The sequence below is a fragment of the Clostridium celatum genome (assembly GCF_021412605.1).
GTDB lineage: Bacteria > Bacillota > Clostridia > Clostridiales > Clostridiaceae > Clostridium > Clostridium celatum.
Genome location: NZ_JAJKGM010000032.1, coordinates 1 through 40,740, shown reverse-complemented (window position 1 = coordinate 40,740; position 40,740 = coordinate 1). Strand labels below are relative to the sequence as shown.

General features: G+C 28.8%; 29 protein-coding genes. All 29 read right to left on the bottom strand.

The window, feature by feature from the left end; genetic code table 11:
* Positions 1 to 473 precede the first annotated feature (473 nt).
* Positions 474 to 1,844, bottom strand: a complete 1,371-nt coding sequence (gene rlmD, locus LPC13_RS12515; protein WP_040419056.1) for a 23S rRNA (uracil(1939)-C(5))-methyltransferase RlmD — start codon at positions 1,842 to 1,844, stop codon at positions 474 to 476.
* A gap of 514 nt (positions 1,845 to 2,358) precedes the next feature.
* Positions 2,359 to 3,771, bottom strand: a complete 1,413-nt coding sequence (gene pyk, locus LPC13_RS12510) for a pyruvate kinase (RefSeq protein ID WP_005212148.1) — start codon at positions 3,769 to 3,771, stop codon at positions 2,359 to 2,361.
* 87 nt (positions 3,772 to 3,858) lie between these two features.
* The gene (gene pfkA / locus LPC13_RS12505; protein ID WP_005212150.1) at positions 3,859 to 4,818 is read right to left on the bottom strand and encodes a 6-phosphofructokinase; all 960 of its coding nucleotides are present in this window, start codon (positions 4,816 to 4,818) and stop codon (positions 3,859 to 3,861) included.
* 505 nt (positions 4,819 to 5,323) lie between these two features.
* A complete protein-coding gene (locus LPC13_RS12500; RefSeq protein WP_040419059.1) occupies positions 5,324 to 8,878 on the bottom strand; it encodes a DNA polymerase III subunit alpha in 3,555 nt (1,184 codons plus the stop codon).
* A 91-nt stretch (positions 8,879 to 8,969) separates the two neighbouring features.
* Positions 8,970 to 9,920: a DNA-binding protein WhiA gene (gene whiA, locus LPC13_RS12495; RefSeq protein WP_195244582.1), complete on the bottom strand. Its 951-nt coding sequence runs from the start codon at positions 9,918 to 9,920 to the stop codon at positions 8,970 to 8,972.
* 425 nt (positions 9,921 to 10,345) lie between these two features.
* Positions 10,346 to 11,674 carry a uridine diphosphate-N-acetylglucosamine-binding protein YvcK gene (yvcK, locus tag LPC13_RS12490; protein ID WP_040419061.1) on the bottom strand — a complete coding sequence of 443 codons (1,329 nt, stop codon included), beginning with the start codon at positions 11,672 to 11,674 and terminating at the stop codon, positions 10,346 to 10,348.
* The gene (gene rapZ / locus LPC13_RS12485) at positions 11,668 to 12,552 is read right to left on the bottom strand and encodes an RNase adapter RapZ (protein WP_005212178.1); all 885 of its coding nucleotides are present in this window, start codon (positions 12,550 to 12,552) and stop codon (positions 11,668 to 11,670) included. The genes yvcK and rapZ overlap by 7 nt, the downstream gene beginning before the upstream one ends.
* Before the next feature lie 170 nt (positions 12,553 to 12,722).
* Positions 12,723 to 13,637 (bottom strand): UDP-N-acetylmuramate dehydrogenase, encoded by a 915-nt coding sequence (gene murB / locus LPC13_RS12480; RefSeq protein WP_005212180.1) that lies wholly within the window; start codon positions 13,635 to 13,637, stop codon positions 12,723 to 12,725.
* An 80-nt stretch (positions 13,638 to 13,717) separates the two neighbouring features.
* Entirely contained in the window at positions 13,718 to 15,583 is a 1,866-nt protein-coding gene (uvrC, locus tag LPC13_RS12475; RefSeq protein ID WP_195244601.1) for an excinuclease ABC subunit UvrC, read from the bottom strand.
* A 168-nt stretch (positions 15,584 to 15,751) separates the two neighbouring features.
* A complete protein-coding gene (locus LPC13_RS12470; protein WP_195244581.1) occupies positions 15,752 to 17,305 on the bottom strand; it encodes a peptidoglycan D,D-transpeptidase FtsI family protein in 1,554 nt (517 codons plus the stop codon).
* A gap of 3 nt (positions 17,306 to 17,308) precedes the next feature.
* Positions 17,309 to 18,529: an FtsW/RodA/SpoVE family cell cycle protein gene (locus tag LPC13_RS12465; protein ID WP_195244580.1), complete on the bottom strand. Its 1,221-nt coding sequence runs from the start codon at positions 18,527 to 18,529 to the stop codon at positions 17,309 to 17,311.
* A gap of 85 nt (positions 18,530 to 18,614) precedes the next feature.
* Positions 18,615 to 19,064: an FHA domain-containing protein gene (locus tag LPC13_RS12460; RefSeq protein WP_005212192.1), complete on the bottom strand. Its 450-nt coding sequence runs from the start codon at positions 19,062 to 19,064 to the stop codon at positions 18,615 to 18,617.
* Positions 19,065 to 19,141: 77 nt separating this feature from the next.
* On the bottom strand, positions 19,142 to 21,967 hold the full coding sequence (gene uvrA, locus LPC13_RS12455; protein WP_234088839.1) for an excinuclease ABC subunit UvrA: 2,826 nt from the start codon (positions 21,965 to 21,967) through the stop codon (positions 19,142 to 19,144).
* A gap of 391 nt (positions 21,968 to 22,358) precedes the next feature.
* Complete coding sequence (locus LPC13_RS12450; RefSeq protein WP_005212195.1) at positions 22,359 to 24,128, bottom strand: glycoside hydrolase family 3 protein; 1,770 nt, start codon at positions 24,126 to 24,128, stop codon at positions 22,359 to 22,361.
* Between the two features lie 63 nt (positions 24,129 to 24,191).
* On the bottom strand, positions 24,192 to 25,580 hold the full coding sequence (locus LPC13_RS12445; protein ID WP_005212198.1) for an MFS transporter: 1,389 nt from the start codon (positions 25,578 to 25,580) through the stop codon (positions 24,192 to 24,194).
* Between the two features lie 119 nt (positions 25,581 to 25,699).
* Positions 25,700 to 27,100, bottom strand: a complete 1,401-nt coding sequence (gene uxaC / locus LPC13_RS12440; protein ID WP_005212199.1) for a glucuronate isomerase — start codon at positions 27,098 to 27,100, stop codon at positions 25,700 to 25,702.
* Between the two features lie 23 nt (positions 27,101 to 27,123).
* Positions 27,124 to 28,176, bottom strand: coding sequence for a mannonate dehydratase (gene uxuA / locus LPC13_RS12435; protein WP_005212200.1), 1,053 nt, complete (start codon positions 28,174 to 28,176; stop codon positions 27,124 to 27,126).
* A 92-nt stretch (positions 28,177 to 28,268) separates the two neighbouring features.
* On the bottom strand, positions 28,269 to 28,877 hold the full coding sequence (eda, locus tag LPC13_RS12430) for a bifunctional 4-hydroxy-2-oxoglutarate aldolase/2-dehydro-3-deoxy-phosphogluconate aldolase (RefSeq protein WP_234088838.1): 609 nt from the start codon (positions 28,875 to 28,877) through the stop codon (positions 28,269 to 28,271).
* A gap of 14 nt (positions 28,878 to 28,891) precedes the next feature.
* A complete protein-coding gene (locus tag LPC13_RS12425) occupies positions 28,892 to 29,743 on the bottom strand; it encodes an SDR family oxidoreductase (protein ID WP_040419064.1) in 852 nt (283 codons plus the stop codon).
* Between the two features lie 223 nt (positions 29,744 to 29,966).
* Positions 29,967 to 30,653 (bottom strand): GntR family transcriptional regulator, encoded by a 687-nt coding sequence (locus LPC13_RS12420; protein WP_005212203.1) that lies wholly within the window; start codon positions 30,651 to 30,653, stop codon positions 29,967 to 29,969.
* A 145-nt stretch (positions 30,654 to 30,798) separates the two neighbouring features.
* Positions 30,799 to 32,598, bottom strand: a complete 1,800-nt coding sequence (uidA, locus tag LPC13_RS12415; RefSeq protein WP_005212204.1) for a beta-glucuronidase — start codon at positions 32,596 to 32,598, stop codon at positions 30,799 to 30,801.
* Between the two features lie 52 nt (positions 32,599 to 32,650).
* Positions 32,651 to 33,676: a sugar kinase gene (locus LPC13_RS12410; protein WP_005212205.1), complete on the bottom strand. Its 1,026-nt coding sequence runs from the start codon at positions 33,674 to 33,676 to the stop codon at positions 32,651 to 32,653.
* A 33-nt stretch (positions 33,677 to 33,709) separates the two neighbouring features.
* Positions 33,710 to 34,555 carry an HAD family hydrolase gene (locus tag LPC13_RS12405; protein ID WP_195244578.1) on the bottom strand — a complete coding sequence of 282 codons (846 nt, stop codon included), beginning with the start codon at positions 34,553 to 34,555 and terminating at the stop codon, positions 33,710 to 33,712.
* A gap of 336 nt (positions 34,556 to 34,891) precedes the next feature.
* Entirely contained in the window at positions 34,892 to 35,776 is an 885-nt protein-coding gene (locus LPC13_RS12400) for a sensor histidine kinase (RefSeq protein ID WP_005212221.1), read from the bottom strand.
* A gap of 236 nt (positions 35,777 to 36,012) precedes the next feature.
* Positions 36,013 to 37,617 carry an ABC transporter permease gene (locus LPC13_RS12395; protein ID WP_005212223.1) on the bottom strand — a complete coding sequence of 535 codons (1,605 nt, stop codon included), beginning with the start codon at positions 37,615 to 37,617 and terminating at the stop codon, positions 36,013 to 36,015.
* Positions 37,610 to 38,323 carry an ABC transporter ATP-binding protein gene (locus LPC13_RS12390; RefSeq protein ID WP_040419066.1) on the bottom strand — a complete coding sequence of 238 codons (714 nt, stop codon included), beginning with the start codon at positions 38,321 to 38,323 and terminating at the stop codon, positions 37,610 to 37,612. Before LPC13_RS12390 ends, LPC13_RS12395 begins: the two co-directional genes overlap by 8 nt.
* 39 nt (positions 38,324 to 38,362) lie before the next feature.
* Positions 38,363 to 38,656: an SdpI family protein gene (locus LPC13_RS12385; protein ID WP_005212226.1), complete on the bottom strand. Its 294-nt coding sequence runs from the start codon at positions 38,654 to 38,656 to the stop codon at positions 38,363 to 38,365.
* A gap of 46 nt (positions 38,657 to 38,702) precedes the next feature.
* Positions 38,703 to 39,584 carry an ABC transporter permease subunit gene (locus LPC13_RS12380; protein ID WP_005212228.1) on the bottom strand — a complete coding sequence of 294 codons (882 nt, stop codon included), beginning with the start codon at positions 39,582 to 39,584 and terminating at the stop codon, positions 38,703 to 38,705.
* The gene (locus tag LPC13_RS12375) at positions 39,577 to 40,500 is read right to left on the bottom strand and encodes an ABC transporter ATP-binding protein (protein ID WP_005212230.1); all 924 of its coding nucleotides are present in this window, start codon (positions 40,498 to 40,500) and stop codon (positions 39,577 to 39,579) included. The genes LPC13_RS12380 and LPC13_RS12375 overlap by 8 nt, the downstream gene beginning before the upstream one ends.
* Positions 40,501 to 40,740 lie beyond the last annotated feature (240 nt).

Sequence of the window (40,740 nt, the reverse complement as noted above, 5' to 3'; positions counted from 1 at the left end):
TAATATTAAATTTTATCCACAACTAATAATAGAAAAACCCTCTGTTTTTAAACAGGGGGTTTTTCAACAAACTGAAAATACACATAATATTATTATGTGTATTTTAAAATATTTTTATTCTCTATTGGTTACTTAAAAAATTTACTAAATACTTACTATTGTTTAATGTACACATTTCTCCGCTTACTCTACGAAATGAGGACTTAAATTCTAAGCTCAATCTATGATTTCACTAAAAATTTAATGTCTCCTTGATAAGTAAAGCTACGTTCTCAGCAGTAGGATGTATCAACTCACTCACTTTGTTCGCTCTTTGACATCCCTTGCATGGAACGTGCTAAATACTTATCTTCGTCGCTCTCTCTCCCTGATAAGTAAAGCTACGTTCTCAGCAGTAGAATGTATCAACTCACTCACTTTGTTCGCTCTTTGACATCCCTTGTATGGAACGTGCTAAATACTTATCTTCGTCGCTATCTCTCCTTGATAAGTAAAGCTACGTTCTCAATATGAGCGGTATGTGGGAACATGTCTACTGGCTGAACTTCTATTGTTTTGTATCCATTTTCCTCTAATATAGCTAAATCTCTAGCTAATGTGCTTGGATCACAGCTCACATATACTATTCTTTCTGCATCTATATTAGTTATTGCATTTAATAATTTAATATCACAGCCCTTTCTAGGTGGATCTACAACTACTACATCAGCTTTTACTCCGCTATTTATTAAATCTGGAATAACAACTTCTGATTCACCAACAAAGAACTCTACATTATCTACATTGTTTTCTCTAGCATTTATATTTGCATTTTCAATAGCTTGTGGAATAATTTCTACTCCATAAACCTTTTTAGCCTTTTGTGATAAGAATAATGTAATAGTTCCAGTACCACAATATGCATCAAATACAGTTTCATCTCCAGTAAGTCCTGCATACTCTAAAGCCTTGCCATATAAAACTTCAGTTTGAATAGGATTTACTTGGAAGAATGATAATGGTGAAATATTGAATCTAAATTTATCTATATAATCACTTATAGTTGGCTCACCCCATAGTGTTATACACTTCTCACCTAATATAACATTAGTAGGCTTAGAATTAACATTTTGAATTACACTTTTAATTCCTGGTATATTATCTACTATTAAATTTATAAATTCCTGTTTATAAGGTAGATTTTCACCATTTGTCACTAATACTACCATAACTTCATTACTAGTAAAGCCACGTCTTATCATTATATGTCTAACAATTCCTGTTTCATCATAATTTCCATCTATATTGTATGGTTTTATATTATATTTTTTTATCCATTCTCTTGTTAATTCAACTACCTTATCTGCTATTTCATCTTGAATTAGACATGTTTCCATATCAATTATTTCATGACTTCTTGGCGCAAAGAAACCTATCTTTAACTCTCCATTAACTAATCCTATAGGTAATTGAACTTTATTTCTGTATCTCCATGGTTCTTCCATACCTAATGGAAATTTAACTAAGCTTGAATCTAATTTTCCTATTTTACTTATACAATCCTTAACTCTCTCAAATTTAAAGTTTAATTGTTCATTATATTTTGAATGCTGTAATTTACATCCACCACATCTATTATGTATTTTACAACTAGTTTCACATCTTTCAACTGAAGGTTCTATTATATTAATAAGCTTTCCATAAGCAAAATTCTTCTTAACTTTTACTATTCTAACATTTACTTTTTCGCCTTTTAATGCTCCTTCTATAAATATAGGATAACTATCATTTATTTTAGCTATACCTTCTCCTTCATATCCTTGAGAAACTATATCTACTATGTACTCTTTATTCTTTTCTACCAAATCTATCACCTATCACTTAATTAAATTTGTTCTGTTTATCCTTAAGTATATTAAATTATAACATAATAAAAGTAAATTAAGAAATAATTTAGTTTATCTTCAAATTTAGAAGATTTATATTAATCACTTATAGCTAAATTCATCTCATAATATCTACTCTAGTATGTTTATTATTCAAAAAAAAAGACACCTTTCGGTGCCAAGTAATGAATCAGTTGCCTTTACCATTTTAATTCTTTCGAACTTCTATGATATTATCAATTATACCCTAAAATTGCAATAGCAATTGTTAACTTTTTGTTAACTTTTTATGAAAATAGCCATTTTTGCTAGTCTTTCTTGCATTTTTCTTTGTATTTTATAAATATCATGAATTTTTTTATTCATTTTCTTGTGTAAAACTCACTATATAACTATATAACTTTAATTTTTAGAAAGTTAAAATTCTATTTTTTTAGTATTCATAATATAAAAAAATAAGAAGTGTAAAATTACACTTCTTATTTTATGTTAATTATTCAACTACGCTTACTTTTAAAAGGTTTGTTGATCCAACTTTGTCTAATCCAGCGGCTATTACAACTGTGTCTCCAGCCTTAGCAAATCCATTTTCAACAGCTAATTTAGTAGCGTTAGCCATCATAGCATCTGTTGAATTTTGATCTTCAGCAACAACTGGATATACTCCAAAGCTAAATGCTAAGCTCTTAGCAACTTTTTCACATGGAGTTACAGCTACGATTGGACAATCTGGTCTGCATTGAGAAATTCTCTTAGCAGTTGATCCACTCTTAGTTGAAGAAACTATTGCAGCAGCTTTTAATTCGTTAGCGGCATTGCAAGCAGCTCTTGATATAACTCCTGATATAGCTGGAGTGTGAGATTTAGCTTTAGAAACAGCAGTTTCGTAGCTTAATTTCTTTTCAGTTTCAACAGCTATCTTAGCCATAGTTTGAACTGATTCTACTGGCCAATCTCCGTTAGCTGATTCACCAGATAACATGATTGCATCTGTTCCATCTAATATAGCGTTAGCAACGTCAGAAACTTCTGCTCTTGTTGGTCTTGGGTTTCTCATCATTGAATCTAACATTTGAGTTGCAGTAACAACTGGCTTTCCAGCAGCATTACATTTTTCGATCATCATCTTTTGAACAGCTGGTAACTTTTCGAATGGAATTTCAACTCCTAAATCTCCTCTAGCAACCATTAAACCGTCTGAAGCTTCTAATATAGCATCTATATTATCAACACCTTCTTGGTTTTCTATCTTAGAAATGATCATGATGTGTTCTCCACCATTTTCATTTAATATTTGTCTTATAGTTTCAACGTCTGAAGCTTTTCTTATGAATGATGCAGCAACAGCGTTAACTCCGATTTCACAACCGAATTTTAAGTCAGCTATATCTTTTTCAGTTAAAGCTGGTAATTTGATTGAAACTCCTGGAACGTTAACTCCTTTGTGAGTTGCAACAAATCCTGTGTTTTGAACTGTACAGTGAATCTTGTTTCCTTCTATAGATTCAACTGTTAATCCTACTAAACCGTCATCGATAAGGATAGTATCTCCTGGTTTAACATCATTAGCTAATCCAGCATAAGTTACTGAACACTCTTCAGTGTTACCAACAACATCTCCACCTGCATGAACAGTGAATTTAGCTCCTGCTTGTAATTCAACCTTCTTAGGTTCAAATTTACCAGTTCTGATTTCTGGTCCTTTTGTATCTAACATAACAGCTATTTCTTTGTTGTGCTTCTTAGCTAATTCTTTAACTAAGTTTATTCTTGCTGCATGTTCTTCATGATCTCCGTGAGAGAAGTTGTGTCTTGAAACATTCATTCCTGCTTCTATTATTTGTGATAATATTTCTGGGTTTTCACTAGCTGGACCGATAGTGCAAATGATCTTTGTCTTTCTCATTTAAAACTCTCCTTTAATCTCTAAAATCATAATGTATTTAAAATAAAATTATTAGTATATTAATCTAATTTACAAATTAGAATTTAATTATTTAGAAATTTCTTCTGAAATTTCATATAATTTTTCATCAAATTTTCTATCTAATGCTAAAGCTTCATCTATGTCTTGGTCAAATATTTCGTTGTCTTTAATTCCAACAACTCTTGAAGTCTTACCTTCCATTAATAGTTCAATTGCTTTTGAACCCATTCTTGAAGCTAAAACTCTATCAAAAGCACTTGGGCTTCCACCTCTTTGGATGTGACCTAAAACAGTTGCTCTAGTTTCAATTCCTGTTTGAGCTTCTACGTATTTAGCTAATTCTGAAGCGCCACCAACACCTTCAGCAAGTAAAACTAGGTTATGCATTTTTCCTGATTTCTTACCTTCTAGGATAACTTTACATAATTCATCTTTGTCATATCCTTTTTCAGGTGTAATTATGTATTCAGCTCCACATGCAACACCTGTGTGAAGAGCGATATCTCCACAGTTTCTACCCATAACTTCTACAATAGATACTCTTTCGTGAGAAGTTGATGTATCTCTAATTTTATCTATAGCATCAACTACAGTATTTAATGCTGTGTCAAATCCTATTGTATAATCAGTGTAAGTTAAATCATTATCTATAGTACCAGGTAAACCTATTGTTTTAACTCCTAGTTTTGATAATAATTTAGCACCAGTGAAAGATCCATCTCCACCGATAACTACTAAAGCATCTACACCATTATCTGCAAGTATTTGTGCAGCTTCTTTTCTTACTTCTTCTTGTTTAAATTCTAAACATCTAGCAGTTCTTAAAATTGTACCGCCTCTTTGAATTATATCTGAAACTGATGATCTATTCATTGGGAATAACTCACCATTAATTAATCCAGCATATCCTCTTTGTACTCCCATAACTTCAATACCGTTATGTATTGCAGTTCTTACTACTGCTCTTATTGCAGCATTCATTCCTGGAGCATCTCCACCACTTGTTAAAACAGCTATTTTTTTCATAAAATATTCCTCCTCGATACTACTAAGGACTCTGCATGTCCACACACTTTGAAATATTCCTTATTATTCTTACATTGTTTATTATTAAACTTTTTACCACCTTATTTATTTTACTTGTAAACTGAAAGTAATGCAACTAAAATAAACATCAAATTGTCTAAATTTATCGATTATTTAAATTATTATGTGTATATTATACCCTATATTTATTGAAAATATATATTATATACGCTTGCCAAATTCTTTTATAGACTGTTTTCATTTATACATAATATCAAATTTATAGCTTTTAAGTAAAATTAACTAAAATTCACTTGAAATAATAAATATTTTTCTATTTTTTATTAAAAAATCTTTCCTCTTTTATTTTATAAAATTTATAATATATTTTATATTGTAATTTTTCACAAAATTAAAAAAATAAAGTTCTTAGCAAAGTTTATTGCTAAGAACTTTATAAATATTTTTTCTAATTTTCATATTTATTAAAATTATGCATTATTATCTATTCCACAATTTTAACATTCTCTTCTCCAAAGCTTTTTATTAATTCAATAACTACATCACTATTTAAATCAACCCACATTTCTTTTGGCATACGATAATTCTTTCTATCTTTTGCTGTAAATACATATATAGGTGTATTTCCTCTATATTCATTCACTATCTGCACTAACTGCGGTTTAATTTCTTTAGCTTTTTCTAAGCTTTCTACTCTTAAATAAAGTTTTTCACTATTTACTTTTTCTAGAGGCTCAATACTTTCACATATAAGCTTTGGCTCTTCATCTTCCTTAATACTAACTCTACCTTTTATTATTACCATAGAGTCTAAAGTTATTAAATTTCTAACTTTATCTAGTGTCTTAGGAAACACAACAACCTCAATAACACCACTTAAATCTTCTAACTTTAAAAATGCCATCATAGAATTATTTCTAGTTACTTTTTGATTTACTTCAGCCAGTATTCCACCTAAAACAACTCTTTGATTATCTTGAATTAAATATTCATCATCACCTAATCCATCCATTATAGCTTCATAGGAATTAAAAATAGTTTCTACTGTTGTTGATGTCATTACCTTTAAGCTCTTTTCATATTCATCTAAAGGATGACCAGTTATATAAAGCCCAGTCATTTCTTTTTCCATTGATAATAAATTATTTTTAGCAAACTCTTTAATATCTGGATATTTTACTTCCGGTGCTTTAATACTTTCCTCAGCCATTCCAAAAAGACTAATTTGTCCATCTATATTTCTTTTCTTTTCATTTGATATACTATCCATAAGCTTTTCATAGACAGCTAAAAGCTTAGATCTAAACACTTTAAATTCATCAAAAGCTCCTGCTTTAATTAAGCTTTCTACTGCTCTCTTATTTATAGTTGATAAATCTATTTTGTTTATAAAATCAACTAATGATTCAAAATTACCTTTTTCTTTTCTAGCTGCTACAATTCCTTCAACAACATTTACACCAACATTTTTTATTGCTGCAAGACCAAATCTAATACTATCATCTTTAACTGTGAACTTTGAGTAACTTTCATTTATATCTGGTGGTAACACTTGTATTCCTAAGCTTTCTGCAAATTTTATATAATGTGCTACCTTCTCATTTATACCCATAACAGAATTAACCATTGCTGCTATAGTTTCAACTGGATAGTAATGCATTAAATATGCTGTTTGATATCCTATTACTGCATATGCTGCAGCATGACTCTTATTAAATGCATATGAAGCAAAGTCCATCATTTGGTCGAAAATTTCATTAGCCGCTTTTTCACTTATACCATTTCTCAAGCAACCTGGAACTTCTACATTGCCATTTTCATCAACTATTCCATAAATAAAATTCTTTCTTTCTTGCTCCATAACGCTGTGCTTTTTCTTTGACATGGCTCTTCTAACCATATCACTTCTACCTAGTGAGTATCCTCCTAGATCTCTAACTATTTGCATTACCTGCTCTTGATATACCATTACTCCATATGTAACATCTAGTATACTTTCCAGTTCTGGTGTCTCATAATGCACACTGTCTTTATTTCTTTTACCTTCTATATATCTTGGAATTTCTGACATTGGACCTGGTCTATATAGAGATATACCGGCTATAATATCTTCTAAGCAGTCAGGTTTTAATTCTTTCATGAATGATGTCATTCCTGGAGATTCTAATTGGAATACACCAGCAGTCTTTCCTTCACCAATCATGTTATAAACATTTTTATCTTCAAAATCTATCTTATCTAAATCAATATCTACTCCGCGATTTTCTTTAATCATCTTAACAGCATCACTCATAACTGTTAAAGTTCTAAGTCCAAGGAAATCCATCTTTAGAAGACCAAGTTCTTCTAATGTTGTCATATCAAATTGAGTTACTATCATGTCTTCATTTCTTTGAAGTGGTACATATTCAACTAATGGCTTAGATGCTATAACTACACCTGCAGCATGAGTTGATGAATGTCTAGGTAACCCCTCTAAAGTTCTACTAACATCAATTAGTGTTTTTACTCTATCTTCACTTTCATATGCTGCCTTAAGTTCTGGATTTAAATCTAATGCCTTTTCTATAGTTATTCCAAGCATTGTAGGAATCATCTTAGCTATTCTATCAACTTCTGCATAAGAATAATTCATAGCCCTTCCTACATCTCTTAAACATAATCTAGCTGCCATTGTACCAAATGTAATTATCTGTGATACATTTTTTACTCCATACTTATCAACAACATAGTCAATTACTTCTTGTCTTCTTTCATAACAAAAATCCGAATCTATATCAGGCATACTCACACGTTCTGGATTAAGGAAACGTTCAAATAGCAAACTATATTTTATTGGGTTAATTTTTGTTATTCCAAGAGTATAAGCAACAATTGAACCTGCAGCAGATCCTCTACCTGGTCCTGTTGGTATTCCATGATCATTTGAGTATTTAATAAAATCCCATGTAATCAAGAAATAATCAACATATCCCATTTGATTAATTACTCCAAGCTCATAATTAAGTCTATCAACATAACATTTTGCTTCTTCATTACTTTTACTAAACTCATTTATTGCACTAACATCTATAGGCTTCCCCCTAAACTCATCAAATACATCGTATCTTTCAACAAGTCCATCAAAACAAACTTCTTCTAAGTAATCAAAATGAGTTTTATACTCCTCTGGAACAGGGAAATTAGGTAACTTAGATACATGGAATTCATAATCAAAATTACACTCTTCTGCAATCTTAACTGTGTTTTCTAATGCTTCTGGAACGTAAGAAAACATATCCCACATTTCTTCTGGTGATTTTAAATAGAATTGATTTGAAGGATATCTTCTTCTATTTTCATCATCTACAGTTTTACCAGTTTGAATACACATAAGAATATCATGAGCCGTTGAATCTTCTTGCTTTATATAGTGAACATCATTTGTTGCAATTAAAGGTATACCCGTTTCTCTAGATAACTTAATGTTTCCTTCTGTAACCTTTCTTTGCTCTTCCATTCCATGATCTTGTATTTCTAAATAAAAGCCATCTTTAAATATGTCTCTATACATAAGAGCTACTTCTTTAGCTTTTTCGTAATTCTCATTTAATAAATTTTTTTGAACTTCTCCACCAAGACAAGCACTTAAAGCTATTAACCCTTCACTATGTTTTCTTAAAAACTCATGGTCAACTCTCGGTTTATAATAAAAACCATCAATAGATGCTGCTGATACTATTTCCATTAAATTCTTATATCCAACTTCATTCTTTACTAATAAAACTAAATGATATGTACCATTATCTTTATCATTGATTTTAATGTCCATAGACTTGCCCGCAACATAAACTTCACAACCAAGTATAGGTTTAATTCCTTGTTCTATAGCCTCTTTATAAAAAGCTACACATCCATACATAACACCATGATCAGTAATTGCTATACTTTTCATCCCAAGCTCTTTAGCTCTACTAATAACTTTTTTTATCTTAGCAGAACTATCAAGCAAACTATATTCTGTATGCAAATGGAGATGACAAAACTCCTTATTTTTCAATAAAAACACCCCCTTTGGAAAACTAAAAGTGAAAAGCTAAAAATTAAAGCTATTTAAAGATTTTCCTTTTTATCTTTTCACTATTAATAAATTAATAATTTCCACTTCTAATTTCTTCTGCTATTTTTTCTATTTTTCTTAATCTATGATTTATTCCGGATTTACCTACTGGTGGATCTAGCATTTCACCTAATTCCTTAAGTGATTCGTCTGGATAACTTAATCTAAGTTCTGCAACTTCTTGAAGATTTTTAGGTAATCTTTTAAGTCCTATGGTACTTTGAATAAGCTTTATACTTTCAACTTGTCTTACTGCTGCATTTACTGTTTTACTAAGATTAGCCGTTTCACAATTAACAAGTCTATTTACATTATTTCTCATTTCCTTCATTATTCTTATATTTTCAAGTTCCAGTAATGACGTATGAGCACCAACAATGTTTAAAAGGTCAACTATTTGCTCACCTTCTTTTATATATATTATAAAGCTATTTTTTCTTTGAATAACTTTAGAGTTTAACCCAAAAGAATTGATAAGTTTACACAAATCAATTGCATACTCCTCACTATGAGTTACAAATTCTAAATGATATGTTTTTTCAGGATTAGTAATACTTCCTCCCCCTATAAACGCACCTCTAATATATGCTTTTTTGCATTCTTCTGTCCTAACCATTTCTGGATCTATTTTATAATCAAGAGTTAATACTCCATCAATTTCTTTAAATATTCCTGTTTCTGTTAATAAATCCCTAACGCCCATTTCCTCTTCTATTAAAACCATATATATATTATTCTTCTTTAACGAATTACTCTTCTTAACCATTAATTTTGAATGTATATCAAAGTGTTCCTTTAATATAGTGAAGATATGTCTTGCTGAAGCTGGATTTTCCGTTGTTATTCTAAAGCTAAGACCTTTCCCACTAAACCCTATAGTTCCACTACCCTTCATTATTGCTGAAAGCTCTGCTAAAGCTTCCTCTTTAGATATGTCTATGTACCTACATATTTCTCCCTTTACTTTCGCTGAAAACGACATTTACTAATTCTCCTCACTACTTAAATAATATATTTCATTATATCATAAACTGTGCCGTATGTGTCATACTATAATATTGGAAACTTTAATAAATACTATTATATTAATAACTAAATTTCAAACACTCATTTTTATATAAATATTAATATCTATATTTCATTTTTATATCACTATATCAATACCATTATCTTAAATAACTTTTCCTCAAAATTTAAATTTAAATTTGAAAAATATTGATATAAATCAACGCAACATATATGCTAAATTCTAATTTAATACTTAGTAAAAGAAAAATTGAATTAATAGCCAACTCAATCGATAAAATGACTAAAAACTTAATCAATCTTCCTTAAACTAAATATAAAATTATTGCTAAAATATTATATCAATACTTTTTCATTTAATTTTTATTTGCAATAAAAGTTCTATTTTTTCTTTGATATCTTCTTTGATACGTACATATACTCAATTATTTTCTTTCTATCATAAAGTAATTTCTTATCTAAGATAGTAGTCATTAATATTTGTGCTAAATGCTTTGAATCGTGTTTTACGTATCCTTTTGTTATTTTAACTAAATCTGTTTCTATAACCTCAACACCTAATTTGTCTATTTCTTCATAATCTAATTGCACTAATTTTGAACCTTCATTTTTATATCTTTCTTCAATATCTTTAGGTATAGTTCCATTATTAGCAATTACATATTGCACACTGTCTTTTCCACTATATTTCATTAATGTTTTAATATGATCTGATACTGTAAAATCATCTGTTTCGCCTGGTTGAGTCATAACATTAGAAACATAAATTTTAATAGCATTACTTCTTCCTATACTTTCTACAATATCTTCAACTAAAAGATTAGGAATTATACTAGTATAAAGACTTCCAGGCCCCATAATAATTGCATCGGCATCTTCTATAGCCATTAATGCATCTACTAACGGTTTCGCTTTTTCTGGATTAATTTTAAGAGTCTTTATTCTACTATTTTGTTTTAAAGCCTCACTAGGTATTATTGACTCACCTTCTATAATATTACCATTTTCAAGCTCTGCTATTAATTTCATATCATCTAAAGTAACAGGTAATACCTTTCCTGTTACTGCAAGTACTGAACTCATCTTTTGTACTGCATCTTCAAAATTCTCACTTATTCCAGCCATTGCTGCTAAAAATAAATTACCAAAGTTTTGACCTTTTAACGTTCCCTCTGTAAATCTATATTTTAGTAAATCCTCCATTATTGGTTCAGTATCTGCTAAAGCTAATATACAGTTACGTATATCCCCTGGTGGAAGCATACCAAGGTCAGCCCTAAGCTTTCCTGAACCACCACCATCATCACCAACAGTTACTATTGCTGTTATATTATCTGTGTAAAGCTTAAGTCCTCTAAGCATAGTAGAAAGCCCAGTTCCCCCACCTATAACTACCACCTTAGGTCCATTGACATGAACTCTTTTTTCATCAACTAACTCTTCAATATTCTTATTGCTAATTGTAATTTTAACCTTTTCACTATTAATTAATGCTATTGAAGATTTAATAATTTCAGAAAGTGAAATAACCATTATTACAATTCCTAATATTGTTAAAAACAAACTAAAAACCTTTCGGCTTAAAGTATTATCAACACTTGAAATTAATCTAATTATTCCAAATATCAAAATTACTAATCCAATAAAACCAGTAAATAACCATCTTTTAATTTTTATACCTGGTTTCATCAAAAAATCCATTATCATAATTTCTTATCCCCTTTATGAACATCCTCTTTTATATCTCTATGCTCTATATATACATTATAATTTTTCTCGTGTAAACTTTTGTAAATTTCATTAGCTATAGCTACAGATCTATGTCTACCGCCTGTACATCCAATAGCAACTATAAGTTGTCTCTTACCTTCCTTTTTATAATTAGGTATTAAGAAATCTAACATGCCATTTAGTTTTTCTAAGAATTCTATAGTTTCTTCTTGTTCTAATACATAATCATTAACAGGCTTATCTAAACCTGAAAAAGGCTTTAATTCTGGTATATAGAATGGATTTGGTATAAATCTAACATCAAAAACTAAATCTGAATCTACTGGTATTCCATACTTAAAACCAAAACTTAACACAGTAATTGCCATTTGTTTTTCTGGAATGATTTCATCACCAAATCTTTTAGTCATTTCTTCTCTTAAATCACCAATTTTATATTTTGATGTATCTATTATTATATCTGCATTTTCCTTTACTTCTCTTAATTTTTCTCTTTCAAGTTCAATTCCCTTTATAACTCTACCATTTCCAGCTAACGGATGACTTCTTCTCTTTTCTTTAAATCTTTTTACAAGAACTTCATCACTTGCATCTAAAAATAGAATTTCATATTTAAATTGTTCTTTAGATAACTCCTTTAAACTTTGGAATAAATCATTAAAGAAAACTCCCCCTCTAATATCTATAACTAAAGCAACCTTGTCTATTTTACCAGCGCTTTGACTGCAAGCTTCAGCAAATTTTGTTATTAAAGTTGGTGGTAAATTATCTACACAAAAATACCCCATATCTTCTAAGCTTTTAGTAGCTTCTGACTTACCTGCACCTGATAATCCTGTTACTATAATAAATCTCATCTAATACCTCCAAAATCCTGTTTTTTACTGCTAGTATAACTTCATTATAACATACTACTTATTTCTAAATGCTTATCTAAAACCTAAAATTTTATATTTTATTATTACTAATTTCTTATTATCAATATTCTTCAAATAATAAATGAAAAAAGTTGCTAAATAGCAACTTTTTATTCTTCACCTATTATTCTAACTTCAGGATGAAGATCTACACCAAATTGTCTTTTTACTTCATCTTGAATGTATTTTATTAAATCTGTAATATCTTTAGCTGTAGCATTTCCTTTATTTATAACAAATCCAGAATGCTTTTCTGAAACAGCTGCTCCACCTATAGAATAACCTTTTAATCCAGCATCTTGTATAAGTTTTCCTGCAAAGTAACCTGTAGGTCTCTTAAATGTACTTCCTGCTGATGGATACTCAAGTGGTTGTTTTGACTCTCTCTTATTTGTTAAATCATCAATTAACTCTTTAATAGTTTTAACTGTACCTTTTTTTAAAGCAAAAGTGGCAGATAATACTACATATCCTTTTTTCATCACTAGTGATGATCTATATCCAAAATCTAACTCATCTTTTGTAAGAGTAACTACTTTTCCGTCTTCATTTATTACATCTGCACTCTCAATTACATGAGATATTTCTCCATCGTAAGCTCCTGCATTCATAAATACAGCACCACCTATAGTCCCTGGAATTCCACAAGCAAATTCAAATCCTGTTAGTGAATTTTCCATTGCTTTATCTGAAACAGCCTTTAACATAGCACCACATTCAGCTATTATTTTATCATCTTTTACTGTTATATTATTAACCTTCTTTAATGATATAACTACACCTCTAAATCCACCATCTCTAACTAATATATTAGAACCGTTACCTATAACATAAAATGGAATGTTATTTTCTTTACAAATATTAATGCTCTTTAATACTTGTTCTTCATTTTCAGGAATCAATAATATGTCTGCTGGTCCTCCAACTTTAAAATTAACATATCCACTTAACTTTTCATCTATTTTAACATCTGTTTCATTGTAAAATTCATTAAATAAACCTATAAATTTACTGTATTTATTCATTAATAAGCTCCTTAAACTACAAATTATTTTATAGTTTAATAGTATAAATTAATTTATGCTATTAAACAAGTGAATTTATTTTAATTATTGCCATTAAAGTAAATAAAAATACTTTCTGCCGATTTTTTATCTATTGATGGTGTTTCCAATAATTCTTCTATTGTAGCTTTCTTTATATTATCTACACTACCAAACTTTAAAAGCAAAGCTCTTCGTCTTTTTTCTCCAACATAAGGTATGTCATCTAATATGGAATGTAATGTTCTTTTATCTCTTAAACTTCTATGATATGTTATTGCAAATCTATGCACCTCATCTTGGATTCTTCTTATAAGTTGCATTAAATTAGAACTTCTATTAATAATTAACTCTTTATTATTATATATAATCCCCCTTGTTTGGTGCTTATCATCTTTAACAAGACCACATACAGGTATGTCTATATTTAAGCTTTGTAGAACCTCTAATGCAACATTAATCTGTCCTTTTCCACCATCCATCATTATTAAATCTGGAAAGTTCGAAAATTTTCCTGCGGAGAATTTTAGTTCCCTCTCTTGAATAGCTTTTATTTCCTCTAAACCATGATTAAATCTTCTAGTAAGTATTTCTCTCATACTCTCATAATCATTAGCACCCTTTACAGTTTTGATTCTAAATCTTCTGTAATCACTATTTTTAGCTCTTCCTTCTTCAAATACTATCATTGTTCCAACAGAATCAACGCCTTGAATATTTGAAATATCATATGCCTCTATTCTAGTAGGCCATTCTTCTAAATCCAATAGATTTTGAAGTTCTTCTAAAGATACTCTATTAATCTCTTTTTCCTTAAAGAATTTATCTTTAAATTTTTCTAAAGTTATTTTTGCATTGCTCTTAACCATTTCTAGCATTTCTTTCTTTTGACCTTTTTGAGGAACTTTTACCCAAACCTTTGACCCTCTTTTAATTGTTAAATATTCCTCTATTAAGTCATTATCAGAAATCGCTGGTACATATATAGTTTTAGGTACTTTAGCAGTGCCTCCATAAAATGATGTTATAAATTCCTCAAGCATTTCTTCAATAGACTCATTTGCAGTATTTTCAAATATAAAATGTTCTCTACCAATTACTTTTCCATCTCTTGAGAAAAATACTTGAATACAACTATCTTTTTCATCAAAATCAATATTGATAAAATCCTCATCACCTTCCATAGTTTTAAATATCTTTTGTTTCTCCACTATAGCTTCTATTGATAGTATTTTATCTCTTAAGGCCGCTGCCTTTTCAAATTCTAATTCTTCTGCTGCTTTTTCCATATCGGCTTTTAGCATTTTAGTTATGTACGTATCTTTTCCACTAAGTATGTCTATAATATCACTTATCATCTTTCCGTATTGTTCTTTTGATACATGCCCACCACATGGTCCTAAACATTTTTTTATATGGTAATTTAAGCAAGGCCTTACCTTCTCACCATTTTCTCTTATAGCTAATTTGCAAGTTCTTAATGGAAAAATCTTGTTTATTAAATTTATAGTTTCGTAAACGGCTGTCCCATTTGTATATGGGCCAAAATATTTGCTACCATCCTTAGCATAATTTCTCGTTACAAAAACTCTAGGAAAATCATCCTTTATTGTTATCTTTATAAAAGGATAAAATTTATCATCCTTTAATAGTATATTATATTTGGGACTATATTTCTTTATTAAATTACACTCTAATATTAATGCTTCCATTTCAGAATCAGTAACTATATACTCAAATTCAGCAATATTTTTCACCATAACTCTAACTTTTTCAGAGTGATTTTTCGAATTTTGAAAATAACTTTTAACACGATTCTTTAAAATTTTAGCTTTTCCAACATAAATTACTTCACCTAAAGAATTCTTCATTAAATAAACACCAGGCTTATCTGGTAAATTCTTTAAATGATACTCAAAATCAAAAATAAAAACACCTCCGTTTTATATAGTTTAGATTTCTAGCTAGGAAGCTAGGAAGTTAGTAGTTTAAGGAATGAAATTAACTTTTTTAACTTTAAAATATATATTTTTTTAATTTAAGTACATAGTTTTATCATCAATTCCTAACCACTAACTCTTAACATCTAACTACTTCTAGTATCCTAAAACTGCTTGCCTTACTACTTGACTTGCTATTATGGCTGCTGATCCTGCTCCACTTTCACCATTTTCAACTATGACAGCTACTGCTATTTGTGGATCATCCATAGGTGCTACTGAAATAAACCATCCATGTGGTACTGCTTCAGTTCCATCTTCTAATGTATAATCTGCAGTACCTGTTTTTCCACCAGCATTAGTTCCTTCAAATGCAGGCCATCTCCATAAATTATTATCAATTAAATATTTCATATAACTTTGAACTGTTTGTGCATCCTCTACAGACATAACTTGCCTTAATTCTTTGCTATCTACTGTTTTAATAGTATTTTTATCTTTATCAACAACAGAATTAACTAATTTAGGTGTCATTAAAACTCCATCATTTCCTACTGTTGCTGCTACTAATGCCATTTGCATAGGAGTTGCTAAAACAGCACCTTGACCTATACCACTTTGTGCCATATTACCAAGTTCTGAGCTATTTAAAGTTGGAAATGTACTAGCAGATATAGTTACTCCTGGTCCTCTAATTACTGAGTTAAATCCAAAATCCTCTGCAGTTGCCTTTAACTTATCATTTCCAAGTTCCATTGCTAATGTTCCAAAAACAAAATTACTTGAAACTCTATATGCATACTTTAAATCAATATCTCCATGTGCTTGATAAGCATAATTATTTAAAGTTGTTCCATCTTCAAATTCAATTTTTCCTGTATCATGGAATATTTCTTCTGTAACTCCAGGTATATTTTCTAAAGCACTTGTTAATGTTACTGTTTTAAATACTGAACCTGGTGGATATATACCATCTATAGCTCTATTTATTAATGGCGTATCATCAGCACTACCTGCATTTGCTGCTTCCATTGCACTATCTAAATCATTAGGATTGTAACTTGGTTTTGATACCATTGCTAATATCTCTCCAGTTTTAGGGTTTATTGCAACTACTGCACCCCTATTATCTCCTAGTGCATCATATGCAACTCTTTGTAAGGTAGTATCTAATGTTGTGACTACACCATTTCCTACTTTATCTGATTCACCTAATATTTCATTAAATTTAATTTCACTAATAAATTCATTGAAGTTTTCTTTAAAATTAACACTTCCTGTAGACTCTTTATCGCTTTTAATATTTGATATAAGTCCTTTAATATCTATACTAGATAAAAAGTTTCTAAAATTATTTCCAAACATATTGTAGTTAGTAAGTTCATCATTATACTCTTCTTCTAATCCTGTTATTCCATATATTGAACTTACATAACCTAAAGGATGAACAAATAAATCTCCCTGAAGATAGGTTCTATCTTGAGTTGTTTCACTTGTTTTTTCACTTGCTGTAAGTGCTTCTCCATTTCTATCATATATAGTTCCTCTTAAAACTTCATTTTGCTTTGCCATAACTATAGTATTTCCTGGCATTGCATTTATTTCTGGCGCTTTAAAAATTTGAAAATATGCTATATAGGATATCAATGCTATAAAGCAAAAAAGAAAAATTGTCATTACATTTTTTACACTCTTAGCTAAATCATTCATATCCTATGCCTCCTCCGAAATCTTTTGTAATATTCCTAACGCAAAGAATATTGTTAGTACTGATGATCCACCATAACTTATTATTGGTAGAGTTATACCTGTTAATGGTATAACTGAGAATATTCCACCTATAATAACTAATGTTTGACAAGCTATCATAGTACTAAATCCTACTGCTATTAACTGTGAATATTTATCATTAGTTATAAATGCTGCTCTTATTCCTCTATAGAACAATAAGAAGTATATTATCATTATTCCTATTGCAAATATTATCCCAAACTCTTGGCATATTACTGCATAAATCATATCACTATCACTTACTGGTAAACTATCTATATATCCTTGCCCTAATCCTGTTCCAGTAAATCCACCAGCAGAAATTCCATATAAACCTTGAACTATTTGAAGTGATTCATCATATTTATATTCCCACAAGTTTTTCCAAATCATAACTCTTCTTTGAACATGTGGAAATACTAAATATCCCCCTATAGCTCCTATTACTGATAATCCTAAAGCTGTAAACACATACTTTTTCTTTGATGTTGCAACATATAATAATGTTATTGAAATACCAAAAAATATTAAAGTGGTACCTAAATCTGCTTGTAATACCATACAACCTAAAGAAAATATCGCTACTAATGCTGGTTCTAATAATTGCTTAAAATCCTCTTTAAAATTCTGTTTATTTTCATATGTTGCTAGTGCTGAAGCTAAATATAAAACTAGAGCTATTTTACCAAATTCTGATGGTTGAAGCATAAATGGACCAATTGCAATCCAGTTCTTTGCTCCTCCAAATGTGCTACCAAATATCAGTGCAAGTGGCATTATTACAATTGTAACTATCATAAATTGCTTTCTATACTTTGCAAAACTCTTCAAATCTGGCAATATAACTACTATTAATATGTAACCAACAATTCCAACTGTAACCCAAATTAACTGTTTAATTGCGGTTATTTTATCTATCCTATATAACGTTGCTATTCCTACTACTGCTAATACACTTGCAAAATTTAATATGAATTTGTCCCCATCTGGAAAAAATCTTCTAATTACAAAGTGGGAATAGCCTATTAAAACACATAAGACTACTCCCATAATTATTGCAAATTTATCAAAAGGCTTTTCTATAAAGCCTAAAACAGTGAAAAGTAATAAGCATAGCAAATATATCATTCTTAATAATCTTTTTTCTTGCTTTAATGCCTTCATAAATTCACCTCTATTATTTAAATGAAACACCTTTTCATATTGTTAAAGATGTAATCTAAACTAACTAAATTAAAGATTTAAAATGTTACTTACCTGATCTTAATACTTTAAAAACAGCACTTCCTATTTTAATTTCATCATCAGCCATAAGTTTAAATTGTTCCTCAATTTTTTGATCATTTACATATATTCCATTAGTACTATTTAAATCTTCTATATATAAACTATTATTCTTTACATATATTTTTCCATGATTTCCTGATACAAAAGGTTCTGTAAAAATAATTATGTTATCTTGCTTTCTTCCTAAAGTAACATTTCCTCTTATAGGTATAACTGATCCTTGTTCAAGAGTTGAATTAACTCCTGCCTCAATAACTTCAAGCCCATATACTCTATCTGAATTGTTACCTTTAGTTTTTCCGCCGGTTTTAACATCTTTATACATTATTTTTAATGAATAATATATTATTAAATATAATATTATAATAAAAAGTATTCCACCTATAAAAGTCATTAACTTGGTAATATTCATATTTTCACCTCAAAATTTAACTAATATCCTCCATTATATATTAAATCTATTTCTAAAAAATAACAAGTCATAGCATATTAACTTAAAAGTTTCTTAAGATATTTACCTGTGTAAGACTTTTCTTTCTTTATTATATCTTCCGGCCTTCCTTGAGCTACTAATGTACCACCTTTATCTCCGCCTTCAGGACCTAGATCAATTATATAATCAGCACACTTAATCATATCTAAATTATGTTCTATAACAACTACACTATTTCCTGCATCAACTAATCTTTGAAGTATTTCAACTAATCTATTAACATCATCAACATGAAGTCCTGTTGTTGGCTCATCTAAAATATACAATGTTTTTCCTGTGCTTCTCTTAGATAATTCAAATGCTAATTTAATTCTTTGAGCTTCCCCTCCTGATAGTTGTGTAGATGGTTGACCTAATCTAATATATCCAAGACCAACATCATTTAAAGTTTGAAGTTTATTTTTTATTCTTGGAATATTTTCAAAGAACTCTAATGCTTCTTCAACTGTCATATTTAAGACATCATCAATATTTTTACCCTTATACTTTACTTCTAATGTCTCTCTGTTATATCTCTTACCTTTACATACTTCACAAGGCACATAAACATCTGAAAGGAATTGCATTTCAATTCTTATAATTCCATCTCCAGAACAAGCTTCACATCTTCCACCTTTAACATTAAAGCTAAATCTTCCTGGTTTATATCCCCTCATCTTAGCTTCTGGCGTTTGAGCAAATAACTCTCTTATAATATCAAAAGTTCCTGTATAAGTTGCTGGATTTGAACGTGGTGTTCTACCTATAGGACTTTGATCAATATCAATTATCTTATCTATATTTTCATATCCTGTAATTTCTTTATATTCACCTGTTGGATTTTTACTTCTATTTACTATTTTATTTAATCCTTTATAAAGAATTTCGTTAACTAATGTACTCTTACCTGAACCTGATACCCCTGTGACCATTGTTAACATCCCTAATGGGAATTTAACTGTTAAATTCTTAAGATTATTTTCTTTAGCTCCAACTACTGTAATAAAGTTTCCATTTCCTTCCCTTCTTACTTCAGGAATCTTAACTTCCTTTTCACCAGTTAAGTACTGACCAGTTATGGATTCCTTACAAGCCATAATTTCATCAACAGTACCTGCTGCAATTATTTGTCCTCCATGTTCCCCTGCTCTTGGACCAATATCTACAATAAAATCCGCCTCTTTCATTGTATCTTCGTCATGTTCTACAACAATAACAGTATTTCCTACATCTCTTAAGTTCTTTAATGTTTGTATTAATTTGTCATTATCTCTTTGATGTAATCCAATACTAGGCTCATCTAATATATATAAAACTCCCATTAATGCAGAGCCAATTTGAGTTGCAAGTCTAATTCTTTGTGCTTCTCCACCAGATAAAGTCCCTGAGCTTCTTGAAAGATTTAAATAATCTAAACCTACGTTAACTAAAAATTGTAATCTACTTTTAATCTCTTTTATTATTTGATCACTTATTATTCTATCTTTTTCGCTAAACTCTATTGAGTTAATAAACTCTAACTCTTCCCTAATTGGCATTTGAGTAAATTCATATATATTTTTATCTCCAACTGTAACAGCTAATACTTCATTATTAAGTCTAGCCCCCTTACATTTTGGACAGTATTTATTACTCATATATTGCTCAATTTCACCTTTTATTACATCAGAATTTGTTTCTATATATCTTCTTTGAAGTGAATTTATTTCTCCATCATAAGAATAAAGATATTTAGCTGTTACACCTTCTTTAGTATATGTAACTGTTAATTTATGTCCTTTAGTTCCATAAAGTAATAAATCTACATGTTCCTTAGATAATTCCTTTATAGGTCTATTTAAATCTAAATCATATTCTTCGCTCATGGCTTTTAATATGGCATATGTCCATGAATCTTCTTTTAATCTTCCTTCACCCCAAGTAGATATAGCACCTTCCATAACACTTAATTCTTTGTTGGGAATAACCAAATCTGGATCTATCTCCATTAATGTTCCTAATCCATCACATTTTTCACATTTTCCAAAAGGAGCATTAAAAGAAAACATTCTTGGCTCAAATTCTTGTATACTTATTCCACAATCAGGACAAGCAAAATTTTCACTAAGTAAAATATCTCGTTCTCCAATTACATTTATAATAACCAATCCTTCTGCTAACTTTAAAGCTGCTTCTAAGGACTCACTTAATCTACCTTCTATTCCTTCTTTTATAATAAGTCTGTCAACAACTGCTTCTATATTATGTTTTTTATTTTTTTCTAATTTTATTTCATCTTCCGAAAGTTCATATATCTCGCCATCAACTCTAGCTCTTACATATCCGCTTTTCTTGATATTTTCTAATACCTTTTCATGAAGTCCCTTTTTTCCTCTTATAATTGGAGCTAAAACTTGTATTTTAGTTCTATCCCCAAGAGACATTACTTGATCTACTATTTGGTCAACTGATTGCTTACTTATAACCTTTCCACACTTAGGACAATGTGGAATACCTACTCTTGCGTATAATAATCTTAAATAATCATATATTTCTGTTATTGTTCCTACTGTAGATCTTGGATTTTTACTTGTAGTTTTTTGATCTATAGATATAGCTGGTGATAAACCTTCTATATAATCAACGTCTGGCTTATCCATTTGGCCTAAAAATTGTCTTGCATATGCTGATAAAGATTCAACGTATCTTCTTTGACCTTCTGCATATAAAGTATCAAAAGCTAAAGAAGATTTCCCTGAACCTGATAACCCTGTAAAAACTATTAACTTATCCCTTGGTATTTCTAAAGATACATTTTTTAAATTATGTACTCTAGCACCTTTTACTATAATTTTATCTTTCATTTTATACCCCTCTAGTAAATGATAAATTTAAAATGATAGTTATGCCTAAATAAAAACTTTAATTACACATAAATTCTTTCCATTTAAATAATCATTTCCTTAACTTCTATTATTATATTTTTATCAGAAAGAGTTTAATTTACTCTCGAACAAATATTCTTTATTTCATTTTAGATTTGTTATTTTTTATTGTCAATTAAATTTTAGCATTCTTTACATTTAACCTTTAAATATAACTAATTTTAATAAAAACTAATTAGTTTTAAACATAAAAAAACCTATAAGATAGTTTTTAACATTCTATCTCATAGGCTATATATTTTTAATATCTATAATTTTGTAGTGGTAAAAATTTTATGTTTTTTAAAATAACTGTATAACAAAATATATATTAATACTTAGTATCTTCTAATCCACAGAATGCATCTACTGGACTTACACCCTTAAATTCTGAACGTCCCATCATTTTATCAACTAATGCTTTAAGCGTATAATCTTTACTATCATAAGTATTTATATAAGTCTTAACTTGTGGTACATCAGCTAAATGGAATGGACATTGTACTGAAACAAAGATAGTAGGTATTTCATTTACATAGAATGGAATATCTGGAGTACCTTTACTTGGTGGCCATTGAAGACGCTGGTCAACACTTGCCCCTACATCAGCTAAATTTATAATTAAATCATATTTTGAAGTTAATTCAGCTATTGGACGCTTACCAGCATAAACATTTCCAAGTGCTGCACCCATTTCTTCTTTTGGTAATTTCATAATTTTGTCTATTGGTGATTCATATATTTCTATTTGGAATCCCTCTTCTTCTAATAATTCTTTCATTATATCTACAGGACCTTTTTGTACTCCTTGCATAAGAGCTATAAATTTACCAAATCCACCTTCGAAACCTTTAGCATTTACAAGTAATACTTTTTTAGTCTCATTTGGTGAAATTGGGAATATATCTTCATTATTCTTAACTAAAGTTATTCCCTTATCAGCTATTTCTAAAGCCGCTTTCTTATTTTCTTCTAAACCAATCTTGGCCATAGCTTCTTCTTTTGGTTGTAATATTTCAGCCTTAGCCTTCTTATGTAATCCTAAAGAAGCTTTTAAACCTAATATTCTAGCTAATGCATCATGAAGTCTTTCTTCAGTTATAACTCCATTTTTATATCCTTCCATCATCCATTGGAAATCTTCATCTGGATCATTGAAAAATAAGAATAAATCACTACCTGCTGCAATTGCAGTTGGTAACATATCTTTACGCTTCATAGCAGAAGTCATAGCAACCATATGAGATGCATCAGTTACAACTAATCCATTGAATCCCATTTGACCTTTTAATAAATCTGTTAATACGTATTTACTTAAAGTTGCAGGCATATTCATTTCTTGAATTGTAGCATTTGGATTGAAGTATCTTACGTATTCTGGTAAAGCAATATGTCCAGCCATTATTGATGGAAGACCTGCTTCAATTAATCCAGAGTATACTTTTCCAAAAGTAGCATTCCAATCTTCAACTGATAAAGTATTTGGAGCAAATGATAAGTGTTGATCTCTTTCATCTATACCATCCCCTGGAAAATGCTTAGCAGCTGGTAAAATTCCTGATTCCATTATACCTCTCATATACTCTAAAGATAATTCTAAAGTTTGATCAGCATCTGCAGACCAAGTTCTAGTAGATATTATTGGATTTCTCCAGTTCCTATTTATATCAACAATTGGGGCAAAACTCCAATTACATCCTATAGCAGATGCTTCAACCCCAGATATTCTTCCTAATTCATAAGCATAGTGTGGATCTTGAGTTGCAGCAATTTTCACTTCATTACCAACATATGTTCCATCTGTACAGGCTCCATTTCCACCCATTTCTGTATTAGCAGCTATTAATAGTGGAATTTTAGAATTTTCTTGTAATATTCTGTTTTGTTCATATACTTCTTCAGCTTTGCCTGGATTGTAACGAACAGCCCCTATGTGATAATTATCTAAAACACCCTTTAAATATTCTTCATCACGGCTCGCTCCCATGTTTACAAATAGTTGTCCTATTTTTTCTTCAATAGACATATTGTGTATTGTATCCTCTACCCATTTTATAGCTTCTTCATCTAAATTATATGGTTTTACTTTTAAATTTACCATTTAAGTTTCCTCCTTATATTCTAACATTTTTAAGTATACGTATACTTATTGTAGTTAATTTTATTAAGCTGCTCTTCTTTCTTCTAATGCTTTATTCATTTCAGCAACTTTTTTCTTAGAAAGATTATATACAAATATTAAAACTATTGTAGTTAATATAAATCCTCCTGCAGCCATTCCTATCCCTATATTTTTAATACCAATTCCAATACTTTCTGCTTGTACTGTAGCTCCTGATTGATATCCTAGTAAAGACAAGGCAAATCCTCCCATACCACCAGATATAACTTGTCCTAATTTTCTAGCTAATGAATATGAAGAATAAACTGTACCTTCATTTCTTTCTCCTGTAGTATATTCTTGATAATCAATAGCATCTGAAACTAATGCCCAAATTATTGTATTTACTAAACCAGATCCTAAGCCTGCTAAAAACGATAATACAAGAAATATTGATACTGTTAAGTTAGGAATAAATAACATTACTATATACATAGAAGCTGCAAAAGTTGATCCTAACACTGCTGATTCCTTTTTACCAAGTTTTCTAACTATTGCTCCTGCAAATGGTATTACAACTACAGAGGCTACCATACCAATCATTCCACCCAAAGCTGTAAAATTAGTAGCTTTAAAATAATCCTTGAATATATATACATTTAAACTGCTTAATGTAAATGTACCACCTAACATTAAGAATGAAGCTATTGCTACACCTAAAAATGCTCTATTCCTAAATAATAATCCAACTGTTTCTATAATCCCTTTTTTACTATTAGTTGTCTTGTGTACTATTCTTTCTCTAGTTAATCTAAAATTAAAGAAGAATGATACTGTTGAAATAATTGCTAAGATTACTGCACAAATTATAAATCCTTCTGCTGTAACTTCACCTTGTGCATTGAATATTATTTTTGGTACTAATACCATTACTAAAATATTAGCTAACATAGATCCAAGATTTCTAAAAGTTGATAAAGCTGTTCTTTCATTAGAATCATTAGTCATTACTGAAGCTAATGAACCATAAGGTATATTAACTGCTGTATACAACATTCCATATAAAATATATGTGACATATGCATATGGTAACTTAAGATTATCTGGTAAGCCTGGTATTGCTGTAAAAGCTAATATTCCAACAATAACCATTGGTAAACCAAATCTAATAACATATGGTCTAAATTTACCATGTTTAGTAGCTTGTGCCTTATCTAAAAGAACTCCCATTATAGGATCATTAATAGCATCCCAAAATCTAGCTACTACAAATAGAGTACCTACGGCTGCTGCACTAACTCCTAAAACATCTGTATAGAATACCATTAAGTAACTACTTACAAAAGCAAAGAATGCTGCACATCCAAAATCCCCAAATGCATATCCAACTTTATCACCCATATTAAACGATTTCACTTGTTCTTCTTTTTTACTTATTAAATCAAGAATCATAATTAATTTATCCTCCCAAACAATTCTTCATGAATACATTTACATTTTATTTTTTATGGTACCTTTATATAGAATGGAAAAATCATCTGCTTGAAATTTCCATTCTAATTTATCAATGATTATCTTTTAAAATATTTCTCTGAGTTTTTATAACAAATATTTTCTATAATTTCCCCTAATATTTCTTCATCATAAGGATATTGACCTGATTCCACTAAACCTCCTAAATAATTACATAATATTCTTCTAAAATATTCATGTCTTGTATATGATAAAAAGCTTCTTGAATCAGTTACCATTCCTACAAATTGACTTATAAGGCCTAGTTGAGATAATGCCATCATTTGTCGTTCCATTCCATCTTTTTGATCGTTAAACCACCATCCAGATCCAAATTGAATCTTTCCAGCTATATTTCCGCTTTGAAAATTACCAATCATTGTTCCAATTACTTCATTATCTTTAGGATTTAAGCAATATAAAATTGTCTTTGGAAGTTTATCTTCCTTATCTAATTCATCTAGTATTCTTGAAAGTGAATATGCTATTTCTCCATCATCAATACTATCAAATCCTGCATCTGCTCCTACTCTATTAAACATTCTTGTATTATTATTTCTTAATGCTCCTATATGAAGTTGCATTATCATTTTTCTTTCTGAATACATCTTTCCTAATGCTATTAATAATGCGCTTGAGTATTTTGATGCTTCTTCATTTGTTACGTACTCATCATTTAATGCCTTAGTAAAAATCTTGTTAATTTCTTCACATGAGTAATTATAAAAAATAACTCTTTCTAAGCTATGATCAGTAATCATGCATCCGTTGTCATAAAAATAGTCTAATCTAACCTCTAGAGCCTTTTCTAAATCACTAAATGATTTTATTTCAATCTTACTAACTTCTGATAATTTATTTATATATTCTTTAAATCCTTTATTTTGTATCTTCATTGCTCTTTCTGGTCTAAAGCTTGGATTAACTGAACATTTAAAATTATTATCCTCTTTTATTTCTTTATGATATCTTAAATCATCTATAGGATCATCTGTAGTTCCAATATAAACTACATTTGCCATATCTATTAACTTTTTTGCTGTTAATTTATTTTCTTTTATTGCTTTATTGCATTTTTTCCAAATTATATCTGCTGTTTTTTCACTTAATGTTTCTTCAACTCCAAAGAATTTCTTAAGCTCTAAATGTGACCAGTGATAAATTGGATTTCCTATTAAATAAGGCATCATTTTTGCAAATTGATAGAACTTATCATAATCACTAGCATCTCCAGTTATGTATTTTTCATCTATACCAAAGCTTCTCATAGCTCTCCACTTATAGTGGTCATGGTATAGCCACATTTCTGTTATATTTTTAAATTCATGATCTGTGGCTATTTCCATAGGAACTAGGTGACAGTGATAGTCAAACACTGGCACCTTTGAAGCGTAATTATGGTATAAAACTTTTGATACTTCATTTTCTAGTAAAAAGTCTTTATCCATAAATTTCTTCATTTTAATATCCCCTTACAAATTAATTATTCTTGTTTATTCTTTTTAATTGCCTCAATTAGTCCATTAATATACACTGCACCTAATGCTCTATCATATAATCCATATCCTGGTCTACCTGTTTCTCCCCAAATCATTCTTCCATGGTCTGGTCTGTAAGGCCCTTGGAAATCATAATCACAGTAAGCTTTAACTATTTCATAAAAATCTAAAGAACCGGCTTCGGATAAATGAGCTACTTCATTAAAGCTACTATCTCCTGTTATTTTTACATTTCTAAGATGAGCAAAATGTATTCTATTTCTTTCTTTTCCAAAATAATTAACCATTTCAACCATATCATTAACTTTTGTACACCCTAGAGAGCCTGTACATAATGTTACTCCATGATAAGGACTATCATATAAATCTATAAATCTCTTTAAATTATCAAAATTAGTTATAATTCTTGGTAATCCAAATATTCCCCATGGTGGATCATCCGGATGTATTGCCATTTTCATTCTTACTTCATCAGCAACTTTCATTATTCTTTGTATAAAATAATTTAAATTACTCCATAATATTTCTTCATCTATATCTTTATATTGCTCTAGTAAACCTTTAAGTCCACCTTCACCATAAGATGTATCCCATCCTGGTAATTCTAATTCACCTAATGCCGGATCCATCTTTTTAACTTGCTCTTCATCATATATTAGACAAGTTGAACCATCCTCTAATTCATAATTTAAATCAGATCTTGTCCAATCAAATACTGGCATAAAGTTGTAACAGATTGTATCTATCCCAGCCTCTGCTAAATTTCTGATTGTTTGTATATAATTATCTATATATTTATCTCTTGTTGGTAACCCAAGCTTTATATCTTCATGTACTGGTACACTTTCTATTACAGAAAGCTTTAATCCATGACTTTCTATCTCATTCTTTAATTCTAAAATTCTTTCTAATGGCCATACTTCTCCAACTGGAATATCATATATAGCCGTAACTATTCCTTTCATACCTGGTATTTGCTTGATGTATTCAATTTTAACTGGATCATCTTTTCCATACCATCTGAACGTCATTTCCATGATTTTTCCTCCATTTTAATAATTTAATTATTATTTTCAAACTTCAATGCTACATCCTTGTAAATACTAGTATACAAGTTTTCTTAAAAATTTTAAGCTTTAATTTTATCCATTTTTTTAACGAAAGCTTTAGCTGTATTTTCTATATCCTCAAGTGTTCCTTTTATTAATGAGCTTCCAACTCCAACACAAGAAACTCCATTTGCAAACCATTCATCAATATTATCTACTGATACTCCACCTGTTGGCATTATTTCAACATGTGGAATAGGTGCTTTTATTGCTTTTACATATTTTGCACCAAAAACATCACCTGGGAATAGCTTAATCATTTTATTTCCAGCATCCATAGCTTTCATTATTTCACTTACTGTCATACAACCTGGTAAATAAAGAACTTTCCTTTCTTTACAAACCTCATTAACTTCCTCACTATATCCTGGACTTACAACATACTTTGCACCAGCTTCAATTGCGTCTGAAGCCATTTTACCATTTAAAACACTTCCAACTCCAATTAATGATTCTGTATGTGAGGTATATTCTTTTATAAGATCACATACATTGGGTATTGTATAAGTAAGTTCCAATGATTTAATTCCGCCTCTTAAGCAAGCTTCCATGTAACCTCTAGCTTCTTCATGACTTTTACCTCTAACTACAGCTACAATTCCATTTGCTTTTAATTCATTTAAAATCATTTTCCCTTTCCCCCTTATACTCCTGAATAAGCAGAAAATGCTCCATCTACTGGAATAACTACTCCATTTACAAATCCTGATGCTTCTTCAGATACTAAATATAGTAATGTTCCTATTAGTTCATCAGCTTCACCAAATCTTCTCATAGGTGTACTATTAAGAATCTTTTCAGTTCTTGCTGTTGGTGTTCCATCTTCATTAAATAATAATTTTTGATTTTGAGCTGTTACAAAAAACCCTGGTGCTATTGCATTAACTCTAACCCCTACTTTAGACATATGTACCGCAAGCCATTGAGTAAAATTGCTTACTGCTGCTTTTGCCCCTGAATATGCTGGTATCTTTGTAAGTGGTGTAAATGCATTCATAGATGATATGTTGATTATTGTAGCACCATCTTTATTAAGCATATCCTTACTAAATTCTTGTGATGGAAGTAATGTACCTAAGAAATTTAAATTAAATACAAATTCTACACCTTTTGGATCTAAATCAAAGAATGTTGTTAATTCATCATTTTCTAAATCTTCAATTTCTAAGTATTCTTTAGTTGTAGTTCCTTTTGGATGATTTCCTCCAGCTCCATTTATTAATATGTCAACTGACCCAAATTCTTTAAGAATTATTTCATGAGCCTTTCTTAAACTTTCTTTATCTAAAACATTGGCTTCAATACCAATTGCTATTCCACCTTTTTCATTTATCTCTTTAGCTTTATTATCACAAGCCTCTTGTCCTAATGCTAAAATTGCAATTTTTGCTCCACATTCTGCAAGTGCATCAGCCATTGCTCCGCAAAGAATTCCTGTACCACCTGTTACAACGCAAACTTTATCTTTTAAATCAATATTAAATGGTAATTTCATTTTCCATTCCTCCTTGCAATTACTATACTTGTATACTAGCATATTAATATATAAATTACAATAACTTTTTTGAAAACATTTAAATTTTTTTATATACTAAAAAAACCATATAATATTAACTTTAATATTATATGGCTTCCTTTTATATTATTATTTATATTTTTAATAAATTTATTTATTAATTCTTCAATATTTTCTCTCATTATTTAAATATATTTTTTAATTAAACTATATATTTTGCTATTTCAGAGTTCTCTTTTATCAGTTTCTTCCATTGCTCAACTGGTTCTTTTATATGATGTGATACAACCTCTTCAATATGATTTATATCTTTATTTTTTATAATATCTAAATACGTTATATGTTGGTCAACTAAAAATTCTTTATTTAACTTTAATTCAGCTAATAATCTCATTCTATTATAATGAGTACTTATATTACAAATAGATTCCCATACATTAACCTTATTTATACCTTTAAATAATAATTTATGAAATTCTTTATCTAAGTTATGGAATTCCAATAAATTATCACCTTTTTGTGCAACTAATTTTTGTGCAAATAAACATTTCTCCATTTCCATTAATGTATCTTCTGAAAATTTTTCACATGCTTCTTTTAATGCTTCTTTTTCTAAGTTATATCTAATAAAAATAGCTTCTTCTATTAAATTCCAATCTATTAACGAAACATAAGTTCCTGCCTGTGGCTTAACTTCTATCAACTTTTCAGCCTTAAGTTTTATTAAAACCTCTCTTATTGGTGTTCTTGATACATTTAAGCGTTTTGCTAATTCTGACTCACTTAACAACTCGCCTGGCTTTAATTCTAAACACATAATATTATCTTTTAATACTCTATATACATAATCTTTTCCAGTTTCTTTATCTAACTTATCATAAAGTATCACCTATAATTACCCCCTAATATTTTTGCTAATTTATAAATTACGAGACCTTTTATCCTAGTACACTAGTATAATTACATTTTATTATATCATAAAAAAATTAGGTATATATACTATACCTAATTTTTTTATTAATTTTATTAATATCTTATTTCTTATAGCCGAAATTTGGTATATTAGTCCATCTTTCACGTAAAGAATGAGCTATCATCTTAGGCTTTCTTTCTCTAGTAAATATCCCCTTTTTATTACCTTGGACTCTTATTATACCTTGACTTGTAGCAAAATCTGCAAAATTCCACGTTTGTTCTCCAACAAAGTTTTTACATTTGTCTACAACTTCATGATTAGCTTCATAATATTGTACTTGATATTCTTCAGTAAACATAACTGGTACTGTATCATGCATTCCTGCAACAGTGTCTGCACCATACTCTGTAAACATTATAGGCGTATTAGGACATCTTTCTTCCCAACCTCTTAGTTCTTCAGCAAGCATTCTTTTAGCTTCCTCTAAATCTCCACCTGCTACATACCATCCATAATATCTATTAAGGCATAATACATCTACTATATCCCCAACTTTACATTTATCCGGAGTAGAGTATAAATATGTAACTACAGTCACAGGTCTCTTTTGAGGATCTAATTCCTTTGTTAACTTTATTAATGGTTCAAAATATTCCTTTGCTCCTTCTGAATCAGAATCTGGTTCATTTGCTACAGACCACATTACAACACATGGATGATTTTTATCTCTTGAAACTAATTCTCGTAAGACTTGTTCATGTGCTTCTTTAGTACCTATCTCTTTCCATGTATCCCTTTTTACAGAATCACCAAATAATCCAGTGGCCATAAAGTTTAAATGTAATCCCACTGCTGGAGTTTCATCAATTACAACTATTCCTTCTCTATCTGCAAGTCTCATTATTTCCTCTGAATAAGGATAATGTGCAGTTCTAAATGAGTTTGCTCCAATCCATTTCATTAAATTAAAATCTTTTATATTAACAGCTTCGTTCATTCCTCTTCCATTTATATAAGAATCTTCATGTTTTCCAAATCCTTTAAAATAGAATGGCTTATTATTAATTAAGAACTTTCCTTCTTTAACTTTAACTGTTCTTACACCAAAATCTTCAAAATAAGTATCGATTACTGTATTATCATTTAATAATTCAACTTTTAATTTATATAGATATGCATTCATAGGTTCCCATAACTTAACATTATCTATAACTAAATTTCCACACTTTCCTGTTTCTTGTGAAACTACATTATTATTCTCATCAATAATTGATACATTAATATTCCCTTCTCCTACAGTCTTAATTTCATAATTAACATATCCTACTGTTTCTTTAAAATCAGTAACAATTGTTATGTCTTCTATATAATTCTTAGGAGTTGTATAAATTTTTACAGGTCTATGTATTCCTGCATAATTGAAAAAGTCAAAATTAACTAAATTTTTTACAACTCTTTTTCCATTAACCTCTACCTCTTTTACTAATCCAACTGGTAAAGTGCTCTCATCTATTATATTATTTACAGCAACAGTTAATCTATTTTCACCTTGTACCAATAGATTATTTATTTCAGCCTCAAAAGGAGTAAATCCTCCCTTATGCTCAACTAATAATTCTCCATTTAAATATACTTTTGCTTCATGAGTTACTGACCCAAATCTTAACACTATTCTTTCATTAGTTAAAAACTTAGGAACAATAAAATTTCTTTCATACCATACCCATCCAACATGATCTCTAATTTCTTGATTTTCTACTAAATCATTATATGAAGCTGGTACAGCCATTTCTATAGTATTTTTTAATGGTGATTTTCTCCATTCTTCTGTAAGGCCATATTCCTTATCTAGTTTAAACTTCCATATACCATTTAAATCTATTAATTGTCTTGATTCTGTAACTATTGGATATAACATAATAACCCCTCCAAAAATTTATTTTAATAAAATTTATTATTTTTTTAAAATTTTACCTTTTTACATTGCATAATCCATTATCTATAACTGAATTAATTGTATCTTCATCAATAATATTTATATCTCCTATTATTGAATGCTTCAAAGCACTAGCACATGTTCCAAATTCTACAATTCTTTCATTTTTCATTTCATTTAAAATTCCGTGAAGTATCCCTGCTGTAAAAGCATCACCACCACCAACTCTATCTAATATGTCAAATGTATGCTTATTTGATTTAAATAACTGATTTCCATCAAATAAATACCCCTGTAAAGTATTATTGTTTATTGAATTTACAATTCTCTTAGTACATGCTACATATTTTAAATTTGGATATTTTTTAAATAGCTTCTCGTAATTATATTGTAATTTTTCCTCAACCCCTAAATTATTATCCTCAAACTTTAATATATTTTCCATATCTAGCTGTCCTAAAAAAGCAAAATCTATATATGGTAATATTTCTTCTAAAACTTCCTTTGCCTCATCTATAGACCATAACTTCGATCTATAATTAGAATCATAAGAAACTAGTATTCCTTGTCTTCTACATTCCTTTACAATATCTATTATTAACTCTTTTAAATTATTGCTTAAAGCTGGAGTTATTCCTGATAAATGAACTAATCCAACATCTTTTAGCATTTTTTTTATATCAAATTCTTCTTTTTTAGCCATGGAAATTGCTGAATACTTTCTATCATATATAACTTCAGTACTTCTAAGTCCATGTCCTATTTCAGAATAATATACACCAAGTCTACCTTCACCTATCACAACATCGTTTACATCTACATTATAACCCCTAAACTTACTTATGACTTTTTCTCCTAAATAATTATTTGGTAATTTAGTTATAAACTTAGTATCATGACCCATAATAGCAAGACTTGCTATTACATTTGCTTCTCCTCCAGAATATACAGCCTCGAAAGAATTAGCTTGTATTATTTTTTGATTATTAGGAGGCGTAAGTCTTAACATTATTTCTCCAAAACCTAATACTTTTTTACTTTTGAATTGTATGTTTCTCATCCTACCCCTATCCTTTCCCAATTATATATAAGATTATTTAGATAAATTTAATCTAAATTCATTTATAACTTTTTCTTGATATTCACCTATATATAAATCACCAATAAATTTTTCTAAAGCCTCTTTAGTAAATCTTTCCCAAGAATCTTTTTCTTTTTTAACCATTATTGGATAATATAAAACTTCATTTGATTCAGCAGCTTTAAGATCTCCTAAAGCATCACCTACCATTAAAACCTTTGTTCTATCATATCCCTTTTCAATAAGCTTACTTATACAATAAGCCTTTGATCCAATATTTTGAGTTAAAACTATATCAACATTTTCTAAAAGTCCATTATGACTCCATTCATCTAAAACTGCTTTTTCATTTGCAGATGATACTATTGCTATATCTGCAATTTTTTTAGCTGCTATTATAGCCTCTTTTACTCCTTCGAATGGACATTTTTCATCGTCACTTAATAAATCTATTGATTTATTTACAGCTTTTGACCATTCTAAAGCCCTTTTTATACAAATATTATTTGTCTTTTCTAATTCAGCTTCTAAAGATTCATTGGAAAGTTCTAAAGTTTCCTCTGTCCATTTTAAAAATTCATCTAAACCTTCAATTTTTATATATTTATCATTAATTTCAGTAAGAGCTACTGCTAACCCCTTAAATCTATTTATTCCCCTAGTTAATGTATAAAGATTAACTTCATTCCAACTATCTAATATAGTCTTTCTCCACTTTTCAAGATTCCATTCTGTAATCATACAAGGTCCAAAACACTTTATATGCTTTATATCCATAGTATCTATTGCACATCCATCAGAATCTATACAAATAAGAAAATCTTTATTTTTTATAAACTTTTCTAATATATTACTCATCTTGTCACCTACTATTGTATTTTTATATTATATTTGGAGTTAGTACTTCAAATCAGTGTGTAGACTTTTGAGTATTATTAAAATTTTCCAATTCCCTAATAACATCAAATTTTGGTAATATTGCTTAAGTATAAAAGAATGGTACTAACTCAAATATAATAATTATAAATTTACTTTATACGAAAGTATTTATACTAGTATACTAGCATATTAATTTCCACATTTCAACTACTTATTTATTACTAAATTAGTTCACAACTATAAAAAGCAACTATATAAATATATAATTGCTTCCTTAATAAAAATATTTATTAAATTATTTACCTAAAAAATATATTAATTCCATACAATAGTTATTTTTAAATTCTCATCCTCTACTTCAGCACTTATTCTCTGGCCTAACTTCTCCACTAAAACATTAGTTATATATAAACCTAATCCTGTATTTCTATCGCTTCTTGATTTATCCACAGTATAAAATCTATCAAAAATCTTATCCACATTTTGTTCATTTAATCCTATTGCTTTGTTAATAAATTCTGTTATTATGATATCGTCTTTTTGTTTTAAAGTTATTTTTACAAACTTTTCTCCATGTTTAATCATATTACCTATTAAATTTGAAAATATTCTAATTACAGCACTTTCATCACATATTATATCTCTTATATTTTCATCTATTTCTATAATAGGCTCAATATTATTATTTATAAAATCATTATAGAACAATGCAATATTTTCACATAATATTTTGCTTAAATTTATTTTTTTATAATTAAATTTATATTCATTTCCTTCAATTCTTGATAAATCATAAAAACCATTAATTAATTCTTGCAAGGACTTTGTCCTCTTCTCTATTATTTCTAAATACTCTTTTCTTTCAATTTCTGAAAGATCCTTTTCCTTAACCATTTGCATATATCCCATTATAGAAGTTAACGGTGTTCTCAAATCATGAGACATATTAGATATACTTTGTCTTAATTCTTCTTCTGTCTTCTTTTTTGCAGCTACTACTTTTTGTCTTTCGTCATATAGCAAGTTGATATTAATCACTAATTTTTCTATATCTTTATCAATAGTTGAAGTTTTTATATTAGTATATTCATTTAAGTTTTTTTCAATTTGCATACTTATTTTTCTTAATTCTGTTTTATTTTTAATAATAATACTTATTAAAACAATAATTACCACTATTAAAAGATATATTATTCCCATTAATTCTCCTTTTCTACATATCAATATTATATATCTATCTTATTGTATTTTTATCATTAAATTTAACACTATAGTAATTACTTAATTATATTCTAAGTATTAAATATTTCCAATATAATACCTTTATAAACATAATAAATAATTTCACCTTCAATATTATTCATAATTCTAAAAAAATGATCGGTTATAGTTACCGACCATTTTTATTCATTAATTAAAACTATTACTTTTTTATACTAAAGTTCTTTAAATTTAGTTACTCCTTGATTAATTAATACTTCCCATGCAACTACTAACATTACTAATAATATTATAGCAACTATACTTAAAAACATTATAAAATTACTTATTCTAAATAAATATACTGCACCTATTCCTAATCCAATTGTGGCCATAACAAATACCATTGTAATAAATACACTTGTGCTTTGTTTTACTACTACTGTAGGGTTTGTCCAGTCCAATTTAGGGAAATATAAATTTCCTATCAATCCTACAACTGGTGATAATAATGAAAATATTAAGCTTATTACAAGATTAAATATTAAATACTTAATTTCATAATTTAATCCTATAAATAACAATATATTAGAAATAATTGTAGCAGGAACTGTTATAATTAAATTCATTAAAATCTTACCTTTAAATATTTTTACAGTATCAATAGGTAGTGATTTAATTATCCATAATCTATTACCTTCTAATGAAATTGATGAATTAGTAGTACATGATAACCCTATAGTAAATACCATTAATACTAATGCCATCATAGGAATTAAATCTTCCATTCCTTGATACCCTAATAAAACTAAAATCTGTTCTCTACTTAAAAATAAACTGACAACAGATGCTGATACTAGCAATACCATTGCAAATGCTGTATTAAAAATATATATTGGTGTTGCTATATATCTCCTTAATTCTTGTATCATTAATGCTTTTAGGATACTTTTTTCTTCTAAACTTCCAACCTTATAATTGGCTCTTCTATAAGTTTCAGATAGCTTTCCATTAATAATCTTAAATGTTTTTGCAAATACAAATATAAAAATCATAAATGGTATTATCGATATAATTATAAACTTAACTAAACTAATAAAATCAATATTTATTAATGCATTTTTTAAATATAAAGCCGGTGGATATATACTAGATAATCCATTTACTATTGATTCACTATTAGCTATAAATTCATTAACATATTTTTGTGAATTAAATGAGACTGCCATAATACCAAGTAAAATTATCATTCCTACTATTACAGTTGCTATATTTTTATGCTTAAATCTTGATGATATAAATGTTATTATAACTGCGATTATTGAAGCTGCTACTATAGGTATCATTGGTACAAATATTAATGATATTGTTAATATTAAAAAATACATCCATGATAAACTTCCATTATATCTAAAATAAACTATAGATGCTGGTATTAATATAAGTGCTGAGCTTATAAAATTTATAGACATAAGGCTAATTATTTTACTAGCTAATATTGTGGTGTTCTTTATAGGCAAAGACATTAATAAATCATAATCTTTTGCATTAAATAAAACACCTTGAGCCTTGTATATTGATGTAAAAAGTCCTAACATACAACTTACCAATATAGCCATTACTAATAATAAATCTAAATAACCTATTTCTTGTAATGCTTCCGCCATCATTAATGAATATGTCGTTGACATAAAGCAAATTAAAGCTCCAATAAATATCAACATAAATGTTGAAAATAATAGCTTTTTCTTCTCTTTACCTCCATTTATTCCATTAGCTAAAGAATTAATACCTGTATTATTTATAAATGAATTTTTTAATATAACTAATAAATTACTCATTATCAATCAACTCCATAAATACATCTTCTAAAGAGCTATTTCCTTTAACCTCTTCCATAGTTCCTTCTGCTACAATCTTTCCACCTTTAATAATTGCAATCTTATCACATAATTTTTCAGCAACTTCTAATACATGAGTTGAGAAAAATATAGAACTTCCTTCATTACATATTTCTCTCATTATTTCTTTAAGCGTATGAGCTGCCTTAGGGTCTAGTCCAACAAAAGGTTCATCTAAAATTAATAGCTTTGGCTTATGAATTAATGCTGATATAACAGCTAGCTTTTGCTTCATACCATGCGAATATGACGATATTAAATCCCCTAAATACTTAGTTAACTCTAATTTATCTCCATAATATTTAATTAATTTTTCTCTTTGAGCTTTACCAACCTTATATATATCTGCAATAAAGCTTAAATACTGAATGCCAGTTAACGCTTCATAAAGATCTGGATTATCAGGTATATAGGCCATAATTTTTTTACATTCTATTGTATCATTTTTAATTGATTTTCCATTAACTAATATATCTCCATCATTAAAATCTAATATTCCTACAATAGCTTTAATTGTTGTAGTTTTTCCTGCTCCATTATGTCCTATAAAGCCAAATATTTCTCCACCATTTACATTTAAAGATATATTGTCTACTGCTTTTTGTCCTTTTGAATATTCCTTAGAAAAATTCTTTATATCTAACATACTAACTCCCCTTTTTATCATTGATCTATTTATCCTAATTTATAAATTTGAGATTAATGCAAAAACTTGAATAAATATAGCTAAAACTGAAATAATTAACTGTCTTTTCCACTGATCAGTTTTACCATTCTTATTAGGTAAAAATCCTAATGCATATACTCCAATAGGTAAAATAACAGCCAATACTTTTGGCATATAGTTTTGTAATTGCCCACTAGCTGAAATTTGCATTCCTACTTTATCTGGCAATAGCCAAAATGAAACAATTCCTAAAATAGCAATTAATATGCCAAAGCCTAATTTAATATAATTTGATAATTTTCTATTTTCCATCTCTTTTTACCCGTCCTCATTAATTGTTGTTATACTATCTTTGTCTTTATTTTATATCCTGAGTCTTAAATATTTTTATTCCAAATATTAATGCAATTACAATGGTTATTGAAGCTATTATCATGGCTCTTAATACATCAGTATTACTTGAATAAATCGAAACAGCTAATGCTGAATTATAAAATGGTAATACTTCATATATCTTATCAAACCACGGATAGATCCCATAAAGAAATCCCCCTAGTGTTGGAGCTCCTATAAACAATGCAACTGCTATCCCTATAGTAGCACCATTACTTTTAACTAATGTAGCTATAATCATTATTAATGATGCAACTGCTAAATTGGTTAGAATTGCAGCTATAAATACCTTCATCATTCCTAATAATTGTGATAATTCAAAATTTTGTCCCCATCCATTAATAATAGTTGTACCTATGGTTGGAATTATTGTTAATAATGCTAACAGTATTGTAATTGCTATTACCATTGCTAAAAACTTTGATATATAAAACTCCTCTCTTTTCTTTCCATAAGCTAGGAAATTCTTAATAGTTCCTTGTGAATATTCCTTAGCCATTAATGAAGCTACTAAAATTCCTATTAATATCTCCATAAAACCAGATCCAAATGAAGAATGATATATTTCCAATGCTGTTGGATTCATTATATCTTTTGCTTGAATTTGAATTCCTAACGCCCCTGGGGTAACTATAGCTTCACTTTCTACTGAATTCATCATTTCTTGTATAAATATTTCTTTTTGATTCTCGGGCATATCCCCTAAGCTATCCATTAAAATTTTTTCTATAACAGATGATGCCATAACAACTGTTAAGATTGACATGGCAATTACTATAGTAACTATAACTTTAAATGTCCTATTTTTGAATAACTTATATAATTCTGCTTTTAGCGATTTAATCATTTAAATCACCTCCAATAACATTCATAAAGTATTCTTCTAAATTTTCTCCTTTTATTCCTATACTCTCAACTATAACTCCAGCTTTAGAAATAGTTGAATTAATGATACCAATGCTATCTAGATTTGAAAATATCTTTATTTTATTACCTTCCCAAACTTCATAATCACTTATATCTAATTCCCTTTCTAACAAAGCAACAGCTTTTGCTGTATCATCCACTATTAAATCTATATATTGTCTACACTTTTCATTTAATTCATTTGCAGTTATTTCTTCAATCAATCTACCCTTAGATATTATTCCATATGTGGTTGCAAGTTCTGATAATTCACTTAATATATGGCTGGATATTAATATTGTCATATCCTTTTCTTTATTTATCTTCTTTAATAACTCTCTTATTTCAACAATTCCCATTGGATCAAGCCCATTTATAGGTTCATCTAGTATAAGTAATTTGGGATTTCCCATTAATGCATTTGCAATTCCTAATCTTTGTCTCATACCTAAAGAAAAGTTTTTAACCTTTTTCTTTTCAACATCATTTAATCCAACTAAATTTAATACCTCGTCTATACAATTCTTTCCTGGTATGTCTCTTACTAATCTAGATACTTCAAGGTTTTCTCTTGCAGTCATATTCCCATAAAATGATGGTGTTTCAATTAAACTTCCTATCATAGTTCTTGCTTCATTTAATGCTTTTTCACCACTACCACCAAATAATTCTATCTCTCCATTACTTTTATGAATTAATCCTGTTATAAGTCTAATTAAGGTTGTCTTTCCCGCTCCATTTTGGCCTATAAAACCATATATATCTCCTTTTTTAATTGTCATATTAACATTATCTACAACTATTTGATTACCATATTTTTTTGTAAGGTTATATGTCTTTAATATAAGTTCTTTCACTTTTAATTTACCTCCTTATTAAAATTATCTATTACTCATTAGCTATTCCTTATTTAATTCTCTACTGTAATTACAGTGTATATTTACAGTTATAAGATAGCTTAAAGAAAATATTAAGAAAGTATTAAGTTTGTAAAAAAGCAAAAAAATCAGCCTGGTTATTTCTGAACTGCCCCCCGTCAAGTAGACAGGGTAAATAATAAAAAATTATGATGCTAAGGTATGACTCCTATATTCAAG

Coding starts and splice junctions, on each gene's coding strand:
- uxuA (WP_005212200.1), bottom strand. CDS start 28,176: ATGGAAATGACGTTCAGATGGTATGGAAAAGATGATCCAGTTAAAATT.
- pyk (WP_005212148.1), bottom strand. CDS start 3,771: ATGAGAAAGACAAAGATCATTTGCACTATCGGTCCAGCTAGTGAAAAC.
- LPC13_RS12400 (WP_005212221.1), bottom strand. CDS start 35,776: ATGGGAATAATATATCTTTTAATAGTGGTAATTATTGTTTTAATAAGT.
- LPC13_RS12390 (WP_040419066.1), bottom strand. CDS start 38,323: ATGTTAGATATAAAGAATTTTTCTAAGGAATATTCAAAAGGACAAAAA.
- LPC13_RS12445 (WP_005212198.1), bottom strand. CDS start 25,580: ATGATTCTTGATTTAATAAGTAAAAAAGAAGAACAAGTGAAATCGTTT.
- pfkA (WP_005212150.1), bottom strand. CDS start 4,818: ATGAAAAAAATAGCTGTTTTAACAAGTGGTGGAGATGCTCCAGGAATG.
- LPC13_RS12460 (WP_005212192.1), bottom strand. CDS start 19,064: ATGAATATTACCAAGTTAATGACTTTTATAGGTGGAATACTTTTTATT.
- LPC13_RS12425 (WP_040419064.1), bottom strand. CDS start 29,743: ATGAAATTACCATTTAATATTGATTTAAAAGATAAAGTTTGCGTTGTA.
- uxaC (WP_005212199.1), bottom strand. CDS start 27,100: ATGAAGAAATTTATGGATAAAGACTTTTTACTAGAAAATGAAGTATCA.
- LPC13_RS12395 (WP_005212223.1), bottom strand. CDS start 37,617: ATGAGTAATTTATTAGTTATATTAAAAAATTCATTTATAAATAATACA.
- LPC13_RS12465 (WP_195244580.1), bottom strand. CDS start 18,529: ATGAAGGCATTAAAGCAAGAAAAAAGATTATTAAGAATGATATATTTG.
- eda (WP_234088838.1), bottom strand. CDS start 28,877: ATGATTTTAAATGAATTAAAAGCAAATGGAATTGTAGCTGTAGTTAGA.
- LPC13_RS12410 (WP_005212205.1), bottom strand. CDS start 33,676: ATGAGAAACATACAATTCAAAAGTAAAAAAGTATTAGGTTTTGGAGAA.
- rapZ (WP_005212178.1), bottom strand. CDS start 12,552: ATGAGATTTATTATAGTAACAGGATTATCAGGTGCAGGTAAGTCAGAA.
- whiA (WP_195244582.1), bottom strand. CDS start 9,920: ATGTCGTTTTCAGCGAAAGTAAAGGGAGAAATATGTAGGTACATAGAC.
- LPC13_RS12470 (WP_195244581.1), bottom strand. CDS start 17,305: ATGAATGATTTAGCTAAGAGTGTAAAAAATGTAATGACAATTTTTCTT.
- LPC13_RS12450 (WP_005212195.1), bottom strand. CDS start 24,128: ATGGTAAATTTAAAAGTAAAACCATATAATTTAGATGAAGAAGCTATA.
- LPC13_RS12385 (WP_005212226.1), bottom strand. CDS start 38,656: ATGGAAAATAGAAAATTATCAAATTATATTAAATTAGGCTTTGGCATA.
- murB (WP_005212180.1), bottom strand. CDS start 13,637: ATGAATAAATACAGTAAATTTATAGGTTTATTTAATGAATTTTACAAT.
- LPC13_RS12405 (WP_195244578.1), bottom strand. CDS start 34,555: ATGAGTAATATATTAGAAAAGTTTATAAAAAATAAAGATTTTCTTATT.
- uvrA (WP_234088839.1), bottom strand. CDS start 21,967: ATGAAAGATAAAATTATAGTAAAAGGTGCTAGAGTACATAATTTAAAA.
- LPC13_RS12380 (WP_005212228.1), bottom strand. CDS start 39,584: ATGATTAAATCGCTAAAAGCAGAATTATATAAGTTATTCAAAAATAGG.
- uidA (WP_005212204.1), bottom strand. CDS start 32,598: ATGTTATATCCAATAGTTACAGAATCAAGACAATTAATAGATTTAAAT.